The organism is Clostridioides sp. GD02377 (assembly GCF_045899875.1).
Classification (GTDB): Bacteria; Bacillota; Clostridia; order Peptostreptococcales; family Peptostreptococcaceae; genus Clostridioides; species Clostridioides difficile_A.
The window spans coordinates 57,672-115,342 of sequence record NZ_JBJODA010000009.1 but is presented as its reverse complement, the minus strand read 5'-3'; the positions used below and the strand labels follow the sequence as shown (position 1 = coordinate 115,342).

Below are 57,671 nucleotides of genomic sequence, written 5' to 3'. Positions count from 1 at the left end.
TATTTGCCAGTATTCAAATATCCAGATATAAATCCAGCCACCATTGAATCACCTGCTCCTACAGAATTCTTAACTTTCCCTTTAGGTACATTACTTATAAGTACCTCATCTTCTTCTGTAACTAGCAGTGCTCCATCTTTACCCATTGAGACTAAAACATTTTTAGCCCCTAGTTGCTTTAATTTCTTAGCATATTTTACTATATCTTCATTTGAGTTTAATTTAACATTAAACAGTTCTTCTAATTCATCACTATTAGGTTTAATTAGAAAAGGCTTGTATTTTAAAACATTAAGAAGAAGATTTTTAGTTGCATCTACTACAACTCTTATATTTTTTTCTTCTAGTCTAGACATTATATTCTCATATAGTTTTTCATCTAAAGTAGAAGGTATACTTCCTGCCAATATTAAAATATCATCTTGATTTAATTTATCAAGTTTTTTATACAACAAGTCAATATATTCATCAGCTATATTTGGTCCTTGCCCATTAATCTCAGTTTCTTCCAATTCTTTTATTTTTACATTTATTCTTGTAAAACCACTTTTTAACCTTATAAAATCTGTCTTCAAATTCTTTTCTTCTAATGTTTTTATTATATATTCTCCAGTAAAGCCACTTATAAAACCTAAAGATGTATTATCATTTCCAAGTTCTTTTAGTATACGAGATACATTTATACCTTTTCCTCCTGGATAAACGTATTCTTCATTTACACGATTTGTATTTCCAGTCTTTAATTTATCTAGTTTAACTATATAATCTATTGATGGATTTAATGTCACTGTATAAATCATCTTGCCACCTCTTTTTATTTATTTACTTTATGTTTATATCTTAACTTCATATTAATATCTCTGAAAGTCAAAAAATTTCTCTTAATTAAAAGAGAAATTTATCGTTTTTATTTTATTTAGTTTTATATTATCCAAACTTACAAGTGCATATGCAATACTATATGATATCTCTCTACTTAAATAAGTTTACAAACTTTTCAAAATTGCTATTTTCACATATACTTATAACTTTTGCTATAGAATCTACTCTTTTATATATATTTGAAAATATAACTTCATAATCCAATATTTTATCCTTATCAAGAGCTAACATTATTATCAAACGAACATCTGATATTTCCCAAGCAATAGGAGTCTTCAATATTCCAATTGCTATTTTGTTTTCAAAAACTTTTCCAATTGCTCCATGTGGTATGGTTACCATATTTCCTATTTCAGTTGTAGCTATTTTTTCTCTCTCAAAGTAAGAATTTTTCATATCATCATCTATGTAACCTTTTTGCACAAGTTTACTTGCCATAAAATTTATAACGTCTTCTTTCCTTTTAAAATCTAAATCAGTAAAAAATAATTCATTATCAAGAAGATTTTTTATATCTAAATCTAAATATATATTTCCTGTTTCTATATATTTTTCAATTAATTTGATTTCTTTTTCACTTAAAATAGGAGATATATTTATTACTGGTATATCTGCTATTTCAATAGGAACAGTAGATATTACAAAATCAACATCTATAACTTTTATATATTCAACTAAGTATGAAGGAATAACTTTTAATATTTCTAGTTTTTCTTTAAATACATTTTCCAATTTAGCCTTTATTAACATTGATGTCCCTATACCTGATGTGCAAACTATTATAGTCTTGAAAACCTTATCTTTATTATTATAAGAAGCCCTTTCAACAGCTCCGCCTATATGTAGAGCTATGTTTGCAACCTCATCCTCATTGATTTCTATGTTTAAGTCTTTTTCTATTGTTTTTTTAGCTATACTAGCTAGCTCAAAAGCAAATGGATATTTTATTTTAATGTCTTGAGCTATTATAGGTGATTGATTTATACCTAGCTTTATTTTTTTACACAGACTACTAATATGCTTATATAAAAATTCTTCAAATATCTCATCATGACTTATATCTATTGAGGTAGCTAATTTTAAATTTTTACAAAAGGTTTTTATTGAGCTTATTATAATTTCTTTATTTTGTTCATTTGCCAAAATCGAACTTCTTTTATTGCTATAATTTTCTACAAAACTTTCTATAAATTCTTTTTCATCGCACTTGTGTCGACTTAACATAACTAGTATATTATTCAACACATTTTTAAATTCTATGTCAGTTAATACCAAACCATTTTCATTTAATACATCTAATAAGATTTTTTTTATTATTAATTTTTTTTCTCTTATATCATCATTTAAAAAATCATTTAGAGTCAATTGATTATCTCTCTTATTACTCAAATCAATTATACAATTTACTATTCTATCTTCACTTTCAGAAATACAGATACCTTGCTTATGCTTGGACTTAATCGAAATGGAATACTTTTCTAATATTCTTTTTACTTCTTTTAAGTCATTTTTTACTGTTGAAACACTCACATACATGGAATCTGCTAAATCTTCAAGCCTTATGGTATTTTTTTCTTCATTACTCAAGGTTAACACTTTTCTGATTATATACTCTACTCTATCTACATCATCGTACAGATTACTATTTAAATTCACCTCATCAAAGCTTCCCTCTAGTTTATAACCAACTCCTCGTATTGATAGAATTTTACTTTTTTTAAGTTGTTTATTAATATCTTTTATTTCATTTTGTATAGTTTTTGAAGAGCATCCTATTTCTTGACTCAAGGCAAGACCACTAATTGTATCTTCAGAATTTAACAGGATTTTTATTATACTTATCTGTCTTGCTGTTATATTTAAACTCATAAAATCACCTTTTACTCTAAATATTGATTTCTCAATTTTTTTATTTCTTCTTTATCTAAACTAAATTCTCCATATAAATATTTTTCCACACTACTGTATTCTTCATCAATTCTTCTAAAAGCAGTCTTCATATATTCTTCATTCACACCAAATATATAATTTAATTTTTCTTTTGGAATTCCTTTAAATTTAGGCTTATATTCAATAAACCTTTCTATTTCTCTATCTGCAAATTCATTGCTTTTCAAATAATCTTTCATTATGTTCTCTCTTGATACACCTAAAATCATAAGAATTATAGCACTCCCTACACCAGTTCTATCTTTCCCTGCTGTACAATGATTTAATATTGGTAAATTAGAATAATCCTTTACAAGCTCTACCAATTTTTTATAAGATGGATTTCTTATTGGTAAATTATAATAACTATTGTTTAACATATTAAATGCACCATCTTTTTCAAACAAACCATCAATCATATCTTCAATAGAACCAAAATTCCCTTCTGATTCTTCTAACTCTCTCATAGCTGGAATTCTTATGTTTTTTATATTTGATATTATTGTTGATGGATGTTTACGAGCTTCTTTGTCACTTCTATAATCAAATATATATTTAATATTTAATTCTTTTAAAATTTTTATATCATTTTTACTTAGATTTGATAATTTTGCAGACCTATAAAATAAACCATACTTTACAGTCCTACCATCTTCAGTTTTATTACCACCTAAATCTCTAAAATTTTTCATCTTACCACCTCTTAAAAGCTATCTATTGTACTTATATTTAATAATATTTATAAATTAATTTTATCACAATTTCATATTATTTATTTAAAATATTTTTTAGTATTTAGTTAGCAATTGTAAAATATAAAAGTATATCTTTATACAAAATTAACCTAAATTTTACATAATTTATTTACTTTGTAGAAGCTTTATAGTTTATAATCAATATACAGTAGTATATTTTATGTAAAAAAGACCATATTTAGAATAATATCAAATACATTGGAGGTTTTATATTATGGACATTCAAAAGCAAAAGAATTTTATAATTAAGTTTACATATGTTGTCTTAATAGGAAGTATTGTATATATTGCGTTAAAATTCTTGTTACCATTGTTGATGCCTTTTGTCATCAGTTTTATCATTGCATCCATCTTAAGACCTATTATAAGACTTATTACAAATAATACGAATTTAAATCGTACATTTATTTCTGTAACAGTACTTTTAGCCTTTTATGGATTATGCATATTTTTATTAATTAGTTTTGGTGCAAAAATATTTACGAGTGTAAGTGACATATTTTTTAGACTTCCTGAAATATATAAATCAAATATACAACCAACACTAAATACTCTGTTTTCTAAAATAGATGCTAGTACACCTAATGTTAACCTAGCATTGATACTTGGTTGGGATAATATAAGTCAATCGATGATGTCTTTAGTCGCCTCTGTTTCAACAAATGCACTTAATGCTATTGCAAGTATTGCAAGTAAAACGCCTGCATTTATGCTAAAACTTATTATTACCTTGATTGCTTCTTTTTTCTTTACTTTTGACTATCAAAAAATAGTAAACTTTATCTTAAAACAATTTCCAGAAAAAAGTCAGCTGATGATAATAAATATAAAAAATAGTAGTATTAATGCTCTTTTAAAACTGCTAAAAGCATATGCAATACTACTATCAGTGACATTTATAGAGCTACTTATTGGACTTAATATCCTAAGAGTTGAAAATGCATTTGCTATATCTGTCATAATAGCACTTGTTGATATTTTACCAGTCTTAGGTACAGGAAGTATTTTGACACCTTGGATGATTATTTCATTAATTAATGGCAATATCAACTTAGCAATAGGGCTTCTAATACTATATATCATTATAACTGTAGTTAGACAGATACTAGAACCAAAGGTAGTAGGACACCAAATTGGTCTATACCCTTTAATAACTCTAATGTGTATGTTTGTTGGAGCTCAACTATTTGGAATAGCTGGATTATTTGGATTTCCCATCGCAGCTACAATCATAAAAAATCTACACGATAATGGTATTATCACTGCATTTAAATAGATTAGCTTTTACATTTTATTTAAACTTAAAATAGTGAGATGTATTGTACATCTCACTATTTTTGCTACTCTTTACAAATAATATCAATCATTTCTTTATATTCGTCTTCATTATTTAAAACATCTACATTTTTAAATTTTTCTTTAATTTCTAATGAGTAAGATATTGTATATGGAATAAATTTTTCTATTTCTTTTATATATTCCTTAGAAAAAAATTCAGCATTATACACTACAGAAAATAAGATTAACATCAAGCAATCATTCTTTATCATAGTTATTACAGATTCGTTTTTATTATTAATTTTAAAACCATCTATCAATTCAATAGTAAAATTTATTAATTTATTTGTGATTTTATCTAAAGTTCCATTTTTTATCGTTTCTGTCATAACAGTTTCATGATTGAATTTTAAATCTTCTTTTATATCCTGCAAATCGTCAGATATTTGCAATAAAAATCCATAACCAATGCAAAACTCTATTTCTTCCTTTGTCATCAAACCACTTATTAAGTATCCATCTACTAAAACAGATGAACCACCTTTTTCAATAGAAATAGATAATAATTCTTCTTCACACAAATTACTTTTTCTATCTTGTTGCTTTAAGCTCTTTACTTGACTTTTAAATATCAATAATAGTGACTCATAGACTTCTTTAAATTTTTCTCTAGGATAAACACTTTCAATATAATCAATCATTTGGGATACTTTACTTTCATGGTAGTTATTAGGTTTAATTTGTTCTCCCAAGAGTCTTTTTTCTAACCAGCTATTAAATAAGACTTTATCAATTTCATTTATATTTGTATTGTCTAAATAGTTGTCTGTATATGGATATAACATGCTATATGCAAAGTTTGCTTTTGAATAATAAACTTCTTTATCAAATAATAATTGTAATGCATTTGAAATCCACACATTCCTCATAGCCTGCATAATATCACTTATAGGCAAATCATCATCAAATTTTCTGGCATCTCTAATAAACTGTTTTGTTATACCTAAAAACTTTTTTCTATCTTCAACATCCATTTTTTCTAACTTGAAAATATTGTCTTTTTCTAATGTGTTTTGTAAAAATACCTCACCTTTTTTTACCCACATTCTTCTCAATACAAAATCACTTGGATATTTTTTTAAGTGAGTTGATAATGTATCTATCAATTTATCCAATTCTTTTTCACTCTTTTTTTGTGAATTTTTACTATATGTTTCTATATTCTCAGATAATTCAACACTTGAATTATTCCATGTATCCTCACATTTTTTACAATAATATTCAAATATAATATTTAAATCCATTTAACAGCCCTACTTTCATGCCTAAATTATACACTATATTATATCAGTACATATAACTAATATATAGTTAAACTTCTAATTGTGTATAATAATAATTTAAAAACTATTTATTTTTCAATTTAGCTAGTGCTTCTGCAAATGGATTATTAAATGTTTCTTGAGTTTTGTTTTGATTTTTTAAGTATTGATTAACATCTTTTTTTGATGCCTTCTTTTTTTCCTCTTGCTTTCTTTTATTGAAAGATGACAATTTCTCTCTATATCCACAGCTACAAGTGAAAATTCTTCCTTCACCTTCTCCACGAAGTTCTAATTTCTTATGACAATTAGGGCACCTTGAATTAGTTACTTGCGATATAGTTTTTCTAGTATTACACTCTCTATCTTCACAAATCAGCATTTTACCTTTTTTACCATTTACCTCCAGCATGAATTTACCACACTCTGGACATCTATTTTTAGTTAAATTATCATGTTTAAATTTATTATCACTATTTTTCACTTCTAAGACAATGTCTTTTGAATAAGCTTTCATATCATTTATAAATGTGTTTTTATTAAGTTTTCCATTTGAAATCTCCAATAATTTTTTTTCCCATGAAGCTGTAAGTTCTGGTGTTTTCAAATCTACTGGAACCAAATCCAATAATTGTCTCCCTTTTGATGTTATATATATATCTTTATTTTTCTTTTCCATCAAAAATGAATTGAACAATTTTTCTATTATATCTGCTCTTGTAGCAACTGTTCCAAGACCATTTTTTTCCATAGCTGTTAATAATGTGCCCTCATTTAAATATGGTGGCGGATTTGTTTTACCTGAAGTTACCTTTAATTCCTTAACTTTAAGTATGTCTTTTTCTAAAACATTTGGTATACTTTCATATTCATCTTCATCATCAATATCTTTATAGCTTTCCTTCCATCCTAAATTTATTACTTTATTTCCCTTTGCTTTGAATGTTTCTCCCTCTATACTTGCATTTATAGTTGTCTGCTCATATTCAAATGGAGGAGATAATACTGCTAAAAATCTTTTTACTACAAGATTATATATTTTTCGCTCTTTATCACTAAAATCACTCATAAATACCTTCTGCTCTGTTGGTATTATTGCATGATGGTCTGTTACCTTTGAATTATCAACAAAAGATTTATTAGCTGTAATATTGCTTTTTAATAATTTGTTGCAAATCTTTGAATAATCACTAACATTTACAGCTTTTATCCTGTCTTTTAATGTCCCAACAATATCTGATGTTAAATATCTAGAATCAGTTCTAGGATAAGTAAGCACTTTATGATGCTCATATAACTTTTGCATTATAGATAATGTTTCTTTTGCTGAAAATCCAAACATTTTATTTGCATCTCTTTGCAACTCTGTTAAATCATATAGTGCAGGAGAATATTTTTTCTTATATGATTTACTTACCTCAGATATTTTTATATCTAAATTTTTCACCTTTTTTAATGTAGAATCTATCTTTTCTTTACTGAATGTTGAAGAATTGTTGTTCTTATCACTCCAAATAAATTTTATGTCTGAACTTCCCTTTGTAGCAATTAACTCCAATCCATAGTACTCTTTAGGTTTAAAATCTCTTATTTCTTCCTCTCTCTTTAGTAACATGGCAAGAGTAGGTGTTTGAACTCTTCCACAAGAAAGTTGCGCATTATACTTTGTTGTCAAAGCTCTAGTTGCATTTATTCCAATAATCCAATCAGCTTCTGCTCGTGCTATTGCTGAATAATATAAATTTTCATATTCTTTTCCACTTTTTAATTTTGCAAAACCTTCTTTTATTGCTTTATCTGTACTTGAAGAAATCCAAAGACGTTTTAAAGGCTTTTTTACTTGTGATTTTTCTATTATCCATCTTGCCACAAGTTCTCCTTCACGACCTGCATCTGTTGCTATAACTATTTCATCTATATCATTCCTATTCATTTGAGCCTTGACTGTATTAAATTGCTTTCCACTCTTTTTTATTACAACAGTCTTTAGATACTTAGGAAGAATTGGTAAGTCTTCTAAGTTCCATGATTTATATCTTTCTCCATAACTTTCAGGGTCTGCAAGTGTAACTAAATGACCTAATGCCCAAGTAACTACATACTTTGGCCCCTCTATATATCCACTTTTTTCATTTTTCGACCCCAAAACTTTTGCTATATCTCTTCCAACAGAAGGTTTTTCTGCTAGTACTAATATTTTTCCCATCTAAAAATACTTCCTTTCTCTATGTTCAATCTCATATTGCACTTAAAATCTAAATAAATAGAACTTTTCTTAATATCGTAACTATAATATTACCATAATTTAATGGTATCTAATTAATTATTTAAGATTTTCTTATTTTTTTATCTAAAACTTATTTTATACCTAATTTGTATACTTATTATGACATCAAATTTCACGTATATTACTTATATTTTTAAGTTTATCATTCGTAATTAGACTTACATTTTTATATTTTCTTACTGTTTTTTAATTTTTTAGTTGACAAAACATAAAAACTTATATTAATATTATTAATACAATAAGCTATGACAAATCAATATCCGGTTAAGATTTTATAGAAGAGTTGCTATCTAGCACACCGAAGGAGTAACACTCTCAGGTACTTTTTAAAAGTAGGACTGTAAAATTTACGGAACTCTGGAGAGACCCATTATGGGCGCCGAAGGGGCAAGGCTTTTATGCTCAATCTCTCAGGCAAAAGGACAGGGATTATCTACCAAAATCAGTATTATTAATACTTTTATTTTGGTTGCTAATTAGTGTATATCCAGAGCTGAATCTTTTTTAGATTTAGCTTTTTTTATTACACTAGAAATTATTAATAAATTATACTTATTTCCTGTCAATTACTTCATTAAAAATTCTATTGATTATGCAAAGCAAAAAAAATGAGGGAGTGTTTTTATGAATCTAATTGATATTTTGAACAAAGTTGATGCTTTTATTTGGGGACCACCCTTACTAGTACTACTTGTTGGTACTGGTATATTGCTTACTGTTAAACTTGGAGTTATACAAATAACTAAACTTCCAAGAGCTCTTAAATTAATCTTCTCTGCTGAAAACAAAGGTAGTGGTGATGTTTCAAGTTTTGCAGCTTTATGTACTGCACTAGCTGCTACAGTTGGTACTGGTAATATTGTAGGTGTTGCTACAGCTATTAAGGCTGGGGGACCTGGTGCCCTTTTTTGGATGTGGATAGCAGCATTCTTTGGAATGGCTACTAAGTATTCAGAAGGTGTTCTTGCAATAAAATATAGAACTAAAGACAAAAATGGTCAAGTGTCTGGTGGACCTATGTATTACATAGTAAATGGTATGGGTGAAAAATGGAGACCTCTTGCAATATTTTTTGCTATAAGTGGTATATTAGTTGCACTTTTAGGAATAGGTACTTTCACTCAAGTAAATTCAATAACAGATGCAATAAATAGTAGTTTTGGTGTAGACCCTAGAATTACAGGTGTCATATTAGCAGTATTTGTAGCCTTAGTTGTGTTTGGAGGTCTTAAAAGTATCTCTAATGTAGCTACTAAAATAGTACCTTTTATGGCTGTTATATACATTGTAATCTGTGGTATTATTTTAATATCTTTCTGGAACAAGATACCAGAAACTTTTATGCTAATAATTAAAAGTGCTTTTACAACTACTGCTGCAACTGGTGGTTTCCTAGGAGCAACTATCTCACTAGCTATTAGAAATGGTATAGCTCGTGGTGTATTTTCAAATGAATCTGGTCTAGGTAGTGCTCCAATAGCTGCAGCTGCGGCTAAAACTGAATGGCCAGCGGAACAGGGTCTTATATCTATGACAGGTACTTTTATAGATACTATTATAATCTGTACACTTACTGGATTCTCTCTTGTTATTTCAGGAGTATGGTGTTCAGACCTTAATGGAGCTGTTATGACACAGGCCGCTTTTAATGGAGCAATTCCTACATTTGGACCAATATTACTTACAATTAGTTTGACATTATTTGCATTTACTACAATTTTAGGTTGGAGTTATTATGGAGAAAGATGTTTTGAGTTCCTATTTGGTGTAAAAGGCATGAATGGATATAGAACTGTATTTGTTGCCATGGTACTATTAGGTGCATTCTTAAAATTAGAAGTTGTTTGGATAATTGCTGATATTGTAAATGGACTTATGGCAATACCTAACCTAATAGCTTTACTTGCATTATCTCCTATAATAGTATCTGAAACTAAAAAATACTTTGAATATATAAATTCTCCAGAAAATCAGTTGAAAAATAATGCATAAATAAAAAATATAGAATTCCAAGTCAAATTCATACGACTCTGGAATTCTATATTCGTTTAAAAAAGTATACTAAATACATTTACAAAAATAATAATTCACATAAATAGTATATCTATATTTTAATTAATATCTTAATGTAATTTGTATAGATTAAAATTTTATTTCTTCTGGATATTTCCATGATTTAAATTCATCAACATCTACTGCTTCAGGTTCCTTAAATTGATTTAACACTAAAGACCTATAGTATATTTCTGCTACTTCTTCTACATACCTTGATTTTAATAATGCCTCTTCTAAATCATTACCCACAGTTGTTAATCCATGTCTTTCTAACAAACAAGCATCTGTATATAGCAATAATTTTGAAACATTTTTAGCAAGTTTTAAAGTTCCTGGCCTTGCATATGGAGCAATATCCACATAACCACCATAATTAACAGACTCATATACAATTGGTATAATGGGTTTCTTTGCTACCGAAAAAGATGTTGCATATATAGAGTGAGTGTGTGATATAGCATTCACATTTTCCCTTGTTTTATATATTTCAATATGCATCAATATTTCACTGCTAGGCTTAATTCCCTTCTTAACTTCTATTACATTTCCATCTAAATCTAACACACAAATATATTCTGTTTTTAATTCTCCTCTGCCTATACCAGAGGGTGTTATGAGAACATATCCAGTCTCTTTATCTCTAATACTAAAATTACCAGCCTTTTCTTTACATAAGCCATAATGTTCTGCTTTAATTGCTATTTCAACAATTTTAGCCTTCAAAGACTCCAACATAATTTACCTCCAAATAATCATTTTTGACCATAGTATGCATCTTTTCCATGTTTTCTCGAAAAATGTTTATTCATAAGCACTTTATCCATAATATTCTCAGGGCTCATTAATTCTGTATAATAAGCCATTTTTGCGACTTCTTCCAAAACTACTGCATTATGTACAGCCTCTTTTGCATTTTTGCCCCATGTAAAAGGTCCATGGTCATTCACAATTATTCCTGGACAATGAATTGGATTTTTTCCCATAAACTCTTCAACAATCACATTTCCAGTCTCCTTTTCATAATCATTACAAATTTCTTCTCGAGCCATTTTTCTAGTGCATGGTATACTTCCGTAAAAATAATCTGCATGAGTAGTACCACATGCTGGTATAGATTTTCCTATTTGAGCCCAAATAGTTGCCCAACTTGAATGTGTATGCACTATTCCTCCTAATTCTTCAAACTCTTTATATAAAACTAGATGCGTTGGAGTATCTGAAGACGGCTTCAATTTACCATCAATTACATTGCCTTCTAAATCAACTACTACCATGTCTTCTACACTCATACTACTATACTCTACACCACTTGGTTTTATAACTACCAATCCTTTTTCTCTGTCTATACCACTCACATTTCCCCAGGTATAAGTAATTAGCCCTCTTGCAGGTAATTCTAAATTCGCTTTTAGTACCTCTTCCTTTAAACTTTCTAACATCTTTCTCCCCCCTACATTTTATTTAGAAAAATTACTCTTATTTTGTTTAATATCCAAATTTTATAATTTAATCATTATATTTCTACTAGGATTTTATTGAATTTAATCTCTTTCTTGCTCATTTTACTTAAAAAATCTCCTACCTCATTAAGCCCTATTTTGTGTGAAATCATTGGTGTAAAAACAATATCACCTTTTTCCATAAAATCCAAAGTTGCAGTCCATGCTCTTCCAGGATAAGGACTTGTATATGAATTCCAAGAACCTTTTAAAGTGAGTTCTCCACGCAATATACACTCAGTAGCTTCTACACTAAGCGGTAGTTCTGCATGTGATATTCCTACAAATACTATCTGCCCTCTTTTTTTCGCTATTAGTAAAGATTGTTCTTGTGTAAACCTACTACCAGCAGTTTCTATAACAATATCAGAACCACCATTGGTTATTTTTCTTATTTCTTCAATTACATTTACTTCTTTTGAATTCAAGGTATAATTTGCTCCTAGAGATTTAGAAAGTTCTAATTTTTCATTAAAAATATCGATAGCTATAATTTTAGACGCTCCAAAAACCCTTGCCCATTGTATAGTAAATTGGCCTATTGGACCACAACCTAATACAACTACACTATCTCCTACTTTAATACCTGAATTTGAAATACCATGATAAGCTATAGTTGCTGGTTCAATTCCAGCAGCAGTTTCATAGTCCAATGTATCTGGAAGTTTTAAAATATGTTCTTCAGGAACTCTTACATATTCTGCCAATGCTCCATTTACTCTTGTTCCAATTATATTGTAATCATCACACAAGCCAAAATTACCCTTTTTACAATGGTTACATTCTCTACAAGGTACTAATGGAGCAACTGTCACTCTATCTCCTACATTAATATTTTTTACTTTTTCTCCAACTTTAACAACTTCCCCAGAAAATTCATGTCCTAAAATTAATGGATATGCTGTATTTCCACTCAAACCACTTACCATAGACCTAGGTAAATCTGAACCACATATTCCAACATATTTTACATTTACAAGTACTTCTTTCTCTTTTATTTCTGGTATATCTACCATTTCATATCTAACATCACCTATATTGTATAATACTGATGCTCTCATTTTATCTGACATATAAATATCTCCTTTCATGCTATATACTTGTATATAGCAATATCTATGCCATACAAAAGATAAATAGTTTATTCATGCAAATACGTTATATACAAGGTATTTTGCCAATATGAGTTACATTTTATAAAATTAGACTACATTATTGTATAAACATAAAAGAGTATGTTTGTATAACAAGACACCTAAAAAATTGACTATACAATACAATAAATTATAAATATATACATCATAAAAAGGAGTCTATATTTCATTTAAATACTTATCAAATAATCTCTGATATTTATATAAAATCAACTATAAACTCCTTTAATTACTCTTTTTATCACTTATAAATTTAAACTGCTATAGACTCCTCTACTACATTTTTAAGTGCTTGCTTTTCTAAATAATCAAGTATACTTGCTTTATTTTTTCTAAATAACGCCCATAAGATGAAGTAAATTACAATCGAAAGACCTATATAAATCGGATTTGCACTTAAAAACGCAAAGAAAACTAATCCCATCAAAGGTTTTCCTAATATATTGAAACTTGTTATTAGCATTGCTCCTGCTGGTATAGCAACTCCTATTCCTGTAGCCATATCTGTAAATAATGGTGCTGTAGATGTACAAATATATAATCCTAGCCCAAACCAAATTATACCTGAAACTAATACTTTTGGAATATTACCATTATGTATAGCAACTAAACCTTGTACCATGTATGGAATTGCCAATAAATCTACAACTGGTAATACCTTATTACCAGGAAGTATCATGGCTACTACAAGCATTATTGGAATTAAAATAAGACCTGATATTAGTGTTGCAGGTTCACCATATCCAACAGCATCATTTACTGCTATATACCACTCACGATTTCCAGCTTTTTGCATAATCTTCCTAGCAGCTTCTGTTATAGGTGCAAATGCTTGAGCAAACATACTTGCTACTTTAGGGAAAATTGCCATAACAGCACTCGTAGATATTCCTACCTTCATTATTTCTCCCCAAGCTTCCATAGTATTTATTCTTGTCATATTACCTAATATCCCAATAAACATACCTAGAAAAAGACCTAAAGTAATTGGTTCACCTAAAAAACCTAGTTTTTTCTCTAGTTCTTTAGGATTTAACTTAATTTTGTTTAATCCAAGTTTATTGTATATAGGGTCTGCAAATACTGCAAATACAGAGGCCTCAACGTTATGCATAGCTATTATTGTACAGTTAGGATATCTATAGTAACTGGACCATCTCTTTGCAACTAATTCTGATATTAATAAACTATATAAGTTTAATAAAACCATACATCCTATACCTAAAGGGAAATTTCCTGTTACTCCTATGACCATAGCTCCCCATACCATATATGAATAATTATTCCACAAATCTGAAGGCTGAAATACGTCTGTCCATTTTACTAAAAATAAAATTGTTTGTAATAAAATTCCAAGGCCTAAATATATCATTCCTGCACTTGTTGAAAATGCGACCAATGATGTAGCTTGCCAACCAACATCAAAAACTGGTAGATTTACCCCTGTACTTTCAACCATTCTATTAATAACTGGTGTTATTATTGGTGTAAAAGAATTTAATATAAGTGTAAAACCTTGTAAAGCAACTCCTGCATATACAGCAGAAAGAAACGATTTCTTTGTAGTCACTTTAAATATCTTTGCTATTATGAATATTATAATTGGAACTATAATTGCAGAACCAAATGTATCGATTATAGATTTCATAAATTCTAACATCTTTTATCCTCCTATTTATAAATATTTAATTGAATTTTCAGACTAATTATAGTATCTAAATCACAGATTTAAATACTATAATTTACACCTAGATATTACTTATTTATTCCCTCAATAACAGTTAATACTTCTTCAAAAAATGCCTCTTCACCTATTCCAGTTAAACAAGCAAATGCATTTATGGTAGGTATTCCATAATCACCTGTTTGAAGTGGACTAGTAAATGTTATAAAATCAAATCTTCCTGATTGTGCTAAATTTAGTGCTTCTGTTGGTCTAGCTTCTGTTGTTGTAATAGAAATTCCCTTATCTCCTAATACTTCTTTTAATTTACCTGCCACCATTGATGATGTAACTGTCCCTGAACCACAAACTGATAATACATTGAATTGTTTCATAATAATTTCCTCCTAATTTTATACTTTAAGTTTTTATTTTATATAAATTAAATTCATTTAAAAACAACACTTACTCTTGATTGTTTGGATTTTCACTATAACTCTATAAAATCCAATAATTGAGCTACTTCTTCTTTTGTTGACGCATTTTTTATATTTTTTAATAATTTTATATTTTGAAAAACTGACATTAAATCTTTTAATAATTTTACTTGTGAATCTGGATTCTTTACTGCTAATAAGAATACAAGTTCTACATCCAATCTATCTGTTGGGTCTATCATTGAATTAAACTTTACAGGATTTTTCAATATACCCACAGCTACATTAGATTCATTTATATGTTTTGAATCTGTATGCGGAATAGCAACACACATTTCACCAATATCAAGACCTGTTGGTAGTGTCTTTTCTCTTTCTAATACAGCACTTATGTATGTGTTTTTTACATATTCTTTTTCATACATTTTATTTCCTAATTCTTTAATAACACTTTCATAATCATTAGATTCTAAGCCTAATGATATTAAATCTACATTCATTACCTTGACTCCTCTCAATTTTTTGTTATGGCTACAGATGTTTAAATTTATCTAATATAATATTTTTGAAATCATTTTTATTAAAACACTGCTTAGCATTATTCATAAATTCTTCATCTTTTAATATTTCAAGAACATTTTTAACAATATCTTTATCATTAGTCTTAAAAACTGGCATAAATATAAAATTTACATTACCTACATTCCAGTCAATAGGATTCTTTAGTTTAACAAAAACAAACCTTGTACTATTTACAGTAGATGAATCTCCATGTGGAACACCTATGGCTCCTTTAGAATATGTTGGAAGCATTTCTTCTCTATGTAAAACAGAATCTAAGTAATCTTTTTCCACATATCCTTTATTTATAAGAATTGAACATATATACTCTAATAAATCCTTTTTAAAGTATATATTTGGTTCGAAAATAAATAAATCTTCATCAAGCATTCTTTCATACACTTTAATTTGTTTGTCTTCTTGTTTTCTTGAGTTTGATAAGTATATATCCAGGTTTTTGAAAAGTTCTTTATTATATGGGATAAAATTTATACCTGGTATCTTAGGATTTATTGTCCCAACAATAGCCAATATATTGTTTGTCTCCTTCAAATTTTCAATTTTACAAAATAAATTTTCATCTAACGCACTCATTTGATAACATTTAGTATTATTATACTTTTCTTCCAATGTTTCACTTATGTATTTGGCAGTTCCTTCTCCAGTAAGACACAAAGTTACAAGTGCATTTGATTTATCCATATGTTTTTCCAATTCATAGTTATATCCCATCCTATCTTTTAACAAAGAAAAAAATATTTCATCTAATTCTTCATCTCCCATAGAAACTTTCCTAGCTGCCTCTAATGCCATTAATAAATCCACTCTATCAATAGTTTTAGTATTTATATTAGTTCGCTTATTTACTATCTGACCTATGTTCGTAAGTGAACCAATATCTACCAAAAACAAAACTCCTTTTCCTTGGTCTATTATTTTTGATAATTCTACTGCCTTATTGTATATATTTATTGGTTTTTCATCTAAAGGCATGTCTATAGCTACAGGAAACTTTACTCCTAAAAGTTCTTTAACCACATTTACAGTCTCAGTAGCTATACGTCCATGAGAAATTATTATTAATCCTACTTTATCTTTTTTTACTTCATTTTTTAGAGCTGATTTTATATATAGTGTTATAAATCCAATCTCATCATCTGGAATCTTAATACCAATTAATTCTTCTATTTTTATTGCAAAATTTTTACCAATTTCATATTCTTTTGAAAAATCACTTCTTATTTTTTCTAAATTTACGTTTATTATTTTTTGATTTAATTTAATTCTTTTTATAGCTTCTTCTAAGTGTATTGCCAGATATTTGAACATGTTTTTATTTACTTCTAAGCTAATATTTTTTTCAACTATATCATTCATAAGTTCTTTTACCAACTTGACTAAATCATCACTTACAAAACTATTTAAATCACTCATTGAAAAAAGCTCTTCATCACTATTAAGATTGAACTTTAAATCAGCAAATCTATTTAAAATAAAAGTCCATAAAATATTCTCTATATCTATATCTTCAATATCAAGGGATTTTAAATCATAATATTTTTTTTCAATTGTTTTGTATATATCTTCTGGTAACATATACTCGTCACTCAAAAAATTTCCTTTTACTGATGATTCATCTGAATTAAATGGCATAAATATAGCATTTTTTAAATATTTTCTTATTTCTGTGTATTCAACCTCTTGAAAAGCTGCATCTTTAAAATAATCTTTAAGCTTTAAAACTTCATTTATATCTACTACTACTATTGACTCTTTATCTTCACCTTTGGAATTTATAAACTTCATAAAAGCTCTTGCACAAAGAACCTGAATCATATTTTGTAATTGCCCTATATTTCCACTAAATTTTTTTAGTGCAAGTATTTCAATTACATTTTTATCTACAAATATTTTTGCATTTATTCTATTACACTCTTGTTGAAAGATATTGTATATAAGGTCTATTTTCTCTTTTAGTAGTCTCTCATGTAATGGTGGTAAAGTTATTAGCATTGGTATTCTTCTTCTAAATGTCAATAATAAATTAGTTTCCACATTTTCAGTAGTAGCTCCAATTAACATAATACTTACTTTCCTTTCAGCATTAGTTTCACCTAATCTTCTAAACGTTCCTCTGTCTAATATAGAAAATAGTATTTCTTGACCTTTTGGAGGCAATCTGTGTATTTCATCTAAAAATAAAACTCCTTCATCAGCTTCCTCTACAAGACCTGGTGTATCGTATTCAGCACCTGTAAATGCACCTTTTTTATATCCAAATAACAAAGATAACAATAATTGTGGATTGTCACTATAATCAGCACAATTAAATACAACAAAATTTGAACTTTCTTTTATTACTTTTTTCTTCTTTGCAAACTCATACATATGCTTAGAAAACAAACTTTTACCAACTCCACTTTCTCCTACAATCAACGTGGGCAATCCTTTTGGAGGGTATAATATAGCTGACTTAGCCTGTTCCACTGCATTTTTAAGACTTCCCTTATTTCCTATTAGAGTTTCAAATGAATCTTCTGATTCTTCTTTAGGTATCTCTACTACATTCATTTCCAAACTTTCATTAGGCAAAAGTTCCTCTACAACTCTTCTTGATATATTAAAACCTTCTGCCATCAATTCTCTTGTGATTTCTGATATAGAAATATTTTTATTCTTTTGTAATATAGATGAAATTGCTGACTTTAGATAAGGATATCTTCTTTGCCTTGAATTACTTATATTAAGCTCTTTTCTTAAATTAGTTATATTCTCTCTAGTTGTACTTAAAAACTTTGCTATCTGAACATCTGTTAATGGTTCCTTTTTATTTTCTGTATTTATGATGTTTACAAGTTTATCTCTCAACTCCATGCTTAATAACTCCTTTCTTGATAAATTATATAAGCAACTATCATGCCATACTTAATTTAATATTTTTTGCTATTCAAACCCTGTAGGTAACTGGGTGTTATTGGTACTTATACAATTTGATAATCATTTACATTTTGTATATTTAGTAATTTACTAAATGTATTTACTATTTATAAATTTAAATAATTTAATCCTTTATTTGAATTATAATATAATAATATTTATAAATTTATAATTGAAAAACTTGTTTAATTAGATATAATAATACATATCTACTCAACAATAAAAATTATTATAAATTATGCTTTTAACACTTTCTGTTTTAAAATTTTACTTTTATATAATAGTATAAATACTTATACCATATGGTTTTGGATATACAAATGACTTTTACATGCTTTTATATGGCATATTATACTATTTTAACTTAAAAATTAATTTACGAGTATTAAATTTACATACAGAGAGGAAAACGATATGAATACATTTAAAGCTGAAATCTTATTAAAACATTCTGCAAAAGATATATTTAATATATTTACAAAATCTGCAAGATTAAATTTTCCTAATTTTAATGAAAAAAAAGCAGTGGGGACATTTTTACAACAGAAAAATAACAAAAGATTTAAGGTTGAAATAACTAATTTTGAAAAAAATAAAATATATGAGATAAAAACAAGCAATAACAGAGAAAGTATTATCACTAGATATGAACTTATACATGTTGATTTAAAAAATACAAAACTTATTTTCACTGAAAGTGAAAGTGAGAGAAATGTATTTGGAAAAATTAATTCAGTCCTTGTAAGAATATTATTTGGAAAAAGACATCCAGAAGAATTTGATAAATTTATAAAGAACTTGGAAATAGAGTTAGAAAATAAGAATAATTAAAAACATGGCTTCATTGTTTTAGATAAAGATAGCAATTAAACTAATAATGAGAGGTGAAAATTTATGCCAATTAATTCTTTTGAAAATTATCCTATGAGCTGGAAACCAAAGCGACCTTCAAAAGGACAAATATTATATAAAGCTCTTGCAGAACAGTTAGAACAAGACATCAATAATGGATTGTTGTTGCCAGGTACTAAATTACCACCACAACGTGAATTGGCAGATTTTTTAGATGTTAATGTCAGTACCATCTCTAGAGCTTTTAAAATTTGTGAAAAAAAAGGATTGGTAAGTGGAGTTACTGGAAGTGGGACCTTTGTATCTTATGATACACGTTCAAATTTATTCTTAATGTCGAGTAATAATAAAATTACATTTATTGAAATGGGTACAATGAATCCAGATTTCACATTAGAAGAAATGAATACCTTGTTTAAGCATATAATTAAAGAAATCGATTTTAAAACTATATTTCAGTATGGCCAAAGAGATGGTGCCAAGTGGCAAAAAGAAGCTATTGTTAAATTAATTTATAGAGCTGGACTTGAAACTACAGCAGATAGTCTACTTCCTGCAAGTGGTGGACAAAATGCAATTGTAGCCATTTTAGCAGGTTTATTTCAACATGGAGATAAAATAGGTGTAGACCCATTAACTTACCCTGGAATAAAGACTGCAGCTAAAATGCTTGGAATACAACTAGTTCCAATTAAACAAGAAAATATGGAAATTAGTGAAGAAGGTCTATTATATGCTTGTAAAAATGAAAATATTAAAGGTCTATACATAATACCAGATTATCAAAATCCAACTACACATATAATGTCACAAAATGGGCGAAAGATGATTGCAAATATTGCATCTAAATACAATCTAATTGTTATTGAAGATGCTATTCATAGCTTACTTAATGAGGAACATTTAAATCCAGTGGCTTCTTATATACCAAATCAGACAATCTATATTACGAGTTTATCAAAAATTATTGCACCTAGCTTACGTTTAGCCTATATCTCTACACCTAACCAGTATAGAGAAGCATTATCAAGTGCTTTATACAATATTAATTTATCTCAATCCTATTTTTTAACAGAAATTGCTTATCGTATGATTAGTTCAGGAGAAGCTGATAAATTAATCAATGCTCGTCGCAAATCTGCAAGGAGAAGAAACAAGATTATTAATCAGTATTTATCTGAATACAATCTTTTAGGAAGTGATGAATGTATCTTTAGGTGGTTGATTCTGCCTGATGATATAATGGCAGAAGAATTTGAAATGGAGTCACTTAAAAAAGGTGTACAGGTTTATGCATCTGAGCGTTTTGCTGTTGGAAAGGAAAAACCTATTTCTGCAATAAGAATAGCCGTATGTGCTACAGAAAGTACAGAAGAACTTAAAGCAGGTCTTACTGTACTGAAAAGATTATTGGATGAAAAAAGATAATTGTATTGCACACAATTTTTTAATTGTGTGTATTTTTTTTTGTTGTTACAATAAAATTACAACAGATAGTAATTAATTTATAGAGATTAATATAGATTATTACCAGTATATTGATTTTGATAGTATTTTTAAACTATCTTGATTTTATATGGTAGTTTACATATTAATCCAAATTCATTTTTAAGTATGATTGCAATTATACCACTAATCTATTTTACTGTTTTACTAATCTTTAATACATTAAAACAAAAGGAGTGATTTTATTATGGGAAAATCTCAAGAACTAAGAGAAAGTTTTATTGCTTCAATCCCAATATTTCTAGGTTATATACCTATAGGTATAGTAGGAGGAATACTATTACAAAAATCTGGTCTTTCACCTTTTCAAATAGCACTAATGGTAACACTAGTATTTGGAGGAAGTTCTCAATTTATTGCAGCTTCAATGATTTCTACTGGAGCAAGTATAACATCTATTGTTTTGACTACATTCATTGTTAATTTAAGACATTTTCTAATGAGCTCTAATTTAAATATGTGTATAAAAAATAAAAGTCCAAAATTTATATTACCATTTTGTCATACTATAACAGATGAAACTTTTGCAGTTAATTACGAAAAATTTACTACTGGAAATTGGTCTGATAAAAATGCACTTTATCTAAACTTCTTCTGTCTAATTTCATCAGTTTTAGCTAATTTTATTGGAGCATTTTTAGGAGAAAGTATATCTATAGATAGTTCTATTTCTGGTTTTATATTGACCTCTATGTTTATAGCTCTAATAGTTTCTCAGATAAAAAATAAAATTTATATTGTGGTATTTATATCATCAATTATTATTTCAGTTGTATTATATGCATTATTTAAAAACAATTTGGTGATAATAGTTACTTCAATTTTAGCATCTTTGATTGGTTTCTTCATAGAGGAATCTTACTATAAAAAGGAGGAGTCTTATGAATAATAATTATTACATACTTTGTATTATAATTGGAATGTATATTGTCACATATCTTCCAAGAGTTCTTCCTATGTTGATTTTCTCAAAAAAAGAAATGCCTGAACCTTTGAAAAAAATTATGAAATTTATACCTGTAGCAATACTTACTTCTTTAACTGCTAAAGATGTATTCTTTAATGATGATAATTTATATTTATCTATGACTAATCCTAAAATTATATCTTTTCTAGTTGTACTTCTTGTAGCTTATAGGTTTAAATCTATTGGGATTTCTATTGTTACAGGTGTGATATCTATATATTTATTTGGAATTATCCTATAATCTTTAGATAATAGTTTATAAATTATATGTACAATTTTAATTTATTATCATCTTGATTTTAAATAAAAAACAGAGTAGTTTTAAACCACTCTGTTTTTTACATTTCAATCGTTACTAGCAAGATTTTAATTTATTATGATAAAATTTATTATTCTTTATAAAAGTATGTGTGTATTTAAATATTATCTCAATCTACACTTGTTACTTCTTCTTCATATTTTTGAAGCTCTAAATTTGCTTTAAATAAATCTCCATCTATTTCTATATAGAACTTTCCACCTTGTAAGTTTACTAAATCTCTTGCAATAGCAAGTCCTAATCCACTACCTTCAGTATTTCTTGATTCGTCTGCCCTTTTAAATCTTTCCATAATCTCACTTGGGTCAAAGTTTAATTCATAAGAAGATATATTTTTCATAGTTACTTTTAGATTTTTATCACAATCGTATACATCGATATATACTCTAGTTCCCTCTAAAGAATATTTAGCTATATTAGACAAAAGATTTTCAAATACTCTATACATTCTTCTTCCATCTGCCCATATATATACCTTATTATTTGGAACGTTTAATTTTATATCTAAATTACTTTTAGACAACTTCTCTTCAAGTTCACCTATACTTTGTCTTAATAGTTGCGCTAAATCAATTTTACTAATCTGTAATTCTATATTACCACTACTTACTTTACTAGCTTCAAATAAATCTTCTATTAATAATTTTAATCTTTTTGACTTTGATTCAAGTACATTTATATAGTCATTTATATAGTCTGGTTGTATAGATTCTTCTTTTTTAATCAAGTCTACATAATTTATTATAGAAGTAAGTGGAGTTTTCAAATCATGAGATACATTTGTTATAAGGTCAGACTTCATTCTTTCACTCTTTACTTGCTCTTCTATTGCTTTATCAAGACCTTCTCCAATATTATTTATATTTTCAGCTAAAGATGTAAAATTATCATTTCCTGCAATTTTTATCTTATAATCTAACTCTCCCTGTTTTATCTTTTCTGTACCTTCTATTACATAGCTAAGATAGGAAAGTCTTTTAGTTATATATATTGCAAATCCTAAAAATATCCATATAGAAACCAATAATCCAAAACTTGTACTTTGAGTGCTAATCGCCATGATTAAAACTAAAGATGCTATCACTATCATAATAACTTTTCTTGCTAAAGATACTTTTTTTATAGCGTTAATGACCTCCTTTACAGTCTTTATTAGCCATAAAATCACTCTTACTATAATACTTGACTTAAATATACATATTTTATTTTCTAAATAACTCAATTGAACATGTATAAAAAATATATTATTTGATACTACCAATAAGGATACAGAAACTAACATCATGACATAAATATCATAAGATACATCAAAAATATACATAATCAAAAACACGGTTGAAATAGATACCAATGTTACATTAAATTCCATAGGTATCTTATTGTATATTAGTAAAAGTATGTTATTTCTTTTTAAAGCTTCACATTTTATTCTACTATATAAAATTATAGATAATAAACATATGATTGCTAAACTTAAACTAGCTACAAAAAATAATCTTACTTTTTCTGTAGCTTGTTTAAATACTTGAAAGTTAGTATATACTATTCCATCATCTACAGTGGGTTCTTTGGGAAAAGATGCATAGACCTCAAAAGCGTCCTCTTCTCCATTTAGTTCCATACTAACATTATTTAATTCAAATTTTTCTCCATTTATTTTTTTAGTATATGAGCTTCTTTCTCCATCATTTACTATCTCTATGTCACAATAGCCTTTAATATTTTGCTTAAAACCCTCTAACGAACTATATTCTGTATTTGTATAAAATTCGCCTGAATTTATCTTTACAATATACATTTTTATATTTTTTAGAGAACTTAAATATTCAGAAGAAGTTTCTACCTTCTTCATGATTTTATTATAATCAGAAATGCTACTACTTGAATCTAGACTCTTACCTCTTGTGTAAAAATCTTCATAATTTATTTTTTCTTCACTACTTAACCCAATACCCATAGATAGCTTAAAATTGTATAATAAATTCAACATTGTCTCATCATCAAACAAATTACTGTCATAAAAATCATCAGATATATTAAAAATTCCATTCTTTGTAGAAGTTTTTTGTATATTGTATTTAGGTTCAGCAAGTCCTATTGTTACCAACAATATAGTTAATGGAAATGAGATAGATATTATGATTAATGAGACTAACTTTAATGCTCTATATTTTTCCAACTTGTCCACCTCATCTACATTGTCAGTATTTTATATAATATAAAATTTAATACAAGCATAATTCCCATAGAATAAATTAAACTACTAGAGAAAAAGTTAAAACATATAAGAATTCCTAACATTTGTGTAAATGTAAAAATGACCAAAATCAAAACGCAATTAAATATTAAACTTTTTTCTTTTATAAGTTTTCCACTAAAATTTTTCAATCTTATAACCAACTCCCCACACCACCTTTAAAAATCTTGGTTCTTTTGGATTTATTTCAATCTTTTCTCTTATTCGCCTAATATGTACTGCTACTGTATTTTCTGAATTAAAACTTTCTTCATTCCATACTTTTTCGTATATCTCATCTATTGAGAAAACTCGTCCTTTATTTTCTAAAAGAAGTTTAATGATTTTGTACTCAATTGGAGTCATTTTTATATTTTCACCATCAATTTTCACTTCTTTTGTTAGTGTATTTAACTCCAAAGCTCCACTTTTTAAAACTTCTTGACTTGCATCTTCATAATTGCCTAAAGTTACATAACGTCTTAAGTTTGATTTAACTCTAGCTATAAGCTCTAATAAGTTAAATGGCTTTGTTATATAATCGTCAGCTCCAATATTTAATCCCATTATTTTATCTGTATCTTCACTTTTTGCTGAAATTAAAATTATTGGTATGTTTCTTTCTTCTCGTATTTTCACAGTTGCCTTGATTCCATCCAATTTAGGCATCATTATATCCATTAATATTAGATGAATGTCATTCTCTGTTATTACTTCCAAAGCTTTCATTCCATCATATGCTTTATATATTTTAAATCCTTCTGATTTAAGATATATTTCTATTGAATCAACGATTTCTTTATCATCATCTACTACTAATATGTTGTACATGTTTTCACTTCCTCTATTGTATAATAATACTCATCTCTATTATACAATATCTTTCACTCCCTTTCTCAACAATGACTAAATTGTTATATTAATTTGGCTTACATTTTTGTAACTTTACCTTATAAATATATAATAGAATATAAATCTTAAGAAAATATTATCCTAAATCTTAAATATTTCTTAAGATTTAAGATAAATTGAGGTTTATTTGAATTAATTGATTTGAATTATGTTGTTTTCAGATTACTTTTATTTAAGTATTTTGATTGGATTCAGCTGAATTAATGTATATTAATTCTTATTGAGCAGTTTTTATTTTTAAGGTGGAAGAATGGTGGAAGAATCATATTTTACTAGTTTTCTTCCACCATTCTTCCACCCAAATAGGCTTAGAAGCATTTATTTAACTGCAATAATAGCTACTTATTTAAATTCTATTTTTATACATACTATCTATTATATACCATACATATTCTGTTAAAATTTATATAAATATAAGACAAACCTATTTCATTTTTTAATATGTTCAGAATATTAAATAAAATAAAGGTATGAAATTATAACTTTTTCTACCTTCATTTTATTTATTATGTATCTATTTGTCATTTTTTTCTTTCAAACACTTAAAATGTTCTTCGAGTTCAATTAATTTATCTTCATCCACTTCATCATCTTTACTATGCGATACTGATATTAAACTTGAAATTGAATTTTTATGTATATTCTTCAAAAATTCTTTTGTTTCAAACCTTAGATATTTTTCCTTTTTTACTATTGCATTATAGTGTGTAAGTTTACCTATTTTCTCTGTACCTAAAAGCTCTCTTCGCTTTAATCTTTTTAAAACTGTAAATGTAATTGATTCATTCCATCCATTTTGTTCTTCCATTGCATTAACCAAATCTCTAGAAGTTAATACTTTGTTAGCTTCCCAAATATATCTCATAACTTTTAATTCTGCTTCTGGTAATTTACTAATTTTCATAGTTTACACCCTTTTGCCGATTTATGCATATGTAAATTCTACATCAATAAAACTCCTCAGACAAGAGAATTTAGCCAAATATATACATCTGATTTTTACCATATTACTCTTTTAAGTTTCTGTAATACTCTTCTAATGAATCTAACTTTTCTTTACTTACATTTTTATGCATGGTAGTAAGAGAGCGCATTATTTTTCTACTCTTGCTAGATTTTAGTACCTTTTTCTTAAAAGCGTAATATTCTTCATTATCTATTATTATTTTATAATGAGATTGAAACTTTATAATATCCCTAGCCAAATAACCTTTGTCAAGTAGCCCCTTTAATAGTGTTTTTATTGTACTTTTATGCCATCCATACATCTGTGTTATATCTTTTACAATTTCTTTTTTAGACATTTTAGAATCTTTTTTCCATAAATATTCCATCACTATTAATTCTGCTCTTAATAATTTTTCTACTAACATTTCTTCTTTCATCTTATGTCGCTCCCTCATTCAGTCTAACTTAAACTAATAATAGGAGCTTTTTAACACAAAAACTACAGGTAAAATTTACCATATATTCTACTGTTTTAGTTTATTTTTATATATAAAAAATATTATTCATATCCATAAATTTATTCAATTTTCAAACATATCTGTTGAATAATAACTAGTTATATTGTATTGTTTTAATTGTAGAATAAAACTAAATTGGTAAAACTAGAGGAATTTAGTGGTATAAATATTTATTAAATAAGACTTGTAAGATGAGTTATAAGTTATATTGGTAAGTTATCAAAAACATATACTCTTTTGGTTTTGTGAAAGTTTTTTAGGTGGGTAATAATATCTATATTTAAAAATAAATTGTATGGATATACACATATATTGACTGCTTATACTGATAGTTCATATGATTATTATAAATTTATAGATACACAGTTATATAGATTTTGTTTTCTAGAGAATTTTTTTAGCTTTATCTACATTCGTACCAATTTATAGTAATACAAAGGTCTTAAATGTATTTTTAATATTAAGAATAAGTAGAAATGTTAACTAAATAAATATAATTAAGTAGACGTTTCTATTAATCTATGATACAATAGTATTTGTGGTAATACACAATTAAATCAAGTATATCTTGATATAGGTTAATAGGAGTATTTTTAATGAATAATGGAATAGTGAAATGGTTTAATAATGAAAAAGGATTTGGTTTTATATCAATAGAAGGTGGAGATGATGTGTTTGCTCATTTCTCAGCTATACAAACTTCAGGATTTAAATCATTAGAAGAAGGTCAACAAGTAAGCTTTGATATAGTTAAAGGTGCTAGAGGTCCTCAAGCAGAAAATATAACTATATTATAATATATAGATTTTTCGGGAAAGACTCTTTTAGGGTCTTTTTTTATTGCTAGTATATGTAAGATAATTGTTGATGAAAAAAACAAGGTTGTTTGGAGAAATGAAAAAATCATTCCCTGACATGAGAATGCTTAGTTACAGATATAGAAGTGTACTGCAAATACACTTCTATTTTTTTATTATATCATATGTTCTAGGTTGTTAAAAAGACCTATTTAAATCGTTTCTAAGGTATGTTGAGTAATATTCTTGATAGTTTTTTCTTTAATATGTTCCAAAAAAATAAGCACTCTTTTTATAGGAGTGCTTTGGTGTATGTTAATTTATATATCTAATACAATTTAACATGTCTTATGTTTTAGTATGATAATTTTAGTTCGTTTTATTGTTACAATATATAATATAAGTTTATATATAATTATAATATATAAGCTTATATTACATGAAATTTATCTCATATACTTAATTTATATTCAGTTTTATTGTATGCATTCTTAAGTTTTACTATATGTTTTATTAATATTTAATATAGTTAATTCTTAAGAATTACATTCTACAACAATAATATATATCTTTGATATATAACTAATTTAAAATGGATGTATTTTATGAAACTAAGAAACCCAAGGATTAAGAAATTGTTATCAGTAGCATTATTAGCAGCTCTTGTAGGTATACCTATTGGACAAACAGCCAATGCAATGGGGCTTTCAAATGACATCCCAAATTATATGGAAAATAATCCAGCGTCAATAGAAGACTTGAAAATCAACGACTCTCAATTACCTAAACCAGATACAGTTACATACATAGATATGAATAAACTAATTAAAAACCTTAAGGAAAACGATGTTAACACTACTCTTGTTGAAAATGAATTATATTATAGAAAAGCTGGGACAAATAAAATAGTTTGGACTAAGACAGGCTTTGATTTATATCTTTCTAAAGGAGTTGCATTAACTTTAGCTGGTGCTGGTACAGGAGTTGCAGGTCTTTTGGCGGTGCCATTCCTGGTGTAGGTCAGTATCTTGCTGCTATAGTTGGAGCAATTATAATGCATCTTGGGTCAAATATAACATCTGGGAAAATCTTTAAATTTAAAAAAATACGTTATAATAAAGGCGGGGCTTATGTAACTAAATACTACTTACAATCTGTAAGAAATCAATAGGATATAAAATGATTATTATAAAAGATTTACTTTTTGCATTGCTCTCAGTATTAATTTTATTTTTTGCTAATAAAGTATTTCAACTAAGCAAATTGCACAAGTTCATTATATTGTTTGTTTCATTTTTTATACTGACTTTTGTATCATCATTTATTAGTGGGTAAAAATGTGGTAGGTTAACCCTACCACATTTTTCTTTGTTTAATCTTGTATAATGTTATTCATTCTATTAATATTTGTAATTTTTTAGACATTCTTTATGTTCATACTACTGATATAATTTGATTAAGAGAAATAAATCTAAATCTAAATGGAGGTATCTCTACTATGAACTCTTGGAACATTATATTTTTAAGTTATGGAGTAACATTTACAATAGTGGTTACTGTAGGATATTTAATCAAGGGTAAAACTAATTATTGTAAGAAAAAGTATTTAAATAAATTAGAATTAAAATATGGTAATATAGATAGAGAAAAAGCTACTAAACTAGAAATATTTTTTCAATATTTAATAGGCTTGGAATACATAATAATGGGGTTATTAATAAGAAGACTTGATACTGTGATAATATCAGTAATATTAGTATCTATTATAACAATAATATCCTATTATATAATTAGGAAAAGATATATAGTTATATAAAATATAATAGGATTAATAGTAAAAGAAGATAACAACTAACTCTAGTTGCTACCTTCTAATCTATCTATTAAATAAAAATTTCTAATTTGGCTTTTAAACATTCTTTCATGTAATTATTTCATACAAGCAATCCCTAGACAATCTAAATATCTTTTGCTATACTCTGAACTAAATTTATATACTGAGTATGAACCCTGAAGGGCAAATATTTGTTCACCAGATTCTGGTTCCAGAGTAAAGTTTCCATATTTCTTAAAGGCTTTTTCTTCTCCTGCTGTTATAGTTTTTCCTTTTTTAGTTAAAAAAGTTATGTTACCTATTGTTCTAGCTGGTATAGGTAAACCAGTAAACCATCCTATAGAACCACTTATTTTAATTATATAATCATCCACATCTAAATCCATAGATACTATGCTACCTCCAAAAGGTTCTCCATGTAGTTGAGTTTTATATTTTCCATCATATACAAACTGTATAGCATCAACTATAAAAGCTCCTCTAAGTATAATTTTTGTTACTCTATTTCTATTTTTAGCAAATTGGCTATCATCAAAAGTCTTGAATTCACAATATTCACTACACATTTCATCTAATTTCAATTTATTTTCTTCTAAGAAATTATTTACATAATCTATATGTTTCTTGGCTACTAGATTAAAATAATAATAGTTTGTTTTTTGCTTATTAGAAGATTTTTCAAATTCATTTTTCCATTTGTTTTTATCAAAGTTATCTAAAGAACTATATCCTAAAGCTTTTATTGCTTTTTTCCATGCATCTGACTGGTCATCTTTTCTAGTTGTTATTACTTTTATAACTTCTATTTTTTGATTTTCTGTTAAACTCTCATATTGATTTAGGCTAAAATCAGTACCATTCTTAATACACTTTAGTGCATATACCATTTGACAAAATGCTTTAAAGAAATTGTCTTGATTATTTTTTTGTATCTTCACTTTATCATCAGTACAACTCCAATTTGGAACATATCTGTAATTGAGATATCCATAGTCTGGTATATGACCCATTCTTCCATGTCCAAGATATGCAATTCCTTCATATCCACCAACCTCAGGAGTACCAGAAACATTAATAGCATGCCAGCTACCGTTACGATATTCTTCTGCTTTAGTCCATTTAGTTTCTTCTATGTATTTACTTTCTTCTGCTATAAATTCTTTAACATCATTAATATACCATTCAGGTCTTCCAATAAAATACATGTGTGCCCATGTATCTGCAAGTACATGCATTCTCATTCCAATAAATTGTAATTTATATTCCTCAGTACTATGAAAATAGATAAGGTCATTTATAATAGAAGAAACAGTTTCACTATTTGGTAAACACATTAATCTAAATCTTCTCTCATCTCCATCTTTAAATTTCCAGTTTGTTGTAAGTCCTGTGCTTTCTTTAACTCCATTATACTCATATTGGTTGTTCAAATTTCCAGGTAAAAAATGAAATGGTATCCATACTTTTCTTATTTCATTTAAACTATCAAGATTCCATTTATAACCCCATGAAGTAAAATCTGCATAATATTTTTCAAATTCTAAAGTTGTCTGTACTGTAGGTAGTGTAAAATTTACATCTTCAAGAATCATACTCTTAGTTGATTCATCCACATATTGAGCAGCATAAGCTATTGTATTTGCATCAGAATCATTATAACCAGCTATTTTAGCTGCAAGATATGTACCATAATAGTGAAAATCTAAATTCATAAAATCACCTCTTAATTTTATTTTAATAAATAATTATATGTGTACTTATATATAATTATTTATTAAAATAATAAATTAAATATTCAAAATATTCAACACTTACTGTCTAACTAGCCATCAAAAACGCATAAATAGTCAAAAAACATATTTTTTCTAGAAATATATCTTTTTATAAATTTAATAAATATATTTATAAGAAAAAATAGATAAGAAAAACTTTGATATAAATTTTTCTTATCTATATACTTGTTTAAATAAAACTTTAAAACTTATAATTTTTCTTTTACAAATTCTCTAGCCTTATCCATTGTTAACCACACATCATAAGAATAAATCTCTGTAAATTTTTCTCCTGTGTCCTTGCTCTATTTTCTTCTAAAAATAGTTTGACAAATTGCTGATATAAGTTCTTAAATATGCTAATAAATTAAAGTATAATAGACATTAATTTATGGAGGTATAAAATATATTTCTAAATGATATATTTGATATTATTAAATTTAACAAAAAAAGCCCTATAGAGCAGTTGAATATTATTCAAGAAGAAGAAAAGCCAGACATAAAAGAAGCTGAAGAATATTATAAATGCAATTATAGATTTTATAATTCTCTTAAGGAGATAGTTTCACTAGAAAATATAAAAAACACGCATCAAAACCATCTTAAATTCTAAAAATAATCCATCAAATCCATTTGTAATTGCTCTTATTGCTGCATTTATATCAATTTTCTTTAGTCTATTTGCCAACAATATTATAAAAGATTTTTATATTGCTGGTGCTGTAATAGGAGTTTTTTTTAGTGCTTATTTATATCTAATATGTGAAGCTCAGCAAAAATGGGATAGTCGACAAAAATTCTATATGAGTTCGCTGCAAGTATTAGATAATATGGAAAATAAAAAACTTAAAGAAAGAAAGTAGCAACTATCTCCAGTTGCTACCTTCAATCTATCTATTAATAAAATCTAACGATTTGTAAAGTGTATCAAACCTATCATTACCTTTTATCATAGTGTATCTCTCTTTAGTTATAGAATCTATTTTATTGCATGCTCCTCCTCCTATAACGTATAAATTTTCTGTCTGACCTGGCACTATTGCTATTTTCATTGCTTATTTGCCTTCTTTAATATTCAATTCGTCTGTCATTGTATCTAGTAAATTTCCTATTTTCTCTTTTAGTTTTTTGGGAACTGGTAATCCACACAGATACATATTTTTTAATATACTTTACACTATTATCAGTTCTGCTCTTAATAATTTTTCTATTATTATTTCTTCTTCCATCTTATGTCGCTCCCTCATTCAGTATAACTTAAACTAATAATAGGAGCTTTTTAACATAAAAACTATAGGTAGACTTTACCATTTGACCCACTTATTTAATTTGTTTTTATATATTAAAATTATTATTCATATCTATAAATTTATCAAATTTTCAAACATATATGTTAAATAATAACTAGTTCTATTGCACTCTTCTAACTGTAGAATGAAATTAAATCACTAAAATTAGAGAACTCTAGTGACATAAATATATATGAACTAAGATTTGTAAAATAAATTATCATTTATATCATCAACTTATAAAAAACATATACTATTTTTGTTTTTATGAAACTTTTTTACTTGGGTAATAATATGTATGTTTTTAAAAAAAGTATCTTTCTAAAATAAAATCACAAGTAGAATAGATTTCATATAAAAAGGTTATTTTAATACTAAAATAATAAAAGGAGTTATTTATTATGTCAGCTATAATTAAAGATAGATTTAAGGATAAAGTTATGATTGTAACAGGAGCATCAGGAGGAATAGGTAAGGCAATAGCATTAAGAGCTGCCAAAGAAGGAGCGAAATTAGTATTAGCAGATAAAAAAGAAGAAATGGGTAAAAAAACTTTGATGGAAATAAAAGAGATAACTCCAAATGTAGAATTCTTAATACTAGACTTGAAAACTTCTCATAATTGTAAAAAAGTTATCGACACAGCAATTAATAAATTTGGAAGATTAGATATACTAATAAATAATGCTGGAATCACTGGAATACCTGCTCCTGTTCATGAAATGTCAGAAGAAATGTTTAGACATGTCTTTGATTGTAATGTTATGTCAGCATTTCATTGTTCACACTTTAGCATAAATGAAATGATAAAATTGGGCAACGGAGGAGTAGTAATAAATGTATCTTCAGTTGCTGGCTTAACTGGATTCCCTGGGCATAGTGCATATGTTACTTCAAAACATGCTTTAAATGGATTAACAAAAAATATGGCCTTAGATTATGCAAAAAATGGCATAAGAGTAAATGCAATTAATCCAGGTACTACAGATACTCCTATGTACCATGAAGCATTAGAATTCTTAAACAACAAAAGGAAAGAAACAGGAAGTAAAAATACTGAGAATGGAATAGTATCAGGAAAAACAGTATCTCCACAGAATAGAGTAGCTTCTGCAGAAGAAGTTGGAGATGTTACTTTATTTTTAGCATCAGATGAAGCAAGCAATGTAACTGGTATATTTATGCCTGTTGATGGAGGTTTTACAGCATTTTAAATATTTTTAAACAATGCTATTAATGATTTATATTTTAATAAATTATCATAAAAGCACTCCTAAAATTATTGGAGTGCTTTTAGTATGATAATTTTCGTTCGTTTTATTATTATAACTTTTACTATAGTTTCATGTATCCTGTTAATATTTGTAATATTTTATATACTCTTTATACTTATTATTGCTATACTTTAATTAAGAAGATTAAATATAATATGAATTGGTGATTATCTATGAAAAAAAATCTAAATACTTTCTTATGGTACATATTAGGTATATTTCTTTCAGGCTTTATACTATCATTACTATTTGATAAATGGCTATACTTAGTTTCTTATATACCTACACTTTAAAAGGTAGCAACTGAAGATAGTTGCTACCTTTTAATCATCAATGCTTAAATTTTGATACACTAAAATTTTTAACTTGAGTTTTGAATAACTGTTCAATCTCATCAACTATACTCTGTATCTTATTTTCATATTCTAAATCATAATATATATTTATCTCACCTATACTATTTATACTTATAGAATATTCTTTTCTTTCTATTATACATATATTTCCACAATCTGATAAATCATTCTTGTATATTGATTTTAATTGCTTTTTTATCTTAAGAAAGTCTATCGCTGGATAAATATTATTTGGATAAAAACACTTATCATGTATTAACATCTTATCCACCCCTTATCACTCTATTTATTAAATTTTATACCTTAATCATAATCATATTAAACATATTTTTCCATATTTTCATAATTATTTTATATAAAGTATCAACTATATCTATTAATAAAATCTATGTTTAGGTAGAACCTCTTATCATTCCATTTGTAAAACTTTATATATTATTAAAATAATATCCAACTTCTCTTATTGTTATAATCTTCTGAGGATTTTTATAATCTTTCTCTATTTTCTTTCTTAAACCATTCACTGCAACTACAACACTATAATTATCCTCTAAATATTCATTCATCCATACATGTTCATATATTTCTTTAATTGTTAGAGTCTTTTCCGCATTATCCATAAAGTAATTTAATAACCTATTTTCTGTTGGAGTTAATTTTATCATTTTATTTTCTAGTTTTATGACTCCACTGGCTCTATTATATTCTTCTAATTTTATGTTATTTTCCTTATTATTTGTATATGAATTCAATCTTCTTAAAATAGCTTTAACTTTCGCATATAATATTTCTAAATTTAAAGGCTTTATTAAATAGTCATCTCCACCAGAATTTAAAGCATTTAAAATACTTTGTTCTTCATTTATGTAAGTTATATGAATAATTGGGCAAGTAGTTATATTTCTAATTTTTTTACAAAAATCCCAACCATCACCATCAGTTAAAATTATTTCTAGAAATATCAAATCAAATTTATTACTAAATATTTTTCCAATAGCTTCTTTACAATTATATGCTAAATAGACATTTATGCCTTTTTCTTCTAGAAACTGTTTCAATTCTTGGCAATTATTCTTATCTCCATCAATTATCAATACATTAGTTTGCATTATAGTCACTCCTAAATATCATTATTTTTTCTATAAATAACTAAGTAAATATCTTTAGTATATTTTCCAATAGTATTTCTTTACCATTATAAGAAACTTTAACAACTATAAATCCATAGTCTTTATTCTTTTCATATATTTTCTGCATACTTTAAATTTCACACAAGATATGTATGTACCTAGTAAATTATTTTCACATATATATTTGATAAAATTATTTAAAATCACTTACTAACTAAAACCAAGATTTTTATATTTTGATATAAATTGTTTTAGACTATGTATTTTATTTTGTATTTCATTTGATTTTTAATTTACTGTATAAATATAAATATCTAAAATTACACAATCTAACTCTATATTTTTACTATCATAATTACATCTTTAACAATTTTATATGAATATACATTAGACTACTCGACTAAAAAGTATTTTAATTAAAGTCTAAAGTTTTAATTATTGCAGTACATACCAATTTACTTTTTATAATATTATTATAAATTAGGATTTAAATCTTAAATATTTTTAAATAATACTTTAATATTAAATTTAATATTAAAAATCATTATTAAATAATAATAAAAATCTCCTATTTTAGGGAAAGGGATATTAAGATAGTTTTTGTATTATAACTCTATTGTTTTTAAAAACTACTCTATCAGCCTGTCTAAGTATTGATTTATATGATTTATATAGTTATAATATAAGATATGTTGTATAATTTTGGTAAATATATTATTATAAAATTTTTATATTCTGTGTCTTGATATTTATAAAAGCATTATTTTATTATTATAATTATATTATATTTCAAAAAAAGTTTCCCTTTCCCTAAAAATGGCTACTTAAAAAAATTAATATTCTTTGTCTAAATACTTTTATAACTTTTATTTTATAAACTTTTTAGCCTTATTCCTTGTTGTTCATATATTCTCACCTATATATTTGAGTGAATTTTTTTCCTCTAGTCTTATTTAATTTTTTAATTTCATTACAAGTTACTCCACCGATTACATACAGACTTCCTGTTAGTTAATAATCTTTTTTATCTATTACTAAATAACTTTATTCTGTTATCTTATAATACAACTCTTATATATCATTCATGAAACCTCATAGTTTTTAAAATAAAAAAATCAAATTAAAAGTAACTTAATTCTTTAATATGTTAATAAATTATTTAAATATCTCTTAATATTTATACTGAAATCGAATTTATTTAAATAAATAGTAAAAGTTTTTTAACGCAAAAATTACAAGTAAGTTTTAACATATATTTTGCATCTTCAATCTATTTTTTTAATGTAAAATAACATTCATATCTATAAATTAATCCAATTTTCAAATAAATATATTGAATAATAAGCAACTCTGTTGTATTATTTAATTGTAGAATAAAACTAAATCGGCAAAACTAGAGAAATTTAGTGACGCAAAGCTATAGGGACTAAGGCTTATAGAACCCTTGTAAGTTATGTCAGCCAGTTGCCAAAAAGATATTTTCTTTTTGTTTTTTATGAAAGTTTTTTAGGGGGATGTAAAATGTTTATGGAAAAAATAGATATGTGTACACATATATTAACTGCTTATATTGGCAGTTCATATGATTACTGTAATTTTATAGATACACAGCTAGATGATTTTATACTAGAGTATGGAGAAAATGTAGTAGAATCTTGTCTACATCAGGTGATGGTATTGGTAAGTAGGTATAATTAGATAGATTTTGTTTTCTAGAGAACCCTTTTTAGTTTTTTCTACATTTAATAAACTAGAGAAATAATTACATCTAAAAAATAAACATTGAGAACCTTTTAATATAAAATATTAACTATAAATCATAATTAGGTAGACATCTCTATTAAATTATGATATAATAATATTTGTGTTGATACACAATTAAATCAAGTATATCTTGATATAGGTTAATAGGAGTATTTTTAATGAATAATGGAATAGTGAAATGGTTTAACAACGAAAAAGGATTTGGATTTATATCAGTAGAAAATGGAGATGATGTATTTGCTCATTTCTCAGCTATACAAACTTCAGGATTTAAATCATTAGAAGAAGGTCAAAAAGTAAGCTTTGATATAGTTAAAGGCGCTAGAGGTCCTCAAGCAGAAAATATAACTATATTATAATATATAGATTTTTCGGGAAAGACTCTTTTAAGGGTCTTTTTTTATTTGATTATTTGAATATAATTTTTCATCCTAATATTATCACTTTTATCTTTTTAATTGCCATTTGTCATTTAAACTTCATACAAAAAATGAAATGCTATTAATTTCAGGTTGTTCTTATTTCAATAACACTTTTTATTTGTCAACATTTCTATTATATCTATCATTATTTTTCACCATTCTTTAATTGCTCATAAACTGTATTTATATACATCGATATCTCACAATAAATTATACCTTACAAGACTATATCAAAATTAATTAATCGTCGATTTTTATTTAGAAAATAATTTTTTCATTTTTATAAATTTTTCAATTTTCAAACAAATCTATTGAATAATACTCTATTCTGTTGTATTATATAATTGTAGAGTAAAACTAAATCGGCAAAACTAGAGAAATTTAGTGACGCAAAGCTATAGGGACTAAGGCTTATAAAATTTTTATAAGTTATGTTAGCCAGTTGCCAAAAAGATGTTTTCTTTTTGTTTTTATGAAAGTTTTTTAGGGGGATATGGTAGTATATTTACAAATAATATAGATAGATACACTCATATATTATCTACCTATATTGGTAGTGCATATGATTATTACGATTTTATAGATACACAATTAAATGATTTTATACTATAGAGCGGATAAAAATAGTTGAAAATTATTTACATCAAGTTATGCTATTAGTAAACATAATTAGATAGATTTTATTTTCTAGAAAACCCTTTTTAGTTTTTTCTACTTTTTAAAAATACTTAATGAAAATTAATTGATATATATTCTTATTATTCAGATTTTCATTTTTTAACAAAATATAACAAATCTAAAATAATTTAGATTACTAATTTATCTATTAGAATCGTCTGGATTTAACTTAAGTCGATTTCTTAAGATATGTAAAAATAAATTTTTCTTATCTAATGTGATATTTTTTTATATCAATTTATTTAAAATACTGCAAATTAAATTAATATAATTACCTCCTCATAGTATTCTAAACTCATACTGATTCTATGAGGAGATTAAATTAAAGACTATTATCTGATATCCTATTTGTGTGATAAACCAAGAAAAAGATTTTATTTATCTGCATCTAAAAAAATTATTTTATTTTTTCATATACTTTATAATATTTTTAACATTTTTATCTTATGTAATTTTTTTTGGACTTCCTATTAGTATATTAAATACTTAAAATATTTTTTTTTCCACTACTCAATGATATAAAAACTAAAAATCATACTAAAAAATACATGCTTTTATTTAAAATATATTTCACTTAATTATTATTAGAATTTCAAATAATTTCTTACTTGGAATTATTCTTTTTCTTGATTTTTAATTTGATTTTTATTTATATACATTTTTTTATCAACCATATGTAGTATTTCCTCAAGATTATCTTCTTTATTATATTCACTTACTCCACAAGCAAAACTTAGGTCATATTTTTCTAACTCTATCTTAGATTTATTAAGAGCATTTAAGAGTACATCTTCAGTTACTTTAGTTGATATCAACATGAATTCATCTCCACCTGTACGATAAAGAGATGCAATATCTTTAATATTCTTATTAATAACATTAACAAATAAAATTAATACTTTATCGCCCTCATCATGTCCATAATTATCATTTATATATTTGAAATTGTTAATATCTAAAAGAGCAATAACACAATTTAAAGAATTATTAATTTTATCCAGCATATAATTATACATTTGGCGATTATATGCTCCTGTCAAAGAATCTTTTGAAAAGAAATTAATATTTTGTAGTATATAATAAATAATAAGCCCTAATGCTGAGAATCCGTAACTTAGAAAATGGTAGTAATAAAAAATTTCTAAAAGTAATCCTGCTATTATTGTAACAGCAATGGATGTAACAATAATACGTTCCATTTTCTTTTCTTGTACATGAGAAGTAACTGGATTGATTATAAATATTAAAATATATAATAATACTGTAAAAGAAGGTATAAAAAATAGACACCCTCTTTCATAATAATTATTTATATCTATAAAAAATATAATTTTAATAAACATACTAAAAAAACAAATAATAAAATTTATCAAAAATGGCAAATAAAATATAATTGTATCCTTTTTTTGTTTAAATATCTTTATAAGTAAAATAGGAATCAATGGACTTATTGCAAAATTTAAAAAAGATGTAATCCTACGAATCATCCATAGTGATGAATTTGTCTGTCTTGATATTATGTAATCAGTAGATGTGGCTATAATAAGTATTAAGTTAATTACTATTGATATTATAAACAATCTACTCTGCTCTTTACTAAATAAATGATTCATTTTAATAAGAAATATCAAAAAAATTAATCCTATAAATGGTATCAAATAGGCATAAATAATGGTACTCAAATTTTGTCCTCCTCCTATATACATTATCAATTAAAATAAACTTCTATACTTAAGTTTTTCTATCATTGCCACTTTATAACACCTATTCCATATCATATATTATACACTAGAAAAATGACTTATTATATTATAATATGCAAATATCTTCCATAATTTTTTTTTAAGAAATAAAGATAAATTTTATATCAATTAAATAGAATATTAAAACTCTAATCCCATTTATATAATAAGAATATTATATAAAAATAAATTTATTTTTTAAATTTATTTAATAGGCTACAATTATTCCACATAACCTCTTACTTGATATTTTATTAGTTAAATTCATATAAACTAAGCTAACACTAGAAATTTTAAACAATAATTAATAAAGTAAACTCTTTACCATTTAGCCACTATATTATATCTATTCTCTCAGATAAATCTTTTTAACATAATAAAACATAACAAAATATTATAAAACGCAACAAAACATAACAAAAACTTAGACATCGTTTTCTTAGTATGATATACTGAAAAAGAATTTACATTAATTTACTAAGGGGGAATATATTGTGTTAAAAAAATTTTCGGTATTGGCTTTAGCTATGATTATTTCGTTAAGTATTACTGCATGTAATTCTAAAGACAAAAAAGTTAATAATGAAGCTAATACTAAAGTGACAACAACTAATGATTCAAAAGAAAAAGAAACTCTTTTTGTCTATTCAGGGGCAGGTTTAAAAAAGCCAATGGATGAAATAGCTCAGAAATTTGAGAAAGAAAATAATGTCAAAATTGAATATAGTTATGCAGGTTCTGCACAACTAATAGCTCAAATTGAGACAAGTCACAAAGGCGATGCATTTATTGTTGGTTCTGAGCCAATCTACTCAAAAGCATTTGAAAAAGAACTTGTAAGTGAACATAAAACGGTGGCACATCATACACCTGCAATAGTTGTACCTAAAGGAAATCCTGCTAATATTCAAAACCTAGAAGACCTAAATAAAGAAGGTATTAAACTTATTTTTGGAGATAAAGAGTCTAATGCTATCGGTAAGACTACTCAAAAAATACTTGAAAAAAATAATTTGAAATCTATAAATGATAATGTTGTTTCTACAGCTACAACTGTAAACGAAATGATTGTACAGTTAACATCAAGTAAAGCAGATGCCACAATAGCTACAAAAGACTCTGTTTTTGGCAATAATGATGTAGAAGTTATAGAGATTGCTCCAGATAAAAACATAGACCAAATCATATCAGCAGGAACTGTGAACTATAGTGATAAAAAGGATTTAGCCAATAAATTTATAAATTATGTAGTGTCTGATGAAGCTAAACAAGTATTTAAAAAATATGGTTTTGAACCAGTTAAGTAGTGGTTTAATTTGAAAAATAAAATCTTTATTATGCTACTTACTGGATTCTTTGCTATAGTCTTTTTATTTATTGTATCTCCACTTTTTATGCTAATCATTAAGGGGCTGAGTTATGTTCCTATATGCTTAAATTCAGTGGAAGTACAATTTGCAATAGTACTTAGCATCAAGACATCTTTAATATCTACCATAGTATGTCTTTTATTAGCTATTCCAGCAGCTTACTTTTTGCATATTACTAAATTACCATTTAAAAAACTACTTATACAAATAATAAATCTTCCTATGTCTCTTCCTCATCTAGTGTCAGGAATTGCTCTTTTACTTTTGTTTGGTAGAATGGGTATTGGAGATTCCCTTTATAAAATTCTTAAACTTGATTTTGTATTTACAAGACAAGGAATAGTTTTGGCTCAAGTATTCGTAAATCTACCACTCACAATTAAAATACTCCTCACTTCATTAAATGATGGTAATGAAAAGATGGTATTTGTTGCACGCACTCTTGGATGTAACCGTTGGGAAGCATTTAAATTTATAATTCTTCCAAATCTAAAAATTGGAATAATATCTGCAACTGTAATGACTTGGTCAAGAGCACTTGGTGAATTTGGTGCAGTGGCTATGATAGCAGGCTCTACACGTATGAAAACTGAAATTATACCCACTTCGATATATTTAAATATGTCTACTGGTGATATAGATATTGCAGTAGGTATAGCTGTAATTTTGATATTTATATCACTTGCATGCTTGATGTTTTTTGAAATATTTTTTAATAGAGAGGTTGATAAAAACTAATATGTTAGAAATTAAAAATTTATCGCTTGATTTGCCTAATTTTAAGTTAAAAAAAAATAGTTTAAAAATTAATAATCATGAATACTTCGTTTTATTAGGTTCTAGTGGTTCAGGTAAAACTCTATTCCTAGAAACATTAGCAGGAAGATACTCATTTGCTAAAGGAGATGTAACATACAAAGAAAATCTAATATCAAGTTTACCTCCAGAAAGCAGAAATATAGGGTTTGTATATCAAAATTTTGAACTATTTCCAAATATGAATGTTGAAGATAATATAAGGTTCCCACTTAAATTGAGAAAAATACATAAAGATGAACAAATGTTTAAAGTTAATCATTTATCCAAATTAATGCAGATAGAAAACATAAAAAAAAGGTATCCTAAAAATCTAAGTGGAGGAGAAAAACAGAGAGTTGCATTTGCACGTGCATTAATAGTTGAACCTGATATATTACTACTAGATGAACCTATGAGCTCATTAGATTATATTACAAAAAAACACATAAGCAAAATACTAAAGGAAGTTTATCTAAAATACAAGCCAACAGTTATTCATGTTACTCATGATATTTCTGAAGCAATGTTCTTTGCTCATAAAATAGGAATAATGAACGATGGAAAAATAAATCATATTTTTGAATTAAATGAACAAGTAAGACAGAAAGGAGAATCTTTTTTCTATGAATATATTTGATACCTTAAAAGATTACTTATTAGAACAAGTTGACAAATATAATTTAGATATGGATATGATAAGTATTGTATCTAAATCTCTATCTGCTAAAGAAGCAATTGGAAATACTAAACGCAAAGATTTTCCAATTATAGTAGGTAAAGAAATAATGCTTGAAGCCGATTTTAAAGGAGCTAAAGGGCAAGCATTTACTTCTACTCCAGCTATATTTGAAGGTTCTTTGAAAGAAATACTCTCATTAGATTTACATGGTAGCTCTCATGATAGAAGTCTTTTTATAGCATCATTAAATGCAGTTATGAGGCACTTAGGTATGACAGATAGAACCATTCACTGTAAAAACAATGAGCCAGAAATATGTGCAAAGAACTTTCCTAAAGTTATAAAAAGTAAATTTAACAATCCCAAAGTAGCAATTATAGGATATCAACCAGCTATAATCGATAATGTTAAAGATTTTTTTGAAACTAGAGTATTAGATTTAAACCCTGAATTTATAGACACTATTCAGTATAATGTCAAGATTGAAGATGGTATAAGAGATTATGAGGATGTAATATCTTGGGCTGATATAATTATTTGTACAGGAAGCACATTATGTAATAACTCAATTGTAAATTTTATGTCATTAAATAAACCAGTTTACTATTATGGAACTACGATAGCTGGTGCATCAAACATTTTAGGTCTCAAAAGGCTCTGTTTTTGTAGTAAATAACCAATTATATTAATAAGAAGTGCACAAGTATCAATGTGCACTTTTTATATTTATACCTAAATTTCCTATTATTTTTACTAGTTTTACATATAACTATTTTTTTGATTTTAAACTAATAAAAAAATTTTATTCCATTAATCCACTCTATATTTTTTAAGATTTAAGAAATATTTTTTAGGATTTTGTTTGATAATATAATTAAGACAGCTTTTCAGGAGATGATTAAATGACACTCAAGAATAAAAAATTTACTATAAATAAGTATGGAATTTTATCTATCATTTTAGTTTTATGCTTGATTTTAACAGGTTTCAATAGTTATGTGAATTATGATAATAGAAAATTTAAAGATTATGTTGTCTTTTATGTTCAACATCAAGATGATGAAGTGTTGTGGGCTGGCAGTGCTATTGTAAATGCTATAAAAGAAAGAGGAAAAAATCATGTATTTGTGGTTTTGGTATCTACTGGATGTGGTATATCTGTTTTTGATAAATATAAAAAATATGAAAACCTTACAGACATACAAAAATCAGAGTACAGAAATAGAGAGTTTTTAGCTTCACTTAATAATCTTGGGGTAAAAAGAGAAAATATAATATTATTACCAGAAAAAAATACAAATGGTAATACTGACTTCAATTATATGGAAAAAATTGCTCTTGCTTTTGAAGAAAATTTTAAAAGTGTAACTCATATAGCACATACTTATAAGTTAGATGACCATTTGCAACATTTAAAAAATGGTTCTGTTATCCAAAATTTGTATAATGCTGGTCAAATAAAAGATGTTAAATATTTTGTAAAACCTAAGTTTGCTGATAAAATAACTTTCAATAATAAGATAATTTACAAAGCACATTCCTATGAGGATTATGAAAAAGTAAAAAAGGCTTGTGAACAATATAAGCTTGTTGACGAGTTAGAATGTAGAGAAGGTATTGGTTATAAATCCGACCATAAATCGTTTGATAAATTACTTAGTGATAAAAGCGTTCCTGCTATACTTCATACACCTAATTTATAATATTTAGTTTAACTTAATCCATAACAAATATATTCATTCGAGATTTTGTAATATAGCACTTTCTTGTGCTATACTACTTTCTCTCGCTTACTTCTTTTATTGTATTCGATTCTATAGCTTCTGCTATATAAACACATCCAGAGTCATTTCTGTTAAAATGTATAATCCTATTCGCCTTAAAATCTATGAGTTTTATTCTTAAGTCTTTTATATATTTTTATAACAAACTAAATCAAAATAATTATTTGTTATAAATTCTTAATAATTATGAAACTCATTTGTTATTTATATTTGTTAATATATTTTTATACCCAAAAAGTTAATAAATCTAAAACAAGGTAAGGAGCGTGATAAATTATACTAGACACTTTCATAAATTTTTAAGTTATTATTAACATAGACATCTATACTTCAATATTTACTATATTCATTAACAATATAAAAATACTAGTTTTATTTCATAATGAATATACTCACTGTTTTCTAATACCTATTTTTAGTATAAAATAAAAATTGGTTAAAATAAAATTTCAAGGGGGATTAATAAATTGACTCAAAACATATTGGTCGTGGATGATGATAAGGAAATAGTTGATGCTATAGAATTCTATCTAAGACCTGATAACTTTAATATTTTAAAAGCATATGATGGATTGGAAGCATTAGATATGTTAATTGAAAATGATATTAAATTAATAATAATGGATGTAATGATGCCAAATTTAGATGGTCTTAAAACTACACTTAAAATAAGGGAAAAGAAGAATATACCTATAATCCTTTTGTCTGCAAAATCAGAAGACATGGACAAAATTATAGGTCTTAATATGGGTGCTGATGACTATATAACTAAGCCATTTAATCCACTAGAACTTACTGCTCGAGTAAAATCTCAACTTAGAAGATACATAAATTTAGGAGATTTTAGCAATTTAAACAATTCAAAGGATACTAATTATATTCTAAAAAGTGGTGGTCTGGAGTTAAATACAGATACAAAAATAGTTTCTTTAGATGGCGAGGAAGTTAAGATGACTCCTATTGAATATAAAATACTTACACTTCTTCTATCAAGAAAAGGTAAAATTTTTTCTTCTCGTGAGATTTATGAAAATGTTTGGAATGAAGATGCTTACAGTTGTGAAAGAACAGTTGCTGTTCATATTAGAAGAATTAGAGAAAAAATTGAAATTAATCCAAAAGAACCAAAATATTTAAAGGTGGTGTGGGGTATTGGTTACAAAATTGAAAAACTTAATTATTAATGATTCTAAAGCAAAATTCATTTTATTATTATTACTATTTCTATTAAGTTCTATATTATTTGAAGCAGTTTATGATTTGAATAATAATTTTACTTATAATATTGATTATTATTATAGAGAGTTTGCTCTACCTTATTTTTATTTTTTCGGAGCGCCTTTGCATTTGTCAAAAATAGAATTAGAGTTTGTCTGTATAGGTGTTATATTATCAAGTTTTTTATTGACTATATTATGTTTTGCATTATATAAAAAAAATAAACAGACTAAAGTCAAATTCTTAGAAAATGTCATAAGTCTTTTTTCTAAGGTAAAAATAGAACTTACACTTATATTAATTTTGATACTATTAGCCTTGAGGTTTCATGCATTTTCAAGTAATAAAATATTTTACAACACTAATTTAATAATCTACAATTTTATCATTATATCTATAGTCTACATAATATATGAAAATATTAAATATAATAACTATAATCTAAAAGATATGTCTATAACATATGTATTCTTTTCAAACTTACTTAGCATGTATAATAGAAAGACTATAAACAAAAAATTAGCTATAGTATTTTTAATATCTATAGTTATACAAGCTATTATTCAATATCTGGTTTTGATATTCTTTATGTATATATATTATGCTGAGGCAATAGCTATAGTAATTTTATTTACACTTGTAAACACAGTTTTTCATTTTTATATATACAACTTTTTATCGGCTAAGTTTAATTACATAAATAATATATCAAAGAATGTAAAAAATATTGAGAATGGAAATCTAAAATACAAGCTAGAAGTAATAGGAGATGATGAAATATCTACTTTAGCCAAAAGTATAAATAATATAACAGATGGTCTTGAAGCTGCTGTAGATGCTAATATAAAAAGTGAAAGGATGAAGACAGAACTTATCACAAATGTATCTCATGACTTAAAAACTCCACTTACATCTATATTAAATTATGTAGATATGTTAAAAAATAATGAATTTGATAAAGAAACTATAAACGACTATATAAATATTTTAGATAAAAAAGCACAAAGATTAAAGTTATTGATAGAAGATATATTTGAAGCTTCTAAACTCAGCAGTGGTGATGTGGAATTTAATATAACAAAAACTGATATAAAAGAACTTTTAATTCAAAGTACAGTAGAGTTTGAAGATAAAATTCAAAGTAGTAATTTAGATTTTATAATAAAAACACCAGAATATTCTGTATTTACTATGATAGATGGGAAAAAAACTTGGAGAGTTTTTGAAAATCTAATTAATAATATATTAAAATACTCTATGCCAAACACTAGAGTTTATATAGACATGCTTACAGAAGAAGAAAATATAATATTAACATTTAAAAATATTTCAAATGATAAACTAAATCTAAAACCAGAAGAACTACTAGAAAGATTTAGAAGAGGTGATATAGCTAGAAAAACAGATGGCTCTGGCCTTGGTTTATCAATAGCTCAAAACATAATTGAATTAGAAAATGCAAACATGCAAATAGTTATAGATGCTGATTTGTTTAAGGTGGTACTTATTTTCAAAAAAGTTAATTAATATAAGATTTCATAAGGTTGTAATTGCAGGTTAGTATCATATCACATTAGATGATAGTTATCTTGCCAATTACAACCTTATAAAACACTCTCAATACACATATTTTTAATATATAGTCCTATTTCTTCCTAATTTTTTAGCTTTATATAATTTCTTATCTGCTTCACTTAAAAATACTTCAAAGGAGTTAAAATTTTCCCATTCAGAAATTCCAATACTTACAGTTATTTTATGTCCAATACCTTCAAAGTTATATTCAAGTAAATTGCTATGAACTTTAGATTCTATATACAATGCTTTCTCTATGTTCTCTGTTAAGATAATAAACTCATCTCCACCATACCTTCCAGAAAATAAATAATGAGATTCAAATGATTTAACCATGTGACCTACTTTTCTTATAACTTCATTACCTACTAAATGTCCATAAGTATCATTTACACTTTTAAAATTATCTATATCTATTATCATTATTGCATATTTCTTTAAATTTTCTTTAATAATTTTTCTTATATTTCCTATAATTGCTCTCTGGTTTAATAAACCTGTCAATTCATCAGTGATGGCTAATTGCTGAAGTTTTTTATTTGCTTCTATTAACATAACTTTCTGTTCTTCTATTTCCTTAGTTTTTTCATGAACAATTGCTTCTAATCTATTATTTTCTGCTTCCATCAGACTTATTGGAAAATATTCGCCTACCTTCTGTAAGTCATTTGCAACAGAAGTATGAACACTACTTATTAATATCTCTCCTTCACATTCAACACATAAATAAGTTACTCTTATTTCTACTTGAAAATTATAGCCTTTCTTAGTTTTTTTACCAACCAAATATTCACCAAATACCATATGTAAATTTTTTGAGTATTCTCTACTGTCCAGCCATAATTTTTCTATGCTAAAACCTTCTGGAGACTGTCTTACATATGCCTCTAATAAACATTCTACCTCTTCTATACTATTACCTACTTCAAACTTTCCTGTGCCAAACCAACAGATATTTTTATGAAAAAAAGACATGCATTTTTTTACATTTCTCTCTACAAAATATGAATTTATAAATTCTTCAACTCGCTTAATATATTCACTTTTACCCATAGTATCATTATCCCCTTATCATTCTACTAAGGTTATTATATCATGACATCTGATGTTTGTTTTAAAAAAGAAAAAAACCTCCTTGGAGGTCTTTTTCTAAATGTTGGGGTTTATATTTACATATTTTTTGATTATACCTTTTTGGTTTGATATTAATACATTTTAAATTATATTTCTCTATAATTCATCATGTATTTCATCTCTCTGTATTTATAATATCACATAGAGTTTCCATAATCAGTTACATCTCTGTTACCTTAGATTACAATTTTGTAATATTTGTAATCTAAGGTATAAATTTACATCCATTCTTCAATATAAATATATGCTTTTTATTAATCCTAAAGACCTTTTAAATCATATTTTTCTAAGAAAATTTTTAGCTTAGAATAAATTTGTTCTGCTCCGCCAATCTTATTTGATTCAATATTTAAAGCCAGTAATGGTTCATGTAGTGATATTCTAAGTAAAAACCATCCATCACCATTTGATTCATTACAATTAACTCTTATACCCTCGAAATTATTTGGTGCTACAGACCATCCATCAATACTTCTAACATGAGAATCTAAATCTTTTAATATATCTTCTGCATATGGTCTAAAATCTTCTTTATTAATACCTATTCTAACTTCTTTTTCTTCTTTTGCTTCTTCAAGATTTTCTATCAATTCTTCTATAGTCTTTCCTTCTAAGGATAATTTTGCTACTTTTATTAAAATTTTAGCTATTAAGTATGCTCCATCATCTAATAAATAATTTTCTTTTAATGCTGCATGTCCAGATGTCTCTATAGCCAAATGGCATTCTTCGCCTTCACTATTTAATCTTATGGCTTCATTTATTACATTTTTATACCCTCTTTTAAATCTATGATGTCTTCCTCCTAATTCATTTATGAACTTAGCAAGACCTTCAGAAGTAATAGAATCAGTTACTATAGCTGTTTTTGGATGTTCTTCTAATATTATTGATGATATAACAGCTATAAGAGCATTTTTATTTATTGGTTTTCCATTTTTACCTACAATAGCAGCTCTATCTACGTCTGTATCAAATATTATTCCTAAATCACTCTTATTATCCAGTACAGCTTTACATATGCTTTCCATTGCTTCTTTATTTTCAGGGTTTGGTATATGGTTTGGGAACATACCATCTGGGTTCAAAAACTGACTACCTGTTGTATCTGCTCCCAGTATGTGTAAAACTTTTTCAGCAAAGAATCCACCAGCTCCATTTCCTGCATCAACTAATATCTTTAGTCCAGAAAAAGGCTTTTCATAATTTTTACTTGAATTTACACCTATTCTAATTTTATCTATTAATAAATTAGAATAGTCTTCTATTAAATTTTTTACTATAACTTCACCTTTTTTACCAACTTCTTTACAATCTTCACTAACATTCTTAACAGCTATATCCAACATTTCTTTTATATCAGTTTTTTCTAGTCCTCCATTTTCTGTAAAAAACTTTAAACCATTATAGTAATATGGTAAGTGACTAGCTGTAATCATAATTGATCCATCAGAATTATATCCATCCATAATAGTTGTCATAAACATTGCTGGAGTTGTGGCAATATTACAATCAATTACATTACAATTGTCATTAGTTAAAGTTTCAATAACAATACTTCTAAATTGACTTCCTGTTATCCTAGAATCAGTTCCTATAGCAACGGTTACTTTCTCTTTCTTAGTCTTTTCTTTTAAGCAAATATGAAACGCTTTAGCTATTTTTCTTACTTCTTCTACAGTTAGATTAACTTCCTTAGAATCATTTTCATATGCTATTCCTCTAATATCAGTACCATTTTGCAGTTTATATAGGTCTCCCATAAAAAATTCTCCTTACTTAACTAAAATTTTTATTAAATATTGTAAAATTTATTGTTTCTATTCAAGCCCTTTATTATGAAACAGAAACATCTTATAAATTTATATTGTTACTTTATACTTTCCTTTAGCTCTTTTATTTTGTCTTTATATGAAGTTGGAGGTTTGTCATTAAATAAAGCTGAAGTACCAACAACATATATATCTACTTTTTTACCATTCATAAGTTTGATAGTATCCTTATTTATATTTCCATCAACCTCTATAAATGGAGGATTATCATAATCTTTTAGTATATCTGTAAGTTTATCCAACTTATCCAATACAGAAAGATTAAACTTTTGACCTGCAAATCCTGGATTTACTGTCATTACTAAGATACCCTCAACTAAATCTATATATTCTTCTATTTTGTCCACACTTGTTTGAGGATTTATTGCTAAGACTGGCCCTATACCATAATCTCTTAACTTTTGTATATCTGCTTTTACATCTGTACTTGATTCTACATGAAAAGAAATATATTTTGGCTTTATATAAGACATCATATCGATATACTTGTCTGGAGTTTCTGTAGCTAAATGAATGTCTAAAGGTATTGTTGTATTTTCACTTATTGACTTTAATAGCTCTGGACCCATAGCCAAGTTTTTAACGAATATTCCATCCATAACATCACAATGAAGTAATTTCACATCTGCTTCTTCAAGAGCTTCTAATTCCTTTTTTAAATTCATTTGGTCTGCACACATTATTGAAGCACAAATAATAGACATAACTTTCCTCCTTATTATAAATTTTAGATACTTATAAGTTTTCTTTTTCTATGTCATCAATCATTTGTAATCTTCTTGCATGTCTTTCTCCATTATAACTTGAATTTAACCATTCTTCAACAATTCTCATTGCCAATCCTTTTCCAACAACTCTTTCACCTAAACAAAGTACATTTGTATTGTTATGCTCTCTAGTGGCTTGAGCTGAGAAACAATCTGAAACAACAGCAGCTCTAATTCCTTTAAACTTATTTGCTGCAATAGACATACCAATACCTGTTCCACAACAAAGTATACCTAAATCTGATTTTTTACTTTGAACATTTTGACTTACTTTCTTTGCATATATTGGAAAATCTACACTTTCCTTTGAATTTGTACCTACATCTTCAACTTCTATACCTTTATTTAATAAGTTTTCTTTTATAAATTCTTTTAATTCATAACCACCATGGTCGCATCCAATAGATATCTTCATTAAACAGCACCTCTTTCATGATTTTTCATTTCTATTTTTAATATTTTTCAATTATCGTAAAAATAAAGCTGTCCCATTGTAGAAATTTCTTTCTATTTTTAAGACAGCTTTAATTGATTTATATTAAATCAATTTATTATTAGATATATTTATATCTATAATAATTCTTTTATATTTTTTACTATATCTTCTGTAGTTAATCCATAATGCTTTAATAAATCAGCTGGTGTACCTGATTGACCAAATACATCTTTAACACCAATTCTTCTAATTACTACATCTTTAGTTTCTGCTAAAGCTTCACATACAGCTGAACCTAAACCACCTATTATGCTATGCTCCTCTGCTGTAATTACTTTTCCAGTTTTCTTAGCAGTTTCTTTTATCAATGCTTCATCTAATGGTTTTATTGTAGACATATTGATAACTTCTACATTTACACCTTCTTTAGCAAGTTCTTCTGCTGCTTCTAAAGCTTTTGCTACCATTATTCCTGTAGCTATTACTGTTATATCAGAACCTTCTCTTAAAACAGTTCCTTTTCCTATTTCAAATTTGTAATTTTCACTGTTTATATCAGGAGTTGCAGCTCTACCCAATCTTATATACACAGGTCCATTATAATCAATAGATGCAAGTATAACTTGTCTTGCTTCTAAAGCATCTGCTGGATTTAATACAACCATATTTGGTATACCTCTCATTAGAGATATATCTTCTATAGCTTGATGGCTACCACCATCTTCTCCTACTGTTACTCCTGCATGAGTAGCTGCTATTTTAACATTTAAATTTGGATATGCTACAGAGTTTCTTATTTGTTCATAACCTCTCCCTGCTGCAAATATTGCAAAAGTACTTGCAAAAGGTATTTTACCACAAGTAGCAAGACCTGCTGCTGTACCAATCATGTCACCTTCTGCTATCCCCATATCAAAAAATCTATCTGGAGCAACTTCTTTAAATGTTATACTTTTTGTAGCTTTTCCTAAATCTGCATCTAATACTACTATATCTTTATTTTCTGCAAGTTCTTTTAACACTTGTCCGTAAGCTTCTCTAGTTGCTATTCCCATTCTTATAGACCTCCTTCTAAATCTTTCAATGCTTGTTCTGCTTGTTCTGCATTTGGAGCTGTTCCATGCCATGCAGCATTATTTTCCATAAATGAAACACCTTTACCTTTTACTGTCTTAGCTATTATTACAGTTGGTTTTCCTGTAACTTTTTTAGCCTCATCAACTGCATTTCCTATTTCTTCAAAAGAATGTCCATTTACTACCATTACATTCCATCCAAAAGATTTGAATTTGTCATCTACTGGATTTACATTCATTACTTCTTCATTAGAACCATCTATTTGTAATCCATTTAAGTCAACAAATGCAATTAAATTATCTAATTTGTAATGTGATGCTGTCATTGCAGCTTCCCATACTTGACCTTCTTGGATTTCGCCATCACCTAATATAGTATACACTGTATAGTCTTTATTATCTAATTTTCCTGCAAGTGCCATACCATTTGCTGCAGATAGACCTTGACCAAGAGAACCAGTAGACATATCTATTCCTGCTACTTTTTTCATGTCTGGGTGACCTTGTAATTTAGAACCAAATTTTCTTAATGTTATTAGTTCTTCTTTTGGGAAAAATCCTTTTTCTGCTAATGTGGCATATAAAGCTGGTGCTGCATGACCTTTTGATAGAACAAATCTATCTCTATCATCCATTTTTGGATTTTCTACACATACGTTCATTTTCTCAAAATACAACACTGTCAATATGTCAGCTATTGATAATGAACCACCTGGATGTCCGCTTTTAGCTTCTGCAACCATTTTTATTATGTTTTTTCTAATGTTATTAGAATGATCTCTAAGAGTGCTCATACTTTCTTCCTCCTGTTATTTTTTAAGACCTTACATTTCTTATCCTACAGTAGATTTTACAATTTTTTTTAAAATAATACAAATGTTTTTTTAAGATTTTACTGCTACTTTTATTTCTTCTCCGTTCATTAAAGCTGTAATACCCTCTTTAAATTCGTCTAAACTAACAGTTCTCGTAACTAAAGCTTCTGTATTTACTTTTCCACTATTCATTAAATCCAATGCTATAATCCAAGAACTAGGCTTTTGTGATCTACTTCCTATATATTGTAATTCTCTTTGAACTATTGCATCTTGGTCCATTTCATTTAGTTTCTTAGCAAATATTCCAACTTGAACAAAAGTACCTTTTTTTCTAAGTAATCTTAAAGCTTCATTAACTGCTGGCATAAATCCAGAACAATCAAAGGCTTTACTTACTCCATTTCCATCAGTCATTTCATTTACTATATCTGCTAAATTTTCTTCCATTACATTTACAGTTCTATCTACACCAAGATTTTTAGCTATTTCTAATCTTTCTTTATCTTTTGTAACTCCAGACATTATAACTGTAGCACCTTGAGATTTAACAACTTGAGCTAATAATAAGCCGATTGGTCCTGGTCCTATTATTAAAACTGTATCATTACTTTCTATGGTAGTCTTTTCAAGAGCTGCATGAACACAACAAGCTAGTGGCTCTGTAAGAGCTGCTGATAATAAAGATACATTTTCAGGAAGAACATGTATACTTTCCTCTCTTGATAATACATACTCAGCAAAACTTCCATTTACTTGAGTCCCAATACCTTTTCTAGTTGAGCATAAGTTATAATCTTTAGTTGCACAGTATATACAGCTCTCACAAGTTGCAAAAGTAGTTTCTGATGTAACTCTATCTCCTACTTTTATATTTTTAACATCTTCTCCTATTTCTACAACAATTCCAGAAAATTCATGCCCTAATGTTACTGGAGCTTTTATATTTGCATATTCTCCTTTAAATGAATGTATATCTGAACCACATATACCACTATATTCTACTTTTATTTTAACCTTGTCTCCTGTAGCTTTTGGCTCTTCTACATCTAAGACTTCTACATTATCATATCCTGGTTTAGTTTTAACTACTGCCTTCATTATTTTTCAACCCCTTGTGGTAAAATTAATATCTTATTAAATTCTTCTTTTCTATCTCTTATCATCTCAAAAGCTTTGTAAGTGTCTTCAAGTGAAAATCTATGAGATACCATTTCTTTTAATTTTATTTTTCCTTCATTAACTAGGTTGATTCCTTTAGTCCATTCTTGCCCTGGGAATGGTGCAGAATAAGAGTTCCAGAAACCTTTTAATTCTAGTTCTTTTCTAAATATATTTTCAAATGCTTCTTCTGATAAAGTTATATCTGAGTATGCTATTCCTAAAAATCCTATTTTACTTTTCTTTTTAGTTATAAGTAAGCACTGTTCTTGAGTTATTTTTGAACCTGCACATTCAAGAGCTATGTCAACACCTTTTCCATCAGTAAGTTCTTTTATTTTTTCTACTGGGTTAACATCTTTAGCATTGATTATTATATCAGCCCCTAATTCCTTTGATTCTCTTAATTTATTCTCAGATATGTCAACTGCTATAATTTTTCCTGCTCCTGCTATTTTAAGTCCTTGTATTACTAATTGTCCCATTGTTCCACTACCCATTACAGCTACAGTGTCTCCAACTTGAACACCTATATTAAGTACTCCATGCATAGCAACTGCTAATGGTTCTATCATAGCTGCATCTTCAAAATCCATGTCTCCTATTGGTAATACATTTGTAGCTTTTATATTTGCATACTCTGCAAAAGCTCCAAAAGTCTTAGCTCCTAACATTCCATGGTCATCACATAGTGAAAATAATCCTCTTTTACAATATTCACATTCATTACAAGGTATAAAAGGAATTGCAACTACTCTATCTCCAACTTTTACATTCTTTACATCCTTACCAACTTCAGCAATTACTCCAGAAAATTCATGTCCTGGTATAGCTGGAACTGGATATTTCCAATGTTTTAATACTCTTGGAGGATCTGACCCACATATTCCTGCTGCCATAACTTTTATTTTTACTTCATCACTTTCACATGGTTTTATTTCTATATCTTCAAATCTCATATCATTTGTGCCATGTAATACTGCTGCTTTCACGATAAATCTCCTCCTCTTGTATTTTGTATTTTTTAAAATTTTATAAAAAATATTACTCTTTTCTAGTAGCTGCTAAATGTTAAATTTTCGCATACTTTACTAAAAAAGAGTAATCTCTATTAACTACATATTAGAATATTCCAAATGAAGAAACTAATTGAGATAATTTCAATATTCCCCATTTTAGCAAGTTACCACCTGTATCTATACTTGTAACCATTGTTGTTCCTTCTGGCATCATGTTTGCTTGTTGTAATAATTGTGTATGAACATCTGCAAAGTTTGTAGCCATATAAAGTGATATAGCTATTACTATAGTTCCTGTTATAACTGACTGAACTATATTACCTTTTCTAAAGCATACTATAAATGCCATATAGAATGGTATTGTCGCTAAGTCTCCAAATGGTAGAACTTTATTTCCTGGTAATATAACTGCTAAGAATAGAGTTATAGGAACAAGTATAAGAGCTGTTGATATAACTGCTGGATGCCCAGTTGCTACTGCTGCATCTAGTCCTATATAAAGTTCTCTGTCTCCATATTTTGCTTGTAAGAAATCTCTTATTGATTCTGAAATTGGAATTAGACCTTCCATTAATATTCTAACCATTCTAGGCATAAGTAACATTACTGCACCCATTGATATACCTACATTGAATATTCCTGCTACATCATATCCAGCAAGTGCTCCAAGTATTATACCTAATATAATACCCATCATCATTGGTTCTCCAAAGATACCAAACTTTTTCTGTATAGAATCTGGGTCTGCTTGTATCTTATTTATTCCTGGTATTTTTTCAACAAATTTTCCTACTAAATATCCAAGTGGAGCAAATGAAGCTGTTGAACCAGTTGGTAGTGCTATACCTTCTAAATCATAAAACTCCTGGACGTTTTTGGCTGTTTTTTCTGCAATAAATAGTACTAATAATTCCATTAATATCGCACAGAATATAGCCCAAAGGTAACTTCCTGTTACTATATATCCAACTGCACCTGCCACTATAAAGTGCCAATAGTTCCATATATCAACGTTTAATATCTTTGTTTTATTGAAGTATAATAATAGTAAGTTTACTAATAAACAAACTGGTATTAATATTGGTGCAACTGGTGAAGCCCATGTTGCTGATGCTGTTGTTGGCCAACCAACATCTATTACTGTTAAGTTAAGTCCAAATCTTTCAACCATTCCTTGAGCTGCTGGCCCTAGTGTTGAAGTTAATAGGTTTACAACTAAGTTTATACCCACAAATCCTATACCAATTGTAAGACCTGACTTTAAAGCTTTTGTAAACTTAATTCTAAATATCATTCCTAAGACTACAATTGTTATTGGTAGTATTACTGTTGGTCCCATGTTTAAAATGTATTGTACTACTGCTAATAATTTATCCATTTATAAATCCTCCTTTTTCTGTTTTATAAAATATGATTTCAATGTATTTATGATAGGATTATTTTAAAGCATCTAATATTTTCTTATCTAATGCTGCTGTATTTACTCCAGTTATATAAGCTGTTGCTTTTATTGCTGGTATATTATAAGTTGTTGGTAATATAGTTGTTGATACTATTAAGTCTGCTCCATCTTGCTTTGTTGCACATTCAGCTATTTTGCATTGTATAACTTCTGCTTGTATATTGTTTTCCTTAACTAATCTCTCTACCTTGTCACAAACTACTGTTGATGTTGCTATTCCTGCTCCACATGCTACTAATATTTTTTTCATTTTTATTTCCTCCCAATGATTTTATTTTTCTATTTTTTATTTTTAGTACTTTTCTTTTTTATTTTTATAAAGACTTTATTGTCTTTAAAACTTCTTCTTTGTCAGTAGAATTTATTAACTTGTCAACTAACTCTTTATTTTGCATAATTCCCATCAACTCTGTTAATACAGATAATTGACTATGTGGTTGATTAAGACCTAATACAAAAGCTAAATTTAC

At 26.9% G+C, this 57,671-nt stretch carries 52 protein-coding genes, 1 pseudogene and 3 riboswitches (2 of these 56 cut by a window edge); of the genes and pseudogenes, 21 read left to right on the top strand and 32 right to left on the bottom strand.

Translation table 11 applies throughout. From position 1 onward, the window contains the following. The 3 genes from pfkB to Q3304_RS09815 all read right to left on the bottom strand — a co-directional run. On the bottom strand, positions 1 to 800 hold the 5' portion of the coding sequence (gene pfkB, locus Q3304_RS09825; protein WP_054270824.1) for a 1-phosphofructokinase. It extends 118 nt beyond the left edge of the window; 800 of the gene's 918 nt are visible here — the first part of the coding sequence; the start codon lies at positions 798 to 800; its stop codon lies off the left edge, out of view. Positions 801 to 972: 172 nt separating this feature from the next. Beyond that, the gene (locus Q3304_RS09820) at positions 973 to 2,751 is read right to left on the bottom strand and encodes a BglG family transcription antiterminator (protein ID WP_407814755.1); all 1,779 of its coding nucleotides are present in this window, start codon (positions 2,749 to 2,751) and stop codon (positions 973 to 975) included. An 11-nt stretch (positions 2,752 to 2,762) separates the two neighbouring features. After that, positions 2,763 to 3,503 (bottom strand): tyrosine-protein phosphatase, encoded by a 741-nt coding sequence (locus tag Q3304_RS09815; protein ID WP_407814754.1) that lies wholly within the window; start codon positions 3,501 to 3,503, stop codon positions 2,763 to 2,765. Between the two features lie 277 nt (positions 3,504 to 3,780). On the opposite strand from Q3304_RS09815, the gene ytvI reads away from it, so the two are divergent. Next, a complete protein-coding gene (gene ytvI, locus Q3304_RS09810; protein ID WP_074178357.1) occupies positions 3,781 to 4,842 on the top strand; it encodes a sporulation integral membrane protein YtvI in 1,062 nt (353 codons plus the stop codon). Positions 4,843 to 4,906: 64 nt separating this feature from the next. On the opposite strand, the gene Q3304_RS09805 is transcribed toward ytvI, so the two are convergent. Together Q3304_RS09805 and Q3304_RS09800 are read right to left on the bottom strand one after the other, a co-directional pair. Then, positions 4,907 to 6,148, bottom strand: a complete 1,242-nt coding sequence (locus Q3304_RS09805) for a flagellar protein FliS (protein ID WP_223153151.1) — start codon at positions 6,146 to 6,148, stop codon at positions 4,907 to 4,909. Between the two features lie 103 nt (positions 6,149 to 6,251). Continuing rightward, positions 6,252 to 8,372 carry a DNA topoisomerase III gene (locus tag Q3304_RS09800; protein WP_243192641.1) on the bottom strand — a complete coding sequence of 707 codons (2,121 nt, stop codon included), beginning with the start codon at positions 8,370 to 8,372 and terminating at the stop codon, positions 6,252 to 6,254. Between the two features lie 428 nt (positions 8,373 to 8,800). Then, positions 8,801 to 8,889, top strand: a riboswitch (glycine riboswitch). 188 nt (positions 8,890 to 9,077) lie between these two features. Between Q3304_RS09800 and Q3304_RS09795 the strand changes: the two genes are divergently transcribed. After that, positions 9,078 to 10,445, top strand: a complete 1,368-nt coding sequence (locus tag Q3304_RS09795; RefSeq protein ID WP_054270830.1) for a sodium:alanine symporter family protein — start codon at positions 9,078 to 9,080, stop codon at positions 10,443 to 10,445. A 150-nt stretch (positions 10,446 to 10,595) separates the two neighbouring features. On the opposite strand, the gene Q3304_RS09790 is transcribed toward Q3304_RS09795, so the two are convergent. The 7 genes from Q3304_RS09790 to Q3304_RS09760 all read right to left on the bottom strand — a co-directional run bounded on the left by Q3304_RS09790 (position 10,596) and on the right by Q3304_RS09760 (position 18,696). Beyond that, positions 10,596 to 11,243, bottom strand: coding sequence for a class II aldolase/adducin family protein (locus tag Q3304_RS09790; protein WP_074178360.1), 648 nt, complete (start codon positions 11,241 to 11,243; stop codon positions 10,596 to 10,598). Positions 11,244 to 11,260: 17 nt separating this feature from the next. Beyond that, positions 11,261 to 11,947: an L-ribulose-5-phosphate 4-epimerase gene (gene araD / locus Q3304_RS09785; RefSeq protein WP_219673289.1), complete on the bottom strand. Its 687-nt coding sequence runs from the start codon at positions 11,945 to 11,947 to the stop codon at positions 11,261 to 11,263. A 74-nt stretch (positions 11,948 to 12,021) separates the two neighbouring features. Continuing rightward, complete coding sequence (locus Q3304_RS09780; RefSeq protein ID WP_054270833.1) at positions 12,022 to 13,080, bottom strand: galactitol-1-phosphate 5-dehydrogenase; 1,059 nt, start codon at positions 13,078 to 13,080, stop codon at positions 12,022 to 12,024. Positions 13,081 to 13,414: 334 nt separating this feature from the next. Continuing rightward, positions 13,415 to 14,821: a PTS galactitol transporter subunit IIC gene (locus tag Q3304_RS09775; RefSeq protein WP_407814753.1), complete on the bottom strand. Its 1,407-nt coding sequence runs from the start codon at positions 14,819 to 14,821 to the stop codon at positions 13,415 to 13,417. A gap of 95 nt (positions 14,822 to 14,916) precedes the next feature. Further along, positions 14,917 to 15,219, bottom strand: coding sequence for a PTS sugar transporter subunit IIB (locus tag Q3304_RS09770; RefSeq protein WP_054270835.1), 303 nt, complete (start codon positions 15,217 to 15,219; stop codon positions 14,917 to 14,919). Between the two features lie 95 nt (positions 15,220 to 15,314). Then, positions 15,315 to 15,761 carry a PTS sugar transporter subunit IIA gene (locus Q3304_RS09765; protein WP_054270836.1) on the bottom strand — a complete coding sequence of 149 codons (447 nt, stop codon included), beginning with the start codon at positions 15,759 to 15,761 and terminating at the stop codon, positions 15,315 to 15,317. Positions 15,762 to 15,792: 31 nt separating this feature from the next. Beyond that, on the bottom strand, positions 15,793 to 18,696 hold the full coding sequence (locus Q3304_RS09760; protein ID WP_407814752.1) for a sigma 54-interacting transcriptional regulator: 2,904 nt from the start codon (positions 18,694 to 18,696) through the stop codon (positions 15,793 to 15,795). A 477-nt stretch (positions 18,697 to 19,173) separates the two neighbouring features. Here Q3304_RS09760 and Q3304_RS09755 point away from each other — a divergent pair, with 477 nt between their 5' ends. The 4 genes from Q3304_RS09755 to Q3304_RS09740 all read left to right on the top strand — a co-directional run bounded on the left by Q3304_RS09755 (position 19,174) and on the right by Q3304_RS09740 (position 22,325). Further along, complete coding sequence (locus Q3304_RS09755; protein ID WP_407814751.1) at positions 19,174 to 19,590, top strand: DUF3284 domain-containing protein; 417 nt, start codon at positions 19,174 to 19,176, stop codon at positions 19,588 to 19,590. 63 nt (positions 19,591 to 19,653) lie between these two features. Further along, positions 19,654 to 21,039 carry a PLP-dependent aminotransferase family protein gene (locus tag Q3304_RS09750; RefSeq protein ID WP_407814750.1) on the top strand — a complete coding sequence of 462 codons (1,386 nt, stop codon included), beginning with the start codon at positions 19,654 to 19,656 and terminating at the stop codon, positions 21,037 to 21,039. Between the two features lie 265 nt (positions 21,040 to 21,304). Further along, positions 21,305 to 22,006, top strand: coding sequence for an AzlC family ABC transporter permease (locus Q3304_RS09745; protein ID WP_054270840.1), 702 nt, complete (start codon positions 21,305 to 21,307; stop codon positions 22,004 to 22,006). After that, positions 21,999 to 22,325 carry an AzlD domain-containing protein gene (locus tag Q3304_RS09740; RefSeq protein WP_054270841.1) on the top strand — a complete coding sequence of 109 codons (327 nt, stop codon included), beginning with the start codon at positions 21,999 to 22,001 and terminating at the stop codon, positions 22,323 to 22,325. Before Q3304_RS09745 ends, Q3304_RS09740 begins: the two co-directional genes overlap by 8 nt. A 187-nt stretch (positions 22,326 to 22,512) precedes the next feature. Here the strand turns inward: Q3304_RS09740 and Q3304_RS09735 are convergent, their stop codons facing one another. Both Q3304_RS09735 and Q3304_RS09730 read right to left on the bottom strand, forming a co-directional pair. Then, positions 22,513 to 24,582, bottom strand: a complete 2,070-nt coding sequence (locus Q3304_RS09735; RefSeq protein ID WP_407814749.1) for a histidine kinase dimerization/phospho-acceptor domain-containing protein — start codon at positions 24,580 to 24,582, stop codon at positions 22,513 to 22,515. Between the two features lie 195 nt (positions 24,583 to 24,777). Beyond that, positions 24,778 to 25,470, bottom strand: coding sequence for a response regulator transcription factor (locus Q3304_RS09730; RefSeq protein WP_054270844.1), 693 nt, complete (start codon positions 25,468 to 25,470; stop codon positions 24,778 to 24,780). Positions 25,471 to 25,804: 334 nt separating this feature from the next. Between Q3304_RS09730 and Q3304_RS09725 the strand changes: the two genes are divergently transcribed. Next, positions 25,805 to 25,951 (top strand): hypothetical protein, encoded by a 147-nt coding sequence (locus Q3304_RS09725; RefSeq protein ID WP_167641110.1) that lies wholly within the window; start codon positions 25,805 to 25,807, stop codon positions 25,949 to 25,951. 114 nt (positions 25,952 to 26,065) lie between these two features. Here the strand turns inward: Q3304_RS09725 and Q3304_RS09720 are convergent, their stop codons facing one another. Both Q3304_RS09720 and Q3304_RS09715 read right to left on the bottom strand, forming a co-directional pair. Next, on the bottom strand, positions 26,066 to 26,455 hold the full coding sequence (locus tag Q3304_RS09720; RefSeq protein WP_407814748.1) for a BlaI/MecI/CopY family transcriptional regulator: 390 nt from the start codon (positions 26,453 to 26,455) through the stop codon (positions 26,066 to 26,068). A gap of 103 nt (positions 26,456 to 26,558) precedes the next feature. Continuing rightward, entirely contained in the window at positions 26,559 to 26,936 is a 378-nt protein-coding gene (locus tag Q3304_RS09715) for a BlaI/MecI/CopY family transcriptional regulator (protein WP_054270845.1), read from the bottom strand. A gap of 677 nt (positions 26,937 to 27,613) precedes the next feature. Here Q3304_RS09715 and Q3304_RS09710 point away from each other — a divergent pair. The 3 genes from Q3304_RS09710 to Q3304_RS09700 all read left to right on the top strand — a co-directional run bounded on the left by Q3304_RS09710 (position 27,614) and on the right by Q3304_RS09700 (position 29,630). Further along, entirely contained in the window at positions 27,614 to 27,814 is a 201-nt protein-coding gene (locus tag Q3304_RS09710) for a cold-shock protein (protein WP_021384215.1), read from the top strand. A 605-nt stretch (positions 27,815 to 28,419) separates the two neighbouring features. Continuing rightward, positions 28,420 to 28,833 (top strand): hypothetical protein, encoded by a 414-nt coding sequence (locus Q3304_RS09705; protein WP_407814747.1) that lies wholly within the window; start codon positions 28,420 to 28,422, stop codon positions 28,831 to 28,833. 479 nt (positions 28,834 to 29,312) lie between these two features. After that, on the top strand, positions 29,313 to 29,630 hold the full coding sequence (locus tag Q3304_RS09700) for a hypothetical protein (RefSeq protein WP_407814746.1): 318 nt from the start codon (positions 29,313 to 29,315) through the stop codon (positions 29,628 to 29,630). 113 nt (positions 29,631 to 29,743) lie between these two features. On the opposite strand, the gene Q3304_RS09695 is transcribed toward Q3304_RS09700, so the two are convergent. After that, positions 29,744 to 31,360, bottom strand: a complete 1,617-nt coding sequence (locus Q3304_RS09695) for a DUF6765 family protein (protein ID WP_407814745.1) — start codon at positions 31,358 to 31,360, stop codon at positions 29,744 to 29,746. Positions 31,361 to 31,886: 526 nt separating this feature from the next. Between Q3304_RS09695 and Q3304_RS09690 the strand changes: the two genes are divergently transcribed. After that, a complete protein-coding gene (locus Q3304_RS09690) occupies positions 31,887 to 32,033 on the top strand; it encodes a hypothetical protein (RefSeq protein ID WP_407815426.1) in 147 nt (48 codons plus the stop codon). Positions 32,034 to 32,310: 277 nt separating this feature from the next. On the opposite strand, the pseudogene Q3304_RS09685 reads toward Q3304_RS09690, so the two are convergent. Next, positions 32,311 to 32,457 (bottom strand): annotated as a pseudogene (locus Q3304_RS09685) (N-acetylmuramoyl-L-alanine amidase); the annotation flags it as partial. 653 nt (positions 32,458 to 33,110) lie between these two features. Here Q3304_RS09685 and Q3304_RS09680 point away from each other — a divergent pair. Beyond that, positions 33,111 to 33,923, top strand: coding sequence for an SDR family NAD(P)-dependent oxidoreductase (locus Q3304_RS09680; RefSeq protein WP_407814744.1), 813 nt, complete (start codon positions 33,111 to 33,113; stop codon positions 33,921 to 33,923). A 390-nt stretch (positions 33,924 to 34,313) separates the two neighbouring features. On the opposite strand, the gene Q3304_RS09675 is transcribed toward Q3304_RS09680, so the two are convergent. Together Q3304_RS09675 and Q3304_RS09670 are read right to left on the bottom strand one after the other, a co-directional pair. Beyond that, positions 34,314 to 34,601: a hypothetical protein gene (locus Q3304_RS09675; RefSeq protein WP_054270910.1), complete on the bottom strand. Its 288-nt coding sequence runs from the start codon at positions 34,599 to 34,601 to the stop codon at positions 34,314 to 34,316. Positions 34,602 to 34,767: 166 nt separating this feature from the next. After that, the gene (locus Q3304_RS09670; protein WP_054277089.1) at positions 34,768 to 35,448 is read right to left on the bottom strand and encodes a response regulator transcription factor; all 681 of its coding nucleotides are present in this window, start codon (positions 35,446 to 35,448) and stop codon (positions 34,768 to 34,770) included. A gap of 1,397 nt (positions 35,449 to 36,845) precedes the next feature. Further along, a riboswitch (cyclic di-GMP riboswitch) is annotated at positions 36,846 to 36,941 on the top strand. A gap of 49 nt (positions 36,942 to 36,990) precedes the next feature. Here Q3304_RS09670 and Q3304_RS09665 point away from each other — a divergent pair. Together Q3304_RS09665 and Q3304_RS09660 are read left to right on the top strand one after the other, a co-directional pair. Continuing rightward, positions 36,991 to 37,167, top strand: coding sequence for a hypothetical protein (locus Q3304_RS09665; RefSeq protein WP_054270912.1), 177 nt, complete (start codon positions 36,991 to 36,993; stop codon positions 37,165 to 37,167). Positions 37,168 to 37,391: 224 nt separating this feature from the next. After that, a complete protein-coding gene (locus Q3304_RS09660; RefSeq protein ID WP_021385087.1) occupies positions 37,392 to 37,592 on the top strand; it encodes a cold-shock protein in 201 nt (66 codons plus the stop codon). Between the two features lie 417 nt (positions 37,593 to 38,009). Then, positions 38,010 to 38,105: riboswitch (cyclic di-GMP riboswitch) on the top strand. 842 nt (positions 38,106 to 38,947) lie between these two features. Here the strand turns inward: Q3304_RS09660 and Q3304_RS09655 are convergent. Continuing rightward, positions 38,948 to 40,015 (bottom strand): GGDEF domain-containing protein, encoded by a 1,068-nt coding sequence (locus Q3304_RS09655; RefSeq protein ID WP_407814950.1) that lies wholly within the window; start codon positions 40,013 to 40,015, stop codon positions 38,948 to 38,950. Between the two features lie 554 nt (positions 40,016 to 40,569). Here Q3304_RS09655 and modA point away from each other — a divergent pair. From modA to Q3304_RS09620, 7 genes are all read left to right on the top strand, one after another. Beyond that, on the top strand, positions 40,570 to 41,382 hold the full coding sequence (gene modA / locus Q3304_RS09650; RefSeq protein ID WP_407814949.1) for a molybdate ABC transporter substrate-binding protein: 813 nt from the start codon (positions 40,570 to 40,572) through the stop codon (positions 41,380 to 41,382). Between the two features lie 135 nt (positions 41,383 to 41,517). Beyond that, entirely contained in the window at positions 41,518 to 42,183 is a 666-nt protein-coding gene (locus tag Q3304_RS09645; RefSeq protein WP_407814948.1) for an ABC transporter permease, read from the top strand. 1 nt (position 42,184) lies between these two features. Further along, positions 42,185 to 42,880 carry an ATP-binding cassette domain-containing protein gene (locus tag Q3304_RS09640; protein ID WP_407814947.1) on the top strand — a complete coding sequence of 232 codons (696 nt, stop codon included), beginning with the start codon at positions 42,185 to 42,187 and terminating at the stop codon, positions 42,878 to 42,880. Beyond that, entirely contained in the window at positions 42,867 to 43,598 is a 732-nt protein-coding gene (locus Q3304_RS09635) for a Rossmann-like domain-containing protein (RefSeq protein ID WP_054270915.1), read from the top strand. Before Q3304_RS09640 ends, Q3304_RS09635 begins: the two co-directional genes overlap by 14 nt. Before the next feature lie 226 nt (positions 43,599 to 43,824). After that, a complete protein-coding gene (locus Q3304_RS09630; RefSeq protein WP_054277095.1) occupies positions 43,825 to 44,625 on the top strand; it encodes a PIG-L family deacetylase in 801 nt (266 codons plus the stop codon). Between the two features lie 548 nt (positions 44,626 to 45,173). Beyond that, positions 45,174 to 45,890, top strand: a complete 717-nt coding sequence (locus tag Q3304_RS09625; RefSeq protein ID WP_074178379.1) for a response regulator transcription factor — start codon at positions 45,174 to 45,176, stop codon at positions 45,888 to 45,890. Beyond that, the gene (locus tag Q3304_RS09620) at positions 45,859 to 47,451 is read left to right on the top strand and encodes a histidine kinase dimerization/phospho-acceptor domain-containing protein (RefSeq protein WP_407814946.1); all 1,593 of its coding nucleotides are present in this window, start codon (positions 45,859 to 45,861) and stop codon (positions 47,449 to 47,451) included. Before Q3304_RS09625 ends, Q3304_RS09620 begins: the two co-directional genes overlap by 32 nt. Positions 47,452 to 47,556: 105 nt before the next feature. Here Q3304_RS09620 and Q3304_RS09615 read toward each other — a convergent pair whose 3' ends face one another. From Q3304_RS09615 to Q3304_RS09565, 11 genes are all read right to left on the bottom strand, one after another. Further along, entirely contained in the window at positions 47,557 to 48,552 is a 996-nt protein-coding gene (locus Q3304_RS09615; protein WP_407814945.1) for a GGDEF domain-containing protein, read from the bottom strand. Between the two features lie 341 nt (positions 48,553 to 48,893). Further along, on the bottom strand, positions 48,894 to 50,396 hold the full coding sequence (locus tag Q3304_RS09610) for a phosphomannomutase/phosphoglucomutase (protein WP_407814944.1): 1,503 nt from the start codon (positions 50,394 to 50,396) through the stop codon (positions 48,894 to 48,896). A gap of 107 nt (positions 50,397 to 50,503) precedes the next feature. Then, positions 50,504 to 51,169: a ribulose-phosphate 3-epimerase gene (locus Q3304_RS09605; RefSeq protein ID WP_407814943.1), complete on the bottom strand. Its 666-nt coding sequence runs from the start codon at positions 51,167 to 51,169 to the stop codon at positions 50,504 to 50,506. Between the two features lie 31 nt (positions 51,170 to 51,200). After that, positions 51,201 to 51,647, bottom strand: a complete 447-nt coding sequence (gene rpiB, locus Q3304_RS09600) for a ribose 5-phosphate isomerase B (protein ID WP_054277101.1) — start codon at positions 51,645 to 51,647, stop codon at positions 51,201 to 51,203. Positions 51,648 to 51,802: 155 nt separating this feature from the next. Then, positions 51,803 to 52,723: a transketolase family protein gene (locus tag Q3304_RS09595; protein ID WP_407814942.1), complete on the bottom strand. Its 921-nt coding sequence runs from the start codon at positions 52,721 to 52,723 to the stop codon at positions 51,803 to 51,805. Between the two features lie 2 nt (positions 52,724 to 52,725). After that, positions 52,726 to 53,538 (bottom strand): transketolase, encoded by an 813-nt coding sequence (locus tag Q3304_RS09590; protein WP_054270924.1) that lies wholly within the window; start codon positions 53,536 to 53,538, stop codon positions 52,726 to 52,728. Positions 53,539 to 53,628: 90 nt separating this feature from the next. Further along, on the bottom strand, positions 53,629 to 54,660 hold the full coding sequence (locus tag Q3304_RS09585) for a zinc-binding dehydrogenase (RefSeq protein WP_407814941.1): 1,032 nt from the start codon (positions 54,658 to 54,660) through the stop codon (positions 53,629 to 53,631). Further along, the gene (locus Q3304_RS09580; protein ID WP_054270926.1) at positions 54,660 to 55,712 is read right to left on the bottom strand and encodes a galactitol-1-phosphate 5-dehydrogenase; all 1,053 of its coding nucleotides are present in this window, start codon (positions 55,710 to 55,712) and stop codon (positions 54,660 to 54,662) included. Before Q3304_RS09580 ends, Q3304_RS09585 begins: the two co-directional genes overlap by 1 nt. Before the next feature lie 130 nt (positions 55,713 to 55,842). Further along, the gene (locus tag Q3304_RS09575) at positions 55,843 to 57,117 is read right to left on the bottom strand and encodes a PTS galactitol transporter subunit IIC (RefSeq protein ID WP_054270927.1); all 1,275 of its coding nucleotides are present in this window, start codon (positions 57,115 to 57,117) and stop codon (positions 55,843 to 55,845) included. A gap of 58 nt (positions 57,118 to 57,175) precedes the next feature. Continuing rightward, positions 57,176 to 57,451, bottom strand: coding sequence for a PTS sugar transporter subunit IIB (locus Q3304_RS09570; protein ID WP_021385190.1), 276 nt, complete (start codon positions 57,449 to 57,451; stop codon positions 57,176 to 57,178). A gap of 64 nt (positions 57,452 to 57,515) precedes the next feature. Further along, positions 57,516 to 57,671: the final stretch of a PTS sugar transporter subunit IIA gene (locus Q3304_RS09565; protein WP_021385161.1), read on the bottom strand. Its footprint extends 303 nt past the window's final position; only the last 156 of its 459 coding nucleotides appear in the window; its start codon lies off the right edge, out of view — the gene reads right to left on this strand; its stop codon occupies positions 57,516 to 57,518.

What these genes read in the sequence shown, in the direction of transcription:
- Q3304_RS09780 (WP_054270833.1), bottom strand. Translation starts at nt 13,080, where the DNA reads ATGTCAGATAAAATGAGAGCATCAGTATTATACAATATAGGTGATGTT.
- Q3304_RS09775 (WP_407814753.1), bottom strand. Translation starts at nt 14,821, where the DNA reads ATGTTAGAATTTATGAAATCTATAATCGATACATTTGGTTCTGCAATT.
- Q3304_RS09755 (WP_407814751.1), top strand. Translation starts at nt 19,174, where the DNA reads ATGAATACATTTAAAGCTGAAATCTTATTAAAACATTCTGCAAAAGAT.
- Q3304_RS09640 (WP_407814947.1), top strand. Translation starts at nt 42,185, where the DNA reads ATGTTAGAAATTAAAAATTTATCGCTTGATTTGCCTAATTTTAAGTTA.
- Q3304_RS09570 (WP_021385190.1), bottom strand. Translation starts at nt 57,451, where the DNA reads ATGAAAAAAATATTAGTAGCATGTGGAGCAGGAATAGCAACATCAACA.
- Q3304_RS09615 (WP_407814945.1), bottom strand. Translation starts at nt 48,552, where the DNA reads ATGGGTAAAAGTGAATATATTAAGCGAGTTGAAGAATTTATAAATTCA.
- Q3304_RS09730 (WP_054270844.1), bottom strand. Translation starts at nt 25,470, where the DNA reads ATGTACAACATATTAGTAGTAGATGATGATAAAGAAATCGTTGATTCA.
- ytvI (WP_074178357.1), top strand. Translation starts at nt 3,781, where the DNA reads ATGGACATTCAAAAGCAAAAGAATTTTATAATTAAGTTTACATATGTT.
- Q3304_RS09740 (WP_054270841.1), top strand. Translation starts at nt 21,999, where the DNA reads ATGAATAATAATTATTACATACTTTGTATTATAATTGGAATGTATATT.
- Q3304_RS09595 (WP_407814942.1), bottom strand. Translation starts at nt 52,723, where the DNA reads ATGGGAATAGCAACTAGAGAAGCTTACGGACAAGTGTTAAAAGAACTT.
- Q3304_RS09635 (WP_054270915.1), top strand. Translation starts at nt 42,867, where the DNA reads ATGAATATATTTGATACCTTAAAAGATTACTTATTAGAACAAGTTGAC.
- Q3304_RS09715 (WP_054270845.1), bottom strand. Translation starts at nt 26,936, where the DNA reads ATGAAAGAAGAAATGTTAGTAGAAAAATTATTAAGAGCAGAATTAATA.
- Q3304_RS09800 (WP_243192641.1), bottom strand. Translation starts at nt 8,372, where the DNA reads ATGGGAAAAATATTAGTACTAGCAGAAAAACCTTCTGTTGGAAGAGAT.
- araD (WP_219673289.1), bottom strand. Translation starts at nt 11,947, where the DNA reads ATGTTAGAAAGTTTAAAGGAAGAGGTACTAAAAGCGAATTTAGAATTA.
- Q3304_RS09585 (WP_407814941.1), bottom strand. Translation starts at nt 54,660, where the DNA reads ATGAAGGCAGTAGTTAAAACTAAACCAGGATATGATAATGTAGAAGTC.
- Q3304_RS09815 (WP_407814754.1), bottom strand. Translation starts at nt 3,503, where the DNA reads ATGAAAAATTTTAGAGATTTAGGTGGTAATAAAACTGAAGATGGTAGG.
- Q3304_RS09710 (WP_021384215.1), top strand. Translation starts at nt 27,614, where the DNA reads ATGAATAATGGAATAGTGAAATGGTTTAATAATGAAAAAGGATTTGGT.
- Q3304_RS09675 (WP_054270910.1), bottom strand. Translation starts at nt 34,601, where the DNA reads ATGTTAATACATGATAAGTGTTTTTATCCAAATAATATTTATCCAGCG.
- Q3304_RS09665 (WP_054270912.1), top strand. Translation starts at nt 36,991, where the DNA reads ATGTTTATGGAAAAAATAGATATGTGTACACATATATTAACTGCTTAT.
- rpiB (WP_054277101.1), bottom strand. Translation starts at nt 51,647, where the DNA reads ATGAAGATATCTATTGGATGCGACCATGGTGGTTATGAATTAAAAGAA.
- Q3304_RS09700 (WP_407814746.1), top strand. Translation starts at nt 29,313, where the DNA reads ATGAACTCTTGGAACATTATATTTTTAAGTTATGGAGTAACATTTACA.
- Q3304_RS09745 (WP_054270840.1), top strand. Translation starts at nt 21,305, where the DNA reads ATGGGAAAATCTCAAGAACTAAGAGAAAGTTTTATTGCTTCAATCCCA.
- Q3304_RS09705 (WP_407814747.1), top strand. Translation starts at nt 28,420, where the DNA reads ATGAAACTAAGAAACCCAAGGATTAAGAAATTGTTATCAGTAGCATTA.
- Q3304_RS09760 (WP_407814752.1), bottom strand. Translation starts at nt 18,696, where the DNA reads ATGGAGTTGAGAGATAAACTTGTAAACATCATAAATACAGAAAATAAA.
- Q3304_RS09590 (WP_054270924.1), bottom strand. Translation starts at nt 53,538, where the DNA reads ATGAGCACTCTTAGAGATCATTCTAATAACATTAGAAAAAACATAATA.
- Q3304_RS09610 (WP_407814944.1), bottom strand. Translation starts at nt 50,396, where the DNA reads ATGGGAGACCTATATAAACTGCAAAATGGTACTGATATTAGAGGAATA.
- Q3304_RS09805 (WP_223153151.1), bottom strand. Translation starts at nt 6,148, where the DNA reads ATGGATTTAAATATTATATTTGAATATTATTGTAAAAAATGTGAGGAT.
- Q3304_RS09680 (WP_407814744.1), top strand. Translation starts at nt 33,111, where the DNA reads ATGTCAGCTATAATTAAAGATAGATTTAAGGATAAAGTTATGATTGTA.
- Q3304_RS09790 (WP_074178360.1), bottom strand. Translation starts at nt 11,243, where the DNA reads ATGTTGGAGTCTTTGAAGGCTAAAATTGTTGAAATAGCAATTAAAGCA.
- Q3304_RS09820 (WP_407814755.1), bottom strand. Translation starts at nt 2,751, where the DNA reads ATGAGTTTAAATATAACAGCAAGACAGATAAGTATAATAAAAATCCTG.
- Q3304_RS09670 (WP_054277089.1), bottom strand. Translation starts at nt 35,448, where the DNA reads ATGCAAACTAATGTATTGATAATTGATGGAGATAAGAATAATTGCCAA.
- Q3304_RS09770 (WP_054270835.1), bottom strand. Translation starts at nt 15,219, where the DNA reads ATGAAACAATTCAATGTATTATCAGTTTGTGGTTCAGGGACAGTTACA.
- Q3304_RS09765 (WP_054270836.1), bottom strand. Translation starts at nt 15,761, where the DNA reads ATGAATGTAGATTTAATATCATTAGGCTTAGAATCTAATGATTATGAA.
- Q3304_RS09605 (WP_407814943.1), bottom strand. Translation starts at nt 51,169, where the DNA reads ATGTCTATTATTTGTGCTTCAATAATGTGTGCAGACCAAATGAATTTA.
- Q3304_RS09695 (WP_407814745.1), bottom strand. Translation starts at nt 31,360, where the DNA reads ATGAATTTAGATTTTCACTATTATGGTACATATCTTGCAGCTAAAATA.
- Q3304_RS09720 (WP_407814748.1), bottom strand. Translation starts at nt 26,455, where the DNA reads ATGAAAATTAGTAAATTACCAGAAGCAGAATTAAAAGTTATGAGATAT.
- Q3304_RS09660 (WP_021385087.1), top strand. Translation starts at nt 37,392, where the DNA reads ATGAATAATGGAATAGTGAAATGGTTTAACAACGAAAAAGGATTTGGA.
- Q3304_RS09750 (WP_407814750.1), top strand. Translation starts at nt 19,654, where the DNA reads ATGCCAATTAATTCTTTTGAAAATTATCCTATGAGCTGGAAACCAAAG.
- Q3304_RS09795 (WP_054270830.1), top strand. Translation starts at nt 9,078, where the DNA reads ATGAATCTAATTGATATTTTGAACAAAGTTGATGCTTTTATTTGGGGA.
- Q3304_RS09630 (WP_054277095.1), top strand. Translation starts at nt 43,825, where the DNA reads ATGACACTCAAGAATAAAAAATTTACTATAAATAAGTATGGAATTTTA.
- Q3304_RS09575 (WP_054270927.1), bottom strand. Translation starts at nt 57,117, where the DNA reads ATGGATAAATTATTAGCAGTAGTACAATACATTTTAAACATGGGACCA.